The sequence below is a fragment of the Nocardioides sp. BE266 genome (genome assembly GCF_031457855.1).
Classification (GTDB): domain Bacteria; phylum Actinomycetota; class Actinomycetes; order Propionibacteriales; family Nocardioidaceae; genus Nocardioides.
On the sequence record NZ_JAURTI010000011.1, the window covers coordinates 57052 to 113887 of the forward strand.

Sequence of the window (56836 nt, forward strand, 5' to 3'; positions counted from 1 at the left end):
GGGCGCCGAGCACCTCCTCGACCTCCGGGTTGCGGCCCGCGCGCTCGATCGGGATGGTGTCGCCGTTGCTCAGCGCGTTGGCACTCGCGCCCGTGTCGGGGGCGCTCAGCTCGACGAACTTCTCGCCCAGCAGGCTGGTCTGGCGCAGCTCGGCGACCGCGTTGTCCGGGAGCTTCACGTCGCGGCGGACCTGGAGGGTGACCAGCGCCTGGTAGCCCTCGAGGTCGATCGCGGTCACCTTGCCGACGCTGACGTCGTTGACCTTGACCGTCGACTGGGGCACGAGGTCGAGGACGTCGGCGAACTCCACCTTGATCGTCATCGGGTTGTCGCCGACGTCGGGACCGCCGGGCAGCGGCAGTCCGTAGACGCTGAAGTCGCAGGCGGACAGGAACATCGCCACCAGCACGCCCAGCACGAGCACCTTCACGCGCTTCATCGCTCCACCTCCACGAGGCCGCCGAGGGTGGGGTCGAAGACGTCCTGCGCCGGCAGCCGGTCCGGCTTGCCGAGCGCGCCGGGTCGGTTGTTGCCCAGCAGCCTGGTGATCTGGTTGCAGACCTGGCCCGAGCGCTCCACCTGGCCGACGAAGCCGCACAGGAACGCGGCCGGGTCGGCGTTGAGCTGGTTGATCGACTCGCCGAAGTTGGCGCGCGTGTCGAGCGTGCCGGCCTGCGGGTTGTAGGTCAGCGCCAGGTTGTTGAGGGCCGCCGGCGCGACGTGCAGGATCTCGTCGAGGGCGGCGCGCTGGCGCACCAGCACCTTCGAGACCCGGTTGAGGCCGCTGATGTTGCGGGTCAGCGAGTCCTTGTTCTCCTCCACGAAGCCCTTCACCGCCGTCAGCGCGACGGAGAGGTTCTTGGTCGCCGAGACGAGCTCCTGGCGCTCACCGGCCAGCATCGTCGAGACGTCGGCGAGCGACTGGTTGAACTGGCGCACCGTCTGGTCGTTGTCGGCAAGGGTCTGCATGAAGCCCTCGAGCGCCTTCACCGAGCCGAAGAGCTCCTCCTTGTTGCCGGCCAGCGTGGCGCTGAGGCGGGAGAAGTCCTTGATGGTCTGGCGGAACGTCGTGCCCTGGCCGCCGAAGTTGTCGGCCGTGACCGAGAGCAGGTCGGACAGCGCGCCGGTCTTGTTGGCGCCGTTGGGGCCGAGCGCCACGTTGAGCCGGTCGAGGCTGTCGTAGATCTGGTCGAGCTCGAGCGGCTCGGCGGTCTGGTCGACGCTCAGCTCGGCGCCGTCGGTCAGCACGTCGCCCGTGCCGGAGTACGCCGGCGTGAGCTGGACGTAGCGGTCGCCGACCACCGACGGCGCGATGATCACCGCCCTGGCGTCGGACGGCAGCTTCACCGTGTCGTCGTACGTCATCGTGACGGTGACGTCGGTGCCGGTGGGCTCGACGCGGGTCACGGTGCCGACGGGCACGCCGAGCACGCGGACGTCGCTGCCCTCGTAGACCGAGATGGTCCGCGGGAAGTGCGCGACGACGGTCTTGGAGCTGTCGCCGCCGAGGAAGCTGATGGCCGACGCGACGATGAAGGCCAGCACGATGAGGGGCACCACGAGGCGCTTGAAGAGGTCCATGGTCAGCCCACCTGCGGAACCGGGGGGAAGTTGGAGATCCACGTGTCGAACCACGGGCCCGTGCCGAGGGTGTTGGCGAACACCCGGTAGAACGGCGCCATCAGCCGGAGGCTGCTGTCGAGGTTGTCCTCGTTCTTGTTGAGGACCGCGACGACGTTCTCGAGGTGGGCCAGAGCCGGCTTGAGGTCGGCGCGCGACTGGTTGATCAGGGCGGTCAGCTCCTTGGACAGCGTCGTGCTCGACACCAGCAGCTCGTGCACCGCGTCGCGGCGCGCGACGAGGGCGCGGAACAGCACGTCGCTGTCCTTCATCAGCTTGATGATGTCCTCGTCGCGGGCGTCGAGGACCTTGGAGACGCGCTCGAGGTTCTGCAGCAGCGTGTTGAGCTGCTCGTCCTTGGCGGCCACGTTGGCCGAGAGCCGGCTCAGGCCGGTCAGCGCGCCGCGGAACTCGTCGGGAGTGTTGCGGGTCAGGTCGGCCAGCGTGGTGAGCGACTCCGCGAGCTGGTCGGTGTCGATCTGCTCCGACGTCGAGGCCAGGCCCTCGAAGGCCTCGACCACGTCGAAGGGCGAGGAGGTGCGCTCCTCCGGGATCGTGCCGCCCTCGTCGAGCTGGCCGGAGCCGGCCGGCTCGAGCGCCAGGAACATCGAGCCGAGGATCGTCTTGACCTTGATCGCGGCCCGGGTCTCGGTGCCGAAGTCGGCGGCGTCGTCGACCTTGAAGCTGACCTTGACCTGGTCGCCGTCGAGCGCGATGTCGTCGACCTTGCCGACCCGGACGCCGGCGATGCGGACCTCGTCGTTGACCTTGAGGCCGCCGGCCTCGCTGAACATCGCGTGGTAGGTGTCGCCGCCGCCGATGACCGGCAGGTCGTCCGCGCGCAGGGCGGCCACCATCACCATCGCCAGGACGACGAGGCTGACGGCCCCGACGACGATCGGGTTGCGCTCGCGGAAGGGCTTCATCCGAGATCACACCTGTCGGAGCCGGTGTTGTACTTGACCGGCAGCGAGACCCCGCCGGGCAGGTTGACCCGGCCCTGGAACTCGCAGAGGTAGAAGTTGAAGAACGAGCCGTAGATGGCGGTCCGGCCGATCTTGTTGAGCTTGATCGGCAGCACCTGCAGGGCCCGGTCGAGCTCGGCCTTGTTCTTGTCGATGTTGCCCGCGACCGCCCGCAGCTCCTTGATGTCCTTCACGAAGGGCTCGCGGATGCCGTCGATCAGCGAGGCGGTCTCGACCGACAGGGAGGAGACGTCCTCGAGCGAGTTCAAGATGGCGTACCGGTCCTTCTTCAGGCCGCCGACGAGCGTCCGGAAGGAGTCGATCAGCCGGGTCAGCTGCTTGTCGCGGTCGGCGACGTGGTCGAGGACGAGCGACAGGTTGTCGATCAGGTCGCCGATCACCTGGTCGCGGTCCGCCAGCGTCGAGGTGACCGAGGCGGTGTGGGCGAGCAGCCCCTCGAGGGTGCCGCCCTCGCCCTGGAAGACCTGGATCAGCTCGTACGACAGCTTGTTGACGTCCTCCGGCGAGAGGGCCTGGAAGAGCGGCTTGAAGCCGTTGAAGAGGACCGTGAGGTCGAGCGCGGGGTGCGTGCGCGAGACCGGGATCGTCGAACCGGCGGGCAGCCGCTGGGTGTCGCCGACCTCCTGGGTCAGCGAGATGTAGCGCTGCCCGACGAGGTTGCGGTAGCGGATCGAGGCGTTCGTGCCGCCGTTGAGCGAGGTCGCGTCGTCGACGGAGAACGTGATCAGCGCGCGGGTGCGCTCGATGATCTTCACGTCGCTGACGGTGCCGACCCGCACGCCCGCGACCCGGACGTCGTCGCCCTTGTTCACGCCGGTGGCGTCGGTGAACTCGGCCTTGTACTCGCGCGAGGAGCCGAAGCCGATGTTGCCGATGGTGACCACGAGCACCGTGGTGGCGAGCGAGGTCACGACCACGAAGACCAGGAGCTTGACCAGGTCGACGGAGGTCTTCTTGTCGAGGAGGGCGCTCATCGCAGCGACACCTCCGCCCCACGGGCCATCGGGCCGACGAGCAGCACGCCCAGGTCGGGTACGTCGTCGGCGCTGACGCCGAGACCAGGTGCGAGCAGCGCCTTGAGGAGGTGCGACTCGTCGCGGCCGCCGGCGTAGCCGGCTGCAGTGCCGGACCAGCCGGGGCCGACGCGGCTGGTGCCCTTGCCGGTGGGCTCGTCGATGCCGTCGACGAAGTTGGGCTGGTGGGTGACCGGGTTGCTCTGCGACCACGGCGGGGTGGGCAGCCTGCCGCAGTAGTAGCCCCGCTTGTCGCCGTACACCGGCGCGTCCTGCGGGCCGTAGGCGCGCGGCTGGTTCGGGAGGGTCTCGAGCACGATGTGGAGCGTGAACCCGCGGAAGGCCTGGGCCTGGAGCTTGCCGGCGCCGACGATGCCGCCGAGGAGGCAGGGGTAGCCGGGGGCGTAGCGCGCGAAGACCTCGAGCTGCGTCGCGGCGAGGTCGCCGAGGCGCACCAGGTTGTCGCCGTTGTTGCGCGTGAACCGCTCGGCGACCGCGGCGAACTTCGAGACGTCGTTGAAGAGCGCCTTGAGCTTCTCCTCGCGGTCCTCGAGCGTGCCGGTGGTGGTGATCGTGTTGCGCAGGATCGTGGCCACCTCGGGCAGCACGTCGGCGTAGGTGTCGGACACCTTCGCGGTGAGCCGGAGGTCCTGGATCAGGCCGGGGAGCTCGGGGTTGAACTTCGTGAGGTAGTCGTCGAGCGTCTCCAGGCTCTCGCCGAGCTGCTCGCCGCGGCCCTCGAGGGCGGTCGCGATCGCATTGAGGGTCGTGTTGAGGTCGGCCGGCTGGACCGCGCGCAGCAGCGGGTAGAGGTCGCCGAGCACCTTCTCGACCTCGATCGAGAGGTTGGTGCGGTCGATCTCGTCGCCGTCGGCGATCGGCTTCGCCGACGATCCGCCGTCGGGGACGATCAGCGACACGAACTTCTCGCCGAAGAGCGTCTTGGGCAGGATCGAGGCGGTGACATCGCTCGGGATGTCGGTGGTGCGGTCCTTGTAGAGGCCGAGCGTGATGTCGGCGCCGTCGGCCGTCGGCTCGTAGCCGAGCACCTCCCCCACGATGACGCCCTTGATCTTCACGTCGGCGCGGTGCGGGAGCTGCAGCCCGATCCGCGACGCGTGGACGGTGACCTCGTCGTAGTCGCTGAACTTCTTGGTGAACACGCCGTAGGTCACCCACACGCCGGCCAGCATCAGCACGAGGAAGACGACTCCCAGGGTCTTGCGCCTCATCGCCCGCTCACCCCGCCAGCCGCACGGTGGTGGCCGCGCCCCAGATGGCCATGGACAGGAACAGGTCGAGCACGTTGATGGCGACGATGCTGGTGCGCACCGCGCGACCCACCGCGACGCCCACGCCGGCGGGGCCGCCGGACGCGTTGTAGCCGTGGTAGCAGTGGATGAGGATGACGGTCACGGCGAAGACGAGCACCTTGCCGAAGGACCAGAGCACGTCGCCCGGTGGCAGGAAGGCGTTGAAGTAGTGGTCGTAGGTGCCCGAGGACTGGCCGTAGATCTGCGTCACCACGAGCCGGCTCGCGAAGTACGACGACAGCAGCCCGACGACGTACAACGGGATGATCGCGATCAGGCCGCCGATCACGCGGGTGGCGACCAGGAACGGCATCGACGGGATGGCCATCACCTCGAGGGCGTCGACCTCCTCCGAGATGCGCATCGCGCCGAGCTGGGCGGTGAAGCCGCAGCCGACGGTGGCGGCGAGCGCGATGCCGGCGACGAGCGGCGCGATCTCGCGGGTGTTGAAGTAGGCCGAGACGAAGCCGGAGAAGGCGGCCGTGCCGAGCTGGTTGAGCGCGGCGTAGCCGGACAGGCCGACCTGGGCGCCGGTGAAGAACGTCATGCCGATGATCACGCCGACGGTGCCGCCGATGACGGCCAGCGCACCCGAGCCGAGGGTGACCTCGGCGAGGATCCGCATGATCTCGCGGGGGTAGCGGGTGACCGAGCGCGGCACCGCCTTGAGCACGCCGAGGTGGAAGGCGAGCTGCTCGCCGAGGGTGTCGAGCGAGGCCAGCGGCTTGGCGTAGAGGTCCTTGAGAGCCATCGTCATCCGCCCTTCGGGGGCACGACCTGCAGGTAGATCATGCTGAGGACGAAGTTGGCGACGAAGAGCATCAGGAACGTGATGACGACCGACTCGTTGACCGCGTCGCCGACGCCCTTCGGGCCGCCGTTGGCGTTCATGCCCTTGTAGGACGCCACGATCGCGGCGATGAGTCCGAAGACGAGCGCCTTGATCAGGCCGATCCAGAGGTCGGGCAGCTGGGCGAGCGCGGTGAAGCTGGCGAGGTAGGCGCCGGGGGTGCCGTCCTGCAGGATCACGTTGAAGACGTAGCCGCCGGTCACGCCGACGACGCTGACCATGCCGTTGAGGAAGAACGCGACGAGCATGCAGGCCAGCACGCGCGGCACGACGAGGCGCTGGATCGGGTCGATGCCGAGCACCATCATCGCGTCGAGCTCTTCACGGATCTTGCGGGCGCCGAGGTCGGCCGCGATGGCCGAGCCGCCCGCACCGGCGATCAGCAGGGCCGTGCCGATCGGCGCGGCCTGCTGGATCACGGCGAGCACCGAGGCCGAGCCGGTGAACGACTGGGCGCCGAACTGCTTGATCAGCCCGCCGACCTGCAGCGCGATGACCGCACCGAACGGGATCGCGACCAGCGCCGTCGGGATGATCGTCACCGAGGCGATGAACCACGCCTGCTGGATGAACTCACGCAGCTGGAACGGTCGGCGGAACAGCCCGCGGAAGACGTCGAGGGCGAAGGCGAAGAGGTTGCCCGCGACGCCGATCGGCGCGAGGGCGCGCGAGGACAGGGAGGTGGCCATCGGGCGTCAGACCCCCGGAGCCAGGCCGGCGTTGCTGGACTCGAACGACCCGGGCGGCGGCGTGACGCCGTTCTCCCGGCACCACTCCCCTGCCGGGCGCTGGCTGCGACGCGGGATCCCGTTGGACGGGTCGAGCTGCAGCGGGATCGGCGGCAGCGGGGGCAGCTCCTGGCCGGCCTCCGCGGCGAGCTCGTCGGCGTCCTTCTCCTCGGACATGCCGATGGGGCCGACGCGCTGGGCGTTGAGGAACTGGCGCACGACCGGCTCCTCGGAGCTGAGCAGCTGCTCGCGGGGCCCGAACATCGCGAGGTGGCGGTGGTAGAGCAGGCCGATGTTGTCGGGCACGGTGCGCGCGGTGTTGATGTCGTGGGTGACGATCAGGAAGGTCGCGTCGATCTGGGCGTTGAGGTCGACGATGAGCTGGTTGAGGAAGGCCGTGCGCACCGGGTCGAGGCCGGAGTCGGGCTCGTCGAAGAGCACGATCTCGGGGTCGAGCACGAGGGCGCGGGCCAGGCCGGCGCGCTTGCGCATGCCGCCCGAGATCTCGCCGGGGAGCTTGTCCTCGGCGCCGAGCAGGCCGACGAGGTCCATCTTCTCCATCACGATGTCGCGGACCTCGGACTCGGACTTCTTCGTGTGCTCGCGCAGCGGGAAGGCGACGTTGTCATAGAGGTTCATCGAGCCGAACATCGCGCCGTCCTGGAACAGCACGCCGAAGAGCTTGCGGATCTCGTAGAGGTCGCGCTCCGAGCAGCTCGCGATGTCGGTGCCCTCGATGAAGATCGAGCCCTTGTCGGGCTTGAGGAGGCCGATGAGGGTCTTGAGGAAGACCGACTTGCCGGTTCCCGAAGGGCCGAGCATCACGCAGATCTCGCCTGCGGGGACCGTGAGGGTCACGTCGCCCCAGATCAGCTGCTTGCCGAACGACTTGGACAGGTCATTGACCTGGATCTCGACACCCATGCGCGCGGAAACCTCCCTTCCTCCCCGTCGCTACTCCTCAGTACCAACGCAGGACCGCGCGAGAGGTTACGCCCTGACGAGACGCTCGTCACCAGCCCCAGGAGGGGGGCGACGGGCGGGGGCCGGGAGGGGCCGCCGATGGGTCAGCCGCGTCGCCGCCGGATCTCGGCGTTGACGGCCGGCACGACCTCGTGGAGGTCGCCGATCACCGCGTGCGTCGCCTTGGTGACCATCGGGGCGTCGGGGTCGGTGTTGATCGCCAGGATCGCCTTGGCGCTGCTGCACCCTGCCCAGTGCTGGATGGCCCCGCTGATGCCGCACGGGATGTAGAGGTCGGGCGAGATCCGGCTCCCGGTCTGGCCGACCTGCTCGTGGTGCGGGCGCCAGCCGAGCGAGGTCACCACGCGGGAGACGCCCAGCGAGGCGCCGAGCAGCTCGGTGAGCTCGAGGATGTCGCCGAAGCCCTCGGCGGAACCGGCCCCACGACCGGCACCGACGACGACCTTGGCGGACTTGAGGGTGCCCGACAGGTCGGGCTCGGGCTCGTCGGTGGAGACCACGCGGGCGAGGAGGTCGGCCTCGGCCACCTCGGGGGTCTCGACGACGAGCTCGCCCGCGCCGGGCGTCTCGGCCGGCTGGGCCTGGACGGCGTGGCCGGCCACGGTGAACACGGCCGGGCGGGCGGGCAGCTGCATCTCCTCCAGCGCGGCACCGCCGACGACCTGCCGGGTGACCGTGAAGGGCGACAGGCCGCCGAAGGACAGCACGTTCGCCGCCATCGGTACGCCGCTGCGCGCGGCCACGTGGGCCATCACCTCGTTGCCGCGGGGCGTGCCGGCGGCCATCAGGACCACGGAGCCGGCCTTCTCCCGGACGGCCATCAGGCCTGCGGCCCAGGCGGCGCCGGCGAAGGCGTCGTACGGAGTCCCGGTGAGGGCGTGCACGCGGCGCACGCCGTAGGAGCCGAGCACGCCGACGAGCGCGTCGGCGGGCTGGCCGACGACGACGGCGTCGATGGGCACACCCCCACCGCTGGCGGACAGGTCGCGGGCGAAGGTGATCGCCTCGCGGGAGGTCTCCACGGCCTCGCCCTCGGGCGTGACCTCGACGAGAACGATGATCATCGGGACAGCACTCCCAGCTCCTCGAGGAGGTCGACCACGGCGGGCGCCGCCGCGGCGCCGTTGCCGAGGACCCGGACGGACGACGGGGCGGGCGGCGGCAGGACCAGCCGCACCCGGGACGGACCGGCGGGCTCGGCAGTCGGCTGCCGCTCCTCGATCTCCACCTTCTTGGCCTTCATCCGGCCCGGCACCGTCGGGTAGCGCGGCTCGACGCCACCCTCCAGGATCGTGACCACTGCGGGCAGGGGCAGCCGGTAGGTCTCGTGGCCGTCGGGCCCGTCACCGCTCGCGGTGACCTCGCCACCGGACACGCTCACCGTGCTGACGCCGTTGACCACGGGCCAGCCGAGCTCGTAGGCGAGCCGGATGCCGACCTGGAAGTCGCCACTGTCGGCGGCGTCGTTGCCGAGGAGCACGAGCTCGTGCGGGGTGCCCGCGGCCTCGTGGTCGCGGACGACCGCCGCGATCTCACGAGCCACGTCGGCCGGGCCGAAGGACTGCGAGTCGGCGACCACGTGCGTCGCCGCCGTGCAGCCGACCGCAAGCGCGGAGCGCAACTGCTCGACCGCGTCGGCGTCGCCCAGGGTCACGACCGTCGCGGCACCACCCTCGGCCGCCGCCACCTGTACGGCGATCTCGACCGCGCACTCCTCGTGCGCGCTCATCGTGAAGCCGGCGAAGCGGCCGTCCACGCCCTGGGCGTCGTCGGTCAGCACGATCTCGCTCGACGCGTCGACGACGCGCTTCACGCAGACCAGGGGGTTAACCATCAGCGGATCCGCTCGTTGGTGGGGTCGAGGAGGGGCGTGGCGTCGATCGAGCCGACGGTCACCGGGTAGAGCTCCTCCATGTAGGACACGGCCAGCTCGTTGCCGATCACGGCCTGCTCGGGCGGCAGGTAGGCCAGCAGCACGTGCTTGCCGAGCGAGGGCGCCGAGCCCGCGCTGGTGACGTACGGGTGGTGGCCGTGGCCGTCGGTGAGCATCCCGCCCTCGCGGGTGAGGATCGGCTCGCCGCCGAGCATGTAGCGCTTCATCCCGGAGGCCGAGGTGTGGTCGTCGACCGTGAGCGTGCACAGCACCGTCTGCAGGTCTGCCTCACGCTGGGCGAGGTAGGCCTCCTTGCCGACGAAGTCGGCGGCCTTGACCTTCGGGCGCTGCATGCCGGCCTCGACGATGCTGCGCTCGGCGTCGAGCTCGGCGCCGAAGGCGCGGTAGCCCTTCTCGATGCGTCCGGTCGTGCCGTAGACGCCGATGCCCGCCGGGATGACGCCGTGCGGCGCACCCGCCTCGAGCAGCGCCTCCCAGAGGTCCGCGCCCTGCGCCATCGGGACGTAGAGCTCCCAGCCCAGGTCACCGACGTACGAGATCCGGGAGGCCAGGACGGTGAGGTCGCCCGCCGCCGAGGAGACCGTGATCTCGCGGCAGGTCAGGAAGCCGAAGCCCTCGTCGGAGACGTCATCGGAGGTCAGCGAGGCGAGCACCTCGCGGGCCTTCGGGCCCCAGATGCCGATGGTGTCGACGGCGTCGGTGTTGTCGGTGAGCGTGGTGGTCCCGCTCTCCGGCAGGTGCCCCGAGAACCAGGCGCGGTCGGCCATGCCGTGAGCACCGCCGGTGACGACGCGGAAGTGGTCGTCGCCGAGCCGCATCACCGTCAGGTCGGACAGGAAGCCGCCCTTGGCGTCGAGGACCGGGGTGTAGATCACCTTGCCGACGGCGACGTCGCACTGGGCGACACAGGTCTTCTGGACCACGTCGAGCGCCTCGGGACCCTCGATGTCGAAGATGCAGAAGGCGGACAGGTCGATCACGGCCGCGGCCTCGCGCATCCGCAGGTGCTCGGCGTTGATGATGGGGCTCCACCAGCGCGAGTCCCACTCGTGCTCGCGCGGCATCACGGCGTCGCCGTACTGCTCGACGAGGCCGGCGTTGGACTCGTACCAGAACGGGCGCTCCCAGCCGGCGGCCTCGAAGAAGACCGCACCGAGCTTGGTCTGCGAGTCGTGCATCGGGGCCTTGCGCTGGTCGCGGTCGGACTCGTACTGCTCGGCCGGGTGCACGATGCCGTAGGTCTTGATGAACGACTCGGTCGTGCGCAGCCGGGTGTGCTCGCGGCGCTTCTGGTGGGCGTGGAAGCGGGCGATGTTGCTGTGGTGGAGGTCGATCTCGGAGTGACCGTCGGTCATCCACTCGGCGACCGCGCGGCCGACGCCCGGACCCTCCTTGATCCAGACCGCGGCGGCGGTCCAGAGGCCCGCCACCTCGCTCTCGCCCAGGATCGGGTTGCCGTCGCAGGTCAGCGAGAGCAGGCCGTTGATGGCGTAGCGCATCTCCGCGCCCTCGGCGCCGAGCAGCTCGGGCATCAGCTCGTAGGCCTGCTCGAGCTGGGGGTCGAAGTCGTCGGAGGTGAAGGGCATCTCGGTCGGCGAGAGCTTGGCCTGCTCGATCGTCGGGATGTCCTCGGGCTCGTGGAGGATCGCTCGGTGGGCGTAGGAGCCGACCTCCATGTCGGCGCCGTGCTGGCGCTCGTAGCAGAAGGTGTCCATGTCGCGGACGATCGGGAAGGAGATCTCCCCCTCCTTCTCGGCCAGCTGCGGGCAGGGGCCGACGCTGATCATCTGGTGCACGGCGGGGGTCAGCGGGATGCTGATGCCGGCCATGTCGCCGAGCTTCGGGCTCCAGACGCCGGCCGCGATCACGACGGTCTTCGCCTCGATGTCGCCGGCGGTGGTGCGCACGCGGGTGATGCGGCGACGGCCGTTCGGCCCCTCCTCGGTGTCGAGGCCGGTGACCTCGACGGTGGGTACGACGGTGAGCTCGCCCGTGGCGAGCGCGCGCTCGCGCATGATCGTGCCCGCGCGCAGCGAGTCGACGACGCCGACACCGGGGGTCCAGAAGGCGCCGATGAACTGGTCCTCCTCGATGAAGGGGACCTTCTCCTTCACGAAGGCGGGCGAGACGAGCTCGGCCTCGATGCCCCACGCCTTGGCGCTGGACATGCGGCGCCGCAGCTCCTCCATCCGCTCCTCCGTGCGGGCGATCTCGAAGCCGCCGGACTCGGTGAAGACGCCCATCTCCTTGTACTGCGCGACCGAGTCGAGCGTGATGTCGGTGATCTCGCGGGAGTGGTCGACGGTGAAGATGAAGTTGGACGCGTGGCCGGTCGAGCCGCCCGGGTTGGGCAGCGGACCCTTGTCGATCTGGACGACGTTCTTCCACCCCAGGCGCGTGAGGTGGTGGACGAGGCTGTTGCCGACGATGCCGGCTCCGATGACGACGACGTCGGCGGTCGCGGGGACCTCGGCCATGGCTTCCTCCTGAAGGATGAATCGTTGCGTATCATGCAACTTGTTGCGCTATGTGCGACATGTAGAAATGTACGACGGCGCCCCCGGCGGCTGTCAAGCAACCCGGGGCGCCGCCGGACGGATCACGTCCTGCTGATCGGGCGGCCCTCCGCGTCGAGCTCGGGCATCGGCTCGCCGGTGACCTCCTCGGGGTCCGCCCCGAGGGCAGCGAGGGCCACGGTGTGGTGCTCCATCGAGTCGTACTGCTGCGCGTGCATGACCGCCTTGCGGACCCGCGACGGCAGGGTCGACTCGTAGGGCTCGGCGCGCAGCGACATCATCAGCGAGACACACATCGCGCAGATGACCAGCATGAACGGCCCGGCCACGATGATCACCAGTGTCTGCAACGCCCCGAGCCCTCCGGAGAACAGCAGCACGCCCGCGACGGCACCCTGGGCGACACCCCAGAAGATGATCAGCCAGCGCATCGGCTCCTCCTTGCCGTGCTGGCTGAGCATCCCCATCACGATCGAGGCCGAGTCGGCGCCGGTGATGAAGAAGATCGCCACCAGGAAGACCGCGAGGACGACCGTGATGCTCGAGAGCGGGTACTCGCGCAACGTGGTGAAGAGCGCACTCTCGGTGCCCTCGTCGACGAGCACCGCGCCGAGGTCCTTGGCGCCGGAGAGCTGCAGGTCGAAGGCCGCGCCCGCCAGGATCGAGAACCAGACGAACGACACGACGCTCGGCACCAGGATCACGTAGATGACGAACTGCCGGATCGTGCGGCCCTTGGAGATGCGCGCGATGAACATGCCGACGAAGGGCGTCCACGAGATCCACCAGGCCCAGTAGAAGATCGTCCAGGCGCTGAGGAACTCGCTGCCACCGAAGGCTCCTGTGCGGAACGCCATCGTCGGCAGGTGGGTCAGGTAGCCGCCGAGCGACTCGGTGAAGGTGCTCAGGATGAAGACCGTAGGTCCGACGACGAAGAGGAAGAAGACCAGCAGCACGGCCGCGATCGCGTTGGCGTTGGAGAGGAACTGGACGCCCTTCTCGATGCCGGTCACGGCCGAGAGCACGAAGCAGGTGGTCAGCACCGCGATCACGATGACGGTGAGCCACTTGGACTTGCCGCTGCCGAAGACGTCGTCGAGGCCGCCGGTGATCTGCAGCGCGCCGAGGCCGAGCGAGGTGGCCGAGCCGAAGAGCGTCGCGAAGATCGCGATCACGTCGATCCCCTTGCCCCAGCCGCCCTTCTCGCGACCCTTCAGCAGCGGCCCGAAGGCGCCCGAGACCAGGTTGCCCGTGCCCTTGCGGTAGGCGAAGTAGCCGATCGCCAGGCCGATGACGGCGTACATCGACCAGGGGTGGAAGCCCCAGTGGAAGAAGGCGTACTCCATCGCCACGCGGGCGCTGTCCGGGGTCGACGGGTCGCCCCGACCGGGCGGGATGCTGCTCGCGTCGGTCGCGGTGAGGTACGTCAGCGGCTCGGCCACGCCCCAGAACATCAGGCCGATGCCCATGCCGGTCGCGAACATCATGGAGACCCACGAGAACGTGGAGAACTCCGGCTCCGAGTCGTCGGGGCCGAGCTTGATGTTGCCGTAGCGCGTGACGGCGAGGTAGCCCGAGAACAGCAGGAACATCGCACTGACCAGGATGAACAGCCAGCCGAAGGACTTCTCCAGCCAGGCGAGCGTGTCTCCCGTCACGGTGCCCATCCCCGAGGAGTCGACGGTCCCCCACACCAGGAAGGCCACGGCGACCGCGGCGGCGACCCCGAAGGTCACCTTGTCGAGCGGGAAGTGCCCCTCGCCCTCGAGGGGTGGAGGCACGACGTGCTCACGGTTGGTGCCGAGCGGGTCCTTGACTGCCATGACGCCCTACCGATCCTGTTGCGCTTGGCGCAACATAGTGCGTGATTTGCAACACAGGTAACGGGTAGAGTGCTCCGCCCCCGGGCGGGTGTCAAGGAACGTCCGGGGGCGGGCACGGTCACACCGATCACTCAGCGTGTCGCCCGAGGGCTCAGCCGAGCCAGGCGTCCACCTTGTCCTGGTTCTCCTCGACCCACTTGGCCGCGGCGTCCTCGGGGGTCATCCCGTCGGCGGCGATGTAGCCCGCGACGACGTTCTGGTCCTCGTTGGTCCAGGTGAAGTTCTTGACCAGCGAGACGGCCGTGGAGTCCGAGGCCGCCCAGTCCGTGCCGACGATCTTCTTCAGCTCGGTCTCGGGGTAGTCGCAGGCGACCTTCTGCGGGTCGTCCTGGCAGCCGTCGGTGTACGGCGGCAGGGCCACCCGCTGCATCGCCACCTCGGCGTTGAAGTACTGCGGCTCGTACCAGTAGCCGATGACCCACTCCTTGTTCTTCTCCGCCTTGCGGAACGCCTCGATGGAGGCGGCCTCGCTCCCGGAGAAGACGACCTTGAAGTCGAGGTCGAGGTTGGACACGATCGCCTCGTCGAACTGGACGTAGGACGGGTCGGCGCCGAGGAACTGGCCCTGGCCGCCGGACTCCGAGGTCGCGAACTCCGAGGCGTACTTGTTGAGGTTCTTGTAGTCGAGGATGTCGGGGTGCTCCTCGGCGAGCCACGGCGGGACGAACCAGCCGATGATGCCGACGTTGCCCTGCGGCCCGAAGTCCTCGGCGGTGCCGTCGCCCTGGTCGGCGAAGAACTTCTTCTCCAGGTCGGGGTGGCCCCAGTCCTCGATCACCACGTCGACCTCACCGGTGCCGAAGCCCTGCCAGGAGACGTCCTCCTTCAGGTCCTTGTAGTTCACCGTGCACCCGAGCTGCTCCTGGGCGACGGTGCCGACGACGTAGGCGCTGGCCTGGTAGCCGACCCACGGGTTGACGGCCATGTTGAGCTCGCCGCACTCCCCGCCGCTCGCAGCGGCCTGCTCCTCGTTGGCCTTGGTCTCCTCCTCGATGGATCCACCCCCGCAGGCGGTCAGCGCCATGACGGCGACGGTGGCGAGGGCCCCGAGGCGGGCCACTCGGCTCTGGGTGTTGCGCATGGTGCTGCTCCTTCTGGTGATGGGCTGTGATGGTGTGACGGGTGCTGCTACTTGCCGGGCGGCCCGATGGGCAGCCGGATGTTGAAGGCACGGCGGGTGCCGGGACCGTCGTCACGACGTACGTCGGCGGCGGCGCGGGTGATCCGGTCGAGCATCACGCCGAGCAGCACGATGGTCAGGCCGCCCGCGGCGCCCTTGCCCCACTCCTCGCTCCGGGAGATGCCGAGGACGACGTCGTACCCGAGGGCGCCGGCGCCGACCAGGCCGCCGATGACGACCATGGCCAGGACGTAGAGCAGGCCCTGGTTGGTGGCCAGCACGAGCGAGCCCTTGGCCATCGGCAGCTGGACCTTGGTGATCTCCTGCCACTTGGTCTGGCCGGTCGAGCGGCCCGCCTCGATGGTGGTGGGCGAGACGCCCTTGACTCCGTCGGCGACGAGCTTGATGGCGGCAGGGGCGGCGTACACGATGCCCGCGACGATCGCGGTGAAGCGTGAGGGCCCGAAGAGCGCCAGCACCGGGATCAGGTAGACGAAGGGCGGGATCGTCTGGCCCGCATCGAGCAGTGGCCGGATGCCGAGGTCGACGCGGCGGTCGCGTGCCATCCACACGCCGAAGACCAGGGCCAGCACCATGACCAGGACGGTGCCGACGAGCGCCATGTTGAGGGTGATCATCGCGTCGTGCCACAGGTCGAGGTACCAGATCCCCGCCAGGCAGACAGCAGTGGTCGCCAACGCCCGGACCCCGCCGAAGACGAGGGCCAGGCCCAGGATCCCCAGGGCGGCGAGCCACCACGGCGACTCGGCCAGCAGGGACTGCATCGGGTTGAGGAACCAGTCGGTGATGTGGTCCTTGAACCAGCCGGCCACTCCGCCGAACACGTCGACGATGGCGTTCATGGCGCTGTCCGCGCCGTCGGAGACCTTGCCGCCGATCGTGTACTCCGGGAACCGGGCCAGGCTGAGCTCGAGCCGGGAGAGGTAGACCGCCACCAGGGCGGCCACGCCGGAGACGGCGAGCGCGATCCGGCGCACCCGGAGGTTGCCGCCACCTCCACGGGCGACCTTCTCCGACCGCTCGCTCGCTGCGGTCGTCGTCCGGTCGAGCATCACGGCCATCACCACGATCAGCACGCCGGGCACGAAGGCGCCGCCGAAGTCGTTCGCGACGAGCGCGTTGAGCACCGGCTTCCCCAGGCCCGGGCCGTTGATGTACGACGCGATGGTGGCCATCGACAAGGCGGCCAGCGTCGTCTGGTTGAGGCCGACGATGATCGTCTTGCGTGCCATCGGGATCTGCACCTTGAGCAGGCGCTGCCAGTAGGTCTGGCCCGCAGAGTCGGTCGCCTCGATCGTGGTGGCGGACACCTCGCGGATGCCGAAGCCGGCGATCCGCACCAACGGCGGCACGGCATAGATGAGGGTCGCGACGACAGCTCCGCCCACACCGATGCCGAAGAACAGCACCACCGGCACGAGGTAGACGAACGTCGGCATCGTCTGCATGAAGTCGAGCACGATGGTGATCACCCGGTTGGCTTGCGTGTTGGTCCCGGAGAGGACCGCGAGCGGCATGCCCACGATCAGCGTGATGAGGACCGCCATGCCGGTGACGATGAGCAGGTCGAGCGAGTCCTGCCAGTAGCCGAAGACGCCGAAGGAGAGGAAGGACAGCAGCACGAGGAGGGCGATGCGCCAGCTCGCGATCGCGAAGCCGACCCACGTGGCGACGGCGACCACGCCGAGCCAACCGATCTCGGGGACGGGCCGCGGCAGGTTGGGGCGGACCAGCATCCGCTGCGCCCAGTCGAAGAAGTTGCGCAGCAGCTCGGAGATCGAGTTGGTGAACTGCATGACCGGGTTGGTGTCGCGGCTGGCGAGCAGCGTGTTGTTGAAGTCGGTGAAGGACTGGTGCAGGTCAGTGTGCTCGCGACCCGGCAGCGCCAGGGTGTTGGTGCCCTTGGTGAAGGCCCACACGATGATCCAGACGACGATGACGCCCAGCGCGGGCACCCAGCGGCTGATGCCCGACTCCTCGACGACCGGCGGCGCCGCGCCCGGCTCGACCGGCCGCTTCTCCTTCGTCGCGACAGTGCTGTGGATCTCGTCGCGGTTCGCCATCGGCGGCCCGCCGGCGTAGCTCACGACTCCTCCTCGGCCACGACCACGCGCATGATGTCCTCCTCGTCCACCACGCCGAGGAGCGTGTCGCCGTCGACGACCCGGATCGGTGCGTCCGAGGCGATCGCGGCGCGCGCCGCCTGGCGTACGACCGTGGTGACCGGGAGCGTCGGACCGTCCATCGCCTCGCCGGGGCGCGGGTCGCGCATCACCCACTTCAGCGTCAGCACGTGCGCCTTGGGCACCTCGGAGACGAAGTCCTTGACGTAGTCGTCGGCCGGCTTGGCCACCACCTCGTCGGGCGTGCCGATCTGCACGATCGCGCCGTCGCGCAGGATCATGATCCGGTCGCCGAGCTTGAGCGCCTCGGCGAGGTCGTGGGTGATGAAGACCATCGTCTTGCCGAGCTCGCTGTGCAGACGGATGACCTCGTTCTGCATGTCACGGCGGATCAGCGGGTCGAGCGCGGAGAACGGCTCGTCGAAGAGCAGCATCTCGGGGTCGCCGGCGAGCGCCCGCGCCAGGCCGACGCGCTGCTGCATGCCGCCTGAGAGCTGGTCGGGGTAGGACCGCTCGTAGCCCGCGAGGCCGACCAGGTCGACGATCTCGGCGGCCTTCTCGCGCCGCTCCTTCTTCGCGACGCCGCGCACCTCGAGGCCGTACGCCACGTTGTCGATCACCTGGCGGTGCGGCAGCAAGCCGAAGTGCTGGAACACCATCGACACCTGCCTGCGGCGTACGTCGCGCAGCTCGGCCGCCGACGCGGTCGTGATGTCGACGCCACCGAGCGTCACCGATCCGCTGGTCGGCTCGATCAGCCGCGTGAGGAGCCGGACGAGCGTGGACTTGCCCGAGCCGGAGAGGCCCATGACGACGAAGACCTCGCCGGGTGCGACCTCGAAGGACACGTCCTTCACACCCACGACGTTGCCGGTCTTGGCCTTGAGGTCGGCGCGCGAGAGCTCGGCGTCGGGCGTGCCGATGATCTTGTCGGAGCGCGGGCCGAAGATCTTCCAGAGACTGTCGACGGACAGGGCTGCGGTCATGCGGACTCCTCGGGGGTGGAGGTCCCGGCGTTGCGGGGGTCGCCGGGCGGGTAGAGCGGCATGCCGTGACGGTGCCGGTAGAACGGCACGTCGGCGGGAGGAAGCGGGGAGTTACCCAAGATGAGGTCGGCGGCCTTCTCGGCGACCATCATCACGGGGGCGTAGATGTTGCCGTTGGTGACGTACGGGAAGACGCTCGCGTCGACGACGCGCAGGCCCTCGGTGCCGTGGACCTTCATGCTCGTCGGGTCGACGACGGACATCTCGTCGGTGCCCATCTTGGCCGTGCACGAGGGGTGCAGCGCGGTCTCGGAGTCCTTGCGGACCCACTCGAGGATCTCCTCGTCGGTCTCGACCGCCGGTCCCGGTGAGATCTCCCCGCCGTTGAACGGTGCCATCGCCGGCTGGTTGAGGATGTCGCGCGCGACGCGCACCGCCTCGATCCACTCGCGCTTGTCGTTGGCGGTCGAGAGGTAGTTGAAGAGCATCTTCGGCTTCTGCTTCGGATCGGTCGAGGCGATCCGCACCCAGCCGCGGGTGTCGGCGTACATCGGCCCGATGTGCACCTGGTAGCCGTGGGCGTACTTGTCCTGGCCGGGCGCGGGCGAGCCGTCGTAGCGGATCGCGATCGGCAGGAAGTGGAACATCAGGTTGGGCCAGTCGACGTCCTCGTTGGACCGCGCGAAGCCGCCGCCCTCGAAGTGGTTCGACGCCGCCGTGCCGGTGCGCCTGAACAGCCACTCGAGCCCGACGAGCGGGCGGTTGCGCCACTTCAGGCCCTCGACGATCGAGACCGGCTGGAGCGAGGAGTACTGGATGTAGACCTCGAGGTGGTCCTGGAGGTTCTCCCCCACGCCCGGCAGGTCGTGCACCATCTCCACGCCGAGCGGGCGGAGGTGCTCGGGGTTGCCGATCCCCGAGAGCTGGAGCAGCTGCGGCGAGTTGATCGCACCCCCACAGAGGATCACCTCGCCCGCAGCCACCGATTCGTGCCTGCGCCCGGCGCGCAGGTAGTCCACCCCGACGGCGCGCTTCCCCTCGAACCGGATCGACGTTGCGTGCGCGAAGGTCTCGACGGTGAGGTTCTTGCGGCCCATCACGGGGTGGAGGTAGGCGCGCGCGGCCGACATCCGCACGCCGTTGACGATGTTGCGGTCGAAGCGGCCGAAGCCCTCCTGGCGGTAGCCGTTGACGTCGTCGGTCAGGTGATAGCCGGCCTGCGTCGCGGACTCGAAGAAGGCGCTGAAGAGCGGGTTGGTCGCCGGGCTCCGCTCGAGCTTGAGGGGACCCGAGCCGCCACGCCATGCGTCGGCGCCGACCATGCCGTCGGGCAGGATCAGCGACTCCATGCGGCGGAAGTACGGCAGGCAGTGGAGGTAGTCCCACGACTCCATCCCCGGCTCGGCGGCCCAGCGCTCGTAGTCCATCGGGTTGCCGCGCTGGAAGATCATGCCGTTGATCGACGAGGAGCCGCCGAGCACCTTGCCGCGCGCGTGGTAGACCCGGCGACCGCCCATCGCGGGCTCCGGCTCGGACTCGTACTTCCAGTCGTAGAGCGGGTTCCCGATCGGGAACGGCAGCGCGGCTGGTGCGTGGATCAGCGGGTCGAAGCGGTCGGTGCGACCGGCCTCGAGCACCAGCACGCTGGTGGACGGGTCGGCGGAGAGCCGGTTCGCGAGCGCGCAGCCGGCAGACCCCCCACCCACGATGACGACGTCGTACCGGCTCGTTGCCATGGCCTACTCCGGCGTCCCGGGCGAGAACCAGTGCTGGACCACCGGTCGGATGTTGTGCCACACGTGCTTGGTCTCGCGGTACTCCTCGAGCCCGGCCTCACCGAGCTCGCGGCCGATGCCGGACTGCTTGTAGCCGCCCCACTCCGCCTGGGGGACGTAGGGGTGGTAGTCGTTGATCCACACGGTGCCCATCCGCAGCCGGGCCGCGACCCGCTCGGCCCGGCCCGCGTCGCGGGTCCAGACCGCGCCGGCCAGGCCGTAGATGCTGTCGTTGGCGATGGTGACGGCCTCGTCCTCGCTGGTGAAGGTCTCGACCGTCAGCACCGGCCCGAACGACTCGTCCTGGGCCACCGACATGTCGCTGGAGCAGCCGTCGAGGATCGTCGGGAGGTAGTAGAAGCCGTCGGCGAGCGCGGGGTCCTCGGGACGGGAACCGCCGCACCGGAGCACGGCGCCCTCGGCGAGACCGCGGGCGACGTACGCCTCCACCTTGTCGCGGTGCGCGGCACTGGTGAGCGGGCCGGTCTCGGCCGTGTCGTCGAAGGGGCCGCCGAGGCGGATGTCGCCGGCCCGAGCGACGAGCTGGTCGACGAACTCGTCGTGGATCGACTCCTCGACGAGCAGCCGGGCGCCGGCCGAGCACACCTGGCCGGAGTGCAGGAAGACCGCGGTGAGGGCGAGGTCGAGGGCGACCTCGAGGTCGGCGTCGGCGAAGACGATGTTGGGGTTCTTGCCACCCAGCTCGAGGGCGACCTTCTTCACCGTCCCGGATGCTGCGGCCATGAGGGCCTTGCCGGTCTGGAGCCCGCCGGTGAAGGAGATCAGGTCGACCCTCGGGTCGGTGGCCAGCGGCGCACCTGCCGAGGCGCCGGCGCCGAGGACGAGGTTCGCGACACCGGCCGGGAGCCCGGCCTCCTCGAGGACCTTCATCAGGTGGATCGCGGAGTGCGGGGTCAGCTCGCTGGGCTTCAGCACGAACGTGTTGCCCGCGGCGAGGCAGGGCCCGACCTTCCAGGCCACCTGGAGGAGCGGGTAGTTCCACGGCGTCACGAGCCCGCAGACGCCGACCGGCTCGTGCACGATCTTGCTGACCACGTCGGGGTTGCCGGTGTCGACGACGCGGCCGGCCTCCTCGGCGGCGACGCGGCCGTAGTGGCGGAACACCGAGACCACGTCGGCGACGTCGTACTGGCTCTCGACGAACCGCTTGCCGGTGTCGAGCGACTCCATCCGCGCCACCTCGTCGGCGTCGCGCTCGAGGAGATCGGCGACGCGGAGCAGCAGGTCGCCCCGCTCGCGGCTCGGCGTCGTGGGCCACGGTCCGGCATGGAAGGCACGGTGTGCGGCCGCGATCGCGAGGTCGGTGTCGGAGGCGTCCGCCTCGTCGACAACGGCGACCAGGCTGCCGTCCGCCGGGCACCGGATCTCGCGCGTGCCACCGGCGCGCGCGGCCACCCACGCCCCGTCGACGTACAGCACAGGTTCAGGCACAGAAGACCTCTCGGCAGATTCAGTCTGTTGCGTATGTCGCAACCGGGTGCTCCGAGCGCAACCGGCCTGACCCTCCGAAGGATGCTGCCGCCTCCGGTGCCCGTCAAGGTTTTCCCTGTTACGGTCCGGTCAACGATGCGGTCAGCGGTGCCCCCAGCCGAGCCGGTGGGACACCTCGGCGGCGGCCGCGACGGTCAGTGCGACGACGTGGTCGAGGCGGTCGGCGTTGAGCCGGAAGGTCGGGCCGGAGACGCTCATCGAGGCCACCACGTCGCCGTGCGCGTTGCGCACCGGAGCGGCGACAGCCGTGAGCCCGACCTCGAGCTCGTCGATCGCGAGCGCGTGGCCCTGCTCGCGGACCCGGGCCAGCTCCTCACGCAGCTTGGCCCGCCGGGTGATCGTGTGCTCGGTGTAGTTCGACAGGGTGCCGAGCGCCTTGTCGAGCTGGTGGTCGTCCAGACCACTCAGCAGCACCTTGCCGTTGCTGGTGGCGTGCAGCGGGATGTGCTGGCCGACCCAGTTGTGCGGCTGGAGGGCGGAGGACCCGGCGACCTGGTCGAGGTAGAGCGCCGACCCGTCGGACAGCACCGCCACGTTGACGGTCTCGCCGGTGTCCGCGGCGAGCTGGCGACAGATCGGGCGCGCCTCCTGCACCAGGTCGAGCCGGGCCGTGGTGGCGCCCGCCAGGCGCAGGATCCCGACCCCGAGGCGGTAGCGCCCGCGGTCGCCGGTCTGCTCCACCAGGCGATGCGACTCGAGGGTGGCGACCAGGCGGAAGGCGGTGCTCTTGTGCACGCCGAGCTCGGCCGCGATCTCGGTGACCCCGCCCTCGCCGGTGCGCGCCAGGACCTCCAGGATGCTGAGTGCCCGGTCGACGGACTGGACCCCGCCACCGGCCTCGACCGCGTTGCGCATGGCGCGACACTAGCGCACAACGTGTTGCGTATCGCAGACTGCGTTTCGTCAAGCGCAACGCAGCGGTCCCAGTGAAGGAGCACCCGTGGGCGACTTCGTCCTCATCCTCTCGTGTCCCGACCGTCCCGGCATCGTGCATGCCGTGTCGGGGTTCCTGGTCGAGCACGGTGGCAACATCGTGGAGAGCCAGCAGTTCGGGGACAGCCTGACCGACCGGTTCTTCATGCGCATCGGCTTCACCACCGAGGACGGCCATGACGCCGGCTCGCTGCACGCCGACTTCGACGCCGTGGCCCAGCGCTTCGGCATGGAGTACGAGCTGTGGGCCGCGGCCGCGCCCTACCGGACGCTGATCATGGTCTCCAAGCACCTGCACTGCCTCAACGACCTGCTCTTCCGGGCCAGCACCGGTGCGCTCCAGGTGGAGATCCCGGTGGTGGTGTCCAACCACACCGACGCCGAGCCCCTCGTGAAGTCGTACGGCCTGGACTTCCTCCACCTCCCGGTCACGCCCGACACCAAGGCCGACGCCGAGAAGCGGCTGCTCGAGGTGGTCGAGGAGACCGGCACGCACCTGGTCGTGCTCGCGCGCTACATGCAGGTGCTGTCCGACGACCTGTGCCGCCAGCTCTCGGGCCGGGCGATCAACATCCACCACTCGTTCCTGCCGAGCTTCAAGGGCGCCCGCCCCTACCACCAGGCCTTCGACCGCGGCGTGAAGCTCGTCGGCGCGACCGCGCACTACGTGACCGCCGACCTCGACGAGGGGCCGATCATCGAGCAGGACGTGATGCGGGTCGACCACACCTACCAGCAGGACCAGCTCGTCGCGGCCGGACGCGACGTCGAGGCGCAGGTGCTCTCGCGGGCCGTGCGCTGGCACACGCAGTCGCGCGTGCTGCTCAACGGCGAACGGACCGTCGTCTTCCGGTAGGCGACGCAGACAACGGCGCACACATCGGCCACGAGGAGAGGGACCCACCACATGCTGTCCGACATCGAGATCGCCAACGCGGCCGTGCTGCGTCCCATCCGCGAGGTCGCGGAGCAGACGCTCGGCATCCCGGAGGAGAGCCTGGTCCCCTACGGCCACTACAAGGCCAAGGTGGACCTGGGCTACGTCGCCTCGCTGGCGGACCGACCACTCGGACGGCTGGTGCTGGTGACCGCGCTGTCCCCCACCCCGCCCGGCGAGGGCAAGACGACGACCACCGTCGGCCTCACCGACGCGCTCCACGGCCTGGGCCACCGAAGCATGGCGTGCCTGCGCGAGCCCTCGATGGGCCCGGTGTTCGGCATGAAGGGTGGCGCGGCCGGCGGCGGGTACGCCCAGGTCGTGCCGATGACCGACATCAACCTGGCCTTCACCGGTGACTTCAACGCGATCGCGGCCGCCAACAACCTGCTGGCCGCGCTCATCGACAACCACGTCCACCACGGCAACGAGCTCGACATCGACGTGCGCAGCGTGACCTGGAAGCGCGTCGTGGACATGAACGACCGCGCGCTGCGCCAGATCACCGTCGCCCTCGGCGGCCACGCCAACGGCTTCCCGCGCGAGGACGGCTTCGACATCGTCGTCGCCTCCGAGCTGATGGCGATCTTCTGCCTCACCGAGTCGTGGGGCGACCTCAAGAAGCGCATCGGCGACATCGTCATCGGCTACAACCGCGCCATGGAGCCGGTGACCGCCCGCGAGCTCAACGCCGACGGCGCGATGGCCGTCCTCCTGCGCGACGCGCTGGCCCCCAACCTGGTGCAGACCCTCGAGGGCGCACCGGCGTTCGTGCACGGCGGCCCGTTCGCCAACATCGCCCACGGCTGCAGCTCGGTCGTGGCCACCCGCACCGGCCTGCGGCTCGCCGACATCGTCGTCACGGAGGCGGGCTTCGGCGCCGACCTGGGCGCGGAGAAGTTCGTCGACATCAAGTGCCGCAAGTCCGGGCTGCGCCCCGACGTCGCAGTGGTCGTGGCGACCGTGCGCGCCCTGAAGTACCACGGCGGCGTCGCGCTCGCCGACCTCGGCACCGAGGACCTCGCCGCGGTCGAGGCCGGCATGGTCAACCTCCGCCGCCACCTCGACAACATCCGCAACGTGTACGGCATCCCCTGCGTGGTCGCCGTCAACCGCTTCCCCACCGACACCGACCTCGAGGTCGCCAAGGTCGTCGAGCTCGTCGGCGCCGAGGGCGTGCGGGCCTTCCCGGCGACCCACTTCGCCGACGGCGGCATCGGGGCCCAGGACCTCGCCAAGGGTGTCCTCGCCGTCCTCGACGAGCCGTCGTCGTACGACTTCTCGTTCACGTACGACGACGAGCTCCCGCTCACCGAGAAGGTCGAGGCGATCGCCACCCGGCTCTACGACGCCGGGATCGTGACCTGGGACGCCAAGGCCCGCCGGCGGCTGGCGCGCATCGAGAAGGACGGCTACGGCGGGCTGCCGGTCTGTGTCGCCAAGACGCAGTACTCCTTCTCGACCGACCCCGCCAGCCTCGGCGCACCGTCAGGCCACGAGCTGCACGTCCGCGAGGTGAGGCTCTCGGCGGGAGCCGGGTTCGTCGTGGTCGTATGCGGCGACATGATGACGATGCCCGGCCTCCCCCGCGACCCCTCCGCCGGCCGGATCGACCTCCTCGACGACGGCACGATCCTCGGCCTCAGCTGACCGGGCACTTCCTCCCCGTCAGAGCCAACGACCGGGCACTTCGTGCCCGTGAGCGTCGGGCATGCTCCGCTGTCGTGATCCGGCGAGGACCGCGTCCGCCTCCCGGGCGCGGACCACGACACCCTCTGGTCACTGGCAGCGCGTCATGACCCAGGCAACGTGAGGCTCCCCGACCTCGATCGCCTCACCGACCGTGAGGACTGAACCGCCGCTGCCCAGCCGGATGAAATTCCACCCGCACGCGTGGAAGTTCATGCCCCACGGGGCCGTCGTACGCTCAGGCCCCGATGAAGTTCCACCCGCACGCGTGGAAGTTCAGGCCCCACGGGGCCGTCGTACGCTCAGGCCCCGATGAAGTTCCACCCGCACGCGTGGAAGTTCAGGCCCCACAGAGCCGTCGTACGCTCAGGCCCCGATGAACTTCCACCCGCACGCGTGGAAGTTCATCGGGGCTGGCCGGGCGATGGGTCAGTCGCCGAGCTCCGCGCGGCGCCGGGTGACGTACTCCTCGAGCTCCTGGCGGATCGCGTCGTCGAGCGGCGGCGCCTCGAAGTCCTCGAGCTTCTCCTTGTAGATCTCGCCGGCGCGGGTGGCGGTGTCCTTGGCCCCGTTGCGCATCCAGCGCTCGTAGTTGTCGCTGGAGTTGAGGAACGGCCGGTAGAAGCAGGTCCGGAACCGCTCCATGGTGTGCATCGCGCCGAGGAAGTGGCCGCCGTGCCCGACCTCCTGGTGGGCGTCGAAGGCGAGCGACGCCTCGTCGATCTCCATCGGGGTGAACTCGTGCTGGAGCATCTCGACGATCTGGGCGTCGATCACGAACTTCTCGAAGCCGGCGACGAGGCCGCCCTCGAGCCAGCCGGCGGAGTGCATCACCCAGTTGGCGCCGGCGAGGAAGGTCGGCATGAGGGTCATCAGCGCCTCGTAGCCGGCCTGCGCGTCGGGCACCTGCGAGGAGGTCAGGCCGCCACCGGTGCGGAAGGGCAGGTTGAAGTGGCGGGCGATCTGCCCGGTGCAGAGCAGGCCGATGCCCGATTCCGGGGTGCCGAAGGTCGGCGAGCCCGACTGCATGTCGATGTTGGTGAGGAATGAGCCGAAGACGACCGGGGCGCCGGGCCGGATCAGCTGCGAGAGCGCGATCCCGGACAGGGCCTCGGTGATCTGCTGCACGAGGGCGGCCGGGATCGTCACCGGCGACATCGCGCCCATCATGATGAACGGCGTCAGGACGACCGGCTGGTTGGCCGAGGTGTACTCGAACTGCGCCTCGAGCATCCGGTCGTCCCAGCGGAGCGGGCTGTTGCAGTTGATCAGCGAGATCAGCGCCGGGGTCTCCTCGATGGCCTCGCGGGAGCCGAAGAGGATCTCGGTCATCCGGATCGTGTCGGCAGCGTTGACCCCCGAGACGACGTTGCCCATGTAGATCTTGTCGGTCAGCGTCTGCAGCGCGTAGACCATGTCGAGGTGGCGGCTGTCGAGCGGGGTGTCGTTGGGCTCGGTGACCACACCGCCGGCCGAGTCGAGCACGGAGAAGCTCTGCGCCAGCCGCGCGAAGTCGCGGAAGTCGTTCATCGTGCCGTCGCGGCGGACGTCGCCCTCGCGGACGAACGGCGGACCGTAGACCGCGCCGAAGGCCATCGAGTCACCGCCGATGTGCACGTTGTTCTCGGGGTTGCGGGCCTGGAGGTCGAACTCGGCCGGCGCCTTGGCGACCTGCTCGAGCACGAAGTCGGGGTCGAGGAAGACCGCGTTGCCCTCGACCTTCTGGCCGGCCTTGCGGAACAGGTCGAGCGCGCGCTCGTCCATGAACTCCACGCCGATCTCGGACATCAGTCGGCGCCACCCCCTGTCCAGGGTCGCCATGGCGTCCTCGGACAGCACCTCGTAGCGCGGCATCGTGTTGCGGAACACGGGTCCTCCTGTGTCGGTCTCGGCTTCAGCCTGTGGCTGCTTCGGCATCGCTGACGCTTGACCGTGGCGACCCGCGGCTTCTAGCCTCATGATGTGGAACCACGGTTCCACATCATGGAACCCCTTGGGAACCCCTCCGGCGAAGGAGTCACGCGTGGGCGACGCAGCCACCGGCACGCGCGCCCTCGACCGCGCCGCGGACCTGATCGCGACGGTCGTCCACGCCGACGAGCCGATGAGCTTCGCCGACCTCCAGGACGCCAGCGGGCTGGCCAAGTCCACGACGTCGCGGATGCTCACCGCGCTCGAGCGCACCGGGCTGCTCGAGCGCGACGCCTCAGGCTCCTACGTCGCCGGCCGCCTCTTCTGGCTGTACGCCGCCCGCCACGACCCGTGGGAGGAGCTGGTCCGCCTCGCCCGACCGGCGATGGAGGCCATCGGCGAGGCGACCGGGGAGACGGTCCACCTGAGCGTGAGCCGCGGCGAGCGCGTCGTACAGGTGGCGCAGGTCGACTCCCGCTACCTCCTCGGCACCCGCGACTGGACCGAGATCGAGGTGCCGGCCCACTGCTCCGCGCTCGGCAAGGTGTTCTACGCCTGGCACGCCCTCGACGTCCCCGACGGCGACCTCGAGCGGCCCACGCCGCAGACGCTGGCCGACACCGCCGCCCTCCAGCGCGACTGCGTCCGCACCCGCGAGCGCGGCTGGGCGATCACCGCCGACGAGCTCGAGATCGGGCTCACCGGCGTCGCCGTACCCGTGCAGGGCGGCCGGGGCGACGTGGTCGCCGCACTCGGGGTCTCCGGACCCACCCCACGCCTGGAGGACCGGCTCGACGAGCTCGGCCGCAGCCTCCTGGACCACGCCACCGCGCTCTCGGCCCTGCTGCGCGGACCGGCACCCCACAAGCCCCGAAGCATCGCCCGAGCACAGGAGGTGGTCGCATGACACCCGAGGAGATCCTGCAAGCCCTCTACGACGAGACGCTCGTCGGCAACGCACCCCGCGTGCTCGAGCTGACCGAGGAGGGGCTGGCGGGCTCGATGGAGCCGCAGACGCTCCTCTTCGACGCGCTCATCCCCTCGCTCGAGGAGGTCGGCGCGCGGTTCGAGCGCGGTGACTTCTTCGTGCCGGAGATGCTGATCGCGGGCCGCGCGATGGCCGGCGCGATGGAGCGGCTGCGCCCCCTGCTCGCCGAGACCGGCGTGCAGACCATCGGCAAGTTCGTGATGGGCACGGTCAAGGGCGACGTCCACGACATCGGCAAGAACCTCGTCAACATCATGCTCGAGGGCGCCGGCTTCGAGGTCATCGACCTCGGCGTCCAGGTCGCGCCCGAGAAGTTCGTCGCGGCCATCGACGAGCACCAGCCCGACATCGTCGGCTTCTCGGCGTTCCTGACGACCACGATGCCGATGTTCAAGGCCAACATGAACGCGCTCGAGAAGGCCGGCATCCGCGACAGCGTGATCGTGATGGTGGGCGGTGCCCCCGTCACCCAGGAGTACGCCGACGCGGTGGGCGCGGACGGCTACGCCGCCGACGCCTCGCAGACGGTCAAGCGCGCCAAGAGCCTGCTCCAGGAGAAGCGGGCGAGGGTCTCCGCATGACGACCGCCCCTCCCCTGAGCACGGTCCTGCGCTCGGCGAGCAAGGAGGTGGTGATCGGTCACGAGCACCGCTTCTGCCTCATCGGCGAGCGGATCAACCCGACCGGGCGCCGGATCTTCCAGGAGCAGCTGCGCGAGGGCGACTTCTCCGCCATCGAGCGCGACGTCAAGGCGCAGGTCGAGGGTGGCGCCGACGTGCTCGACGTCAACATGGGTGTCCCGCTGACCGACGAGCCCGAGCTGCTCGCCACGGCCGTGAAGATGGTCCAGGGCCTCACCGACCTGCCGATCTGCATCGACTCCTCCGTGGTCGAGGCGCTCGAGGCCGGACTCGCCGCCTACGAGGGCCGCGCGCTGGTCAACTCCGTCACCGCCGAGGACGACCGGCTCGCGTTGATCCTCCCGCTGGTGAAGAAGTACGACGCCGCGATCATCGCGCTGCCCAACGACCACGACGAGATCCCGATGGAGGCCGACAAGCGCGTCGACCTGACCCGCAAGATCGTCCAGGTCGCCACGCAGGAGTACGGCATCGCGCAGGCCGACATCGTGATCGACCCGCTGGCCATGCCGATCGGCGCCGACACGACGACCTCGCTGGTGACCTTCGAGGTGATGCGGCGCATCCGCGACGAGTTCGGGGTCAACATGACCTGCGGCGCGTCCAACGTCAGCTTCGGCATGCCCGACCGCCACACCCTCAACGCCACGTGGCTGCCGATGGCGATGACCTCGGGCCTGACCAGCGCGATCATGGACACCCGCACGCCAGCGATCGTCGAGGCGGTCAAGGCCGCCGACGTCTTCCTCGGGCACGACGACTGGGGCATGGCGTGGATCTCGGCGCACCGCGCCAAGCAGGCGGCGGCCGCTCCGTGACCGCACCCCACGACGTCCTTCTCCCCCGCTCCGCTCCCCCGAACGACGTCGCGGGGACCCCGCAATGACCCAACCGCCCGACGGCCCGGACTTCTCGCTCGCGAACATCGCCCGCGAGGGCCTCATCGAGAGGCCCGGGGCCGAGCCCGCCACGCACGACGGCACCGGACGGGTCGACCTCGCGTTCACGGTGGCCGGCCGCTCCGAGGACGGTTCGGAGCTGCCACCCACCGAGCGCGGCGTACGTGTCCCGCCCGGGGTCACCGTGTTCGACGCGGCGTCGTGGAACGGCATCGCCATCGACTCCACGTGCGGCGGCCACGGCACCTGCCACAAGTGCAAGGTGCGCGTCACCTCCGCCGTCGAGCTCCCGGTCACCCGCCACGACGCGCGCACGTTCACCCAGTCGCAGCTCGACGACGGCTGGCGGCTGGGGTGCCTGGTGCAGGCGACGCGGGACCTCGCCGTCGAGGTGCCACCGCTGACCACCCGCCCGAAGGCGGCCACGGTCGGCATCGGACGGCAGGTCATCCTGCGCCCGGCGGTGCAGAAGCGCTACGTCGAGCTCGACGAGCCCACGCTGTCCGACCAGCGCACCGACCTCGCGCGCCTGACCGACGCGATCGACGACCTCGAGCTGACCGCCGACGTCCACGCCCTCCGGCGCCTCGGCACCGTGCTCCGCCAGTCCGACTTCAAGGTGACCGCCGTCGTCGTCGACGAGGACCTCGTCGACGTCGAGCCCGGCGACACCACCGCGACGAGGTACGCCATCGCCTTCGACCTCGGTACGACGACGGTCGTCGGCACGCTCCTCGACGTCGGCACCGGCACCCCGGTCGCCGTGGCCTCGGCCCTCAACCGCCAGCAGCCGTTCGGCGGCGACGTGATCACCCGGATCAGCGCCACGATGATGGACGACCAGGCGCTCGACCGCCTCCGCGAGGCCGCGGGCGCCACGCTGGCCGAGCTCGCGACGCGGGTCTGCCGCGAGGCCGGCGTCGACCCGACGCATGTCTACGAGGTCGCGGTCGCCGGCAACGCCACCATGACGTCGTTGGTGCTGGGCCTCGACCCCGAGCCGCTCGGGGTGGCGCCCTTCGTGATGCCGGTCGCGCAGCCGCCGACCGTGCTCGCCTCCGACGTCGGGCTCACCCTGCACCCGCAGGCGCGGGCGTTCTTCTTCCCCGCCCTGGGCGCCTACGTCGGTGGCGACATCGTGGCCGGGATGCTCGCGACCGGCATGGACCGCGACAAGCGGGTCCGCCTCTTCATCGACGTCGGCACCAACTGCGAGATCGTGCTGAGCGACGGCGAGCGCATCGTCTCGACCGCCGCGCCCGCCGGCCCGGCGTTCGAGGGCGGCGCCATCCGCTGCGGCATGCGCGCCGCCGACGGTGCGATCGAGGTGATCAAGGTCGACCCGCAGGCGGGTGCCGACGAGCCGGCGGTGACCCTCGGCGTGATCGGCGACGTCGAGCCGAAGGGCCTCTGCGGCTCGGGCCTGGTCGACGCGGTCTCCGAGCTGGTCCGGGTCGGGCTGCTCGACGGCACCGGCCGCCTGGTCCCCGACGAGGCGGCCAAGGAGGTCGCGCCCGCGCTGGCCGACCGGATGGCCCGCATCGGCGAGGAGCGCGTCTTCATCCTGCACCGCCCCACGCCCGACGCCGAGCCCACCGAGTGCGTCTACCTCTCCCAGCGCGACGTGCGCGAGCTCCAGTTCGCCAAGGCCGCGATCTCCACGGGCTGGTCGCTGCTGCTCGAGGAGCTCGGGCTCGAGCACCGCGACGTCCAGCAGGTGCTCCTCGCCGGGTCGTTCGGCAGCTACCTCTCCCCCGCCTCCGCCGTCCGGATCGGGCTGGTGCCCAAGCTCCCCGTGCTGCGCATCGTCGCCGCCGGCAACGTCGCCGGCGAGGGCGCGAAGATGGCGCTCCTGTCGGTGCGCGAGCGGGCCGGCGCGCTGGCCCTGCTGGAGGAGGTGACCTATGTCGAGCTCTCCGACCGCCCCGACTTCAACGACGCCTTCGTCGAGCAGCTCGCCTTCGGCGGGTGACGTCACCGACCGGGTCGCGCTGATCGCCTGCGGCGCCCTCGCCCAGCCGGCCGCCAGCGTCGTCCAGCGCCACGACTGGCCGGTCGATGTGCACCCCCTCCCGCCGCTCCTGCACAACCACCCCGAACGGATCGCCGACGAGGTACGCACGCTCGCCGAGCGCTTGCGGACGTCGTACTCACGCGTGGTGATCGGCTACGCCGACTGCGGCACGTACGGCGCCCTCGACGGCGTCTGCGCCGACCTCGGCCTCGAGCGGCTGCCCGGCCTGCACTGCTACGACCTGTACGCCGGCCCCGAGCGCCTCGAGCGGATCTTCGACGCCCAGCCGGGCACCTACGTGCTCACCGACTTCCTGGCCCGCTCGTTCGCGCGCACGGTGCTCCAGGAGCTCGGCCTCGACCGCTACCCCGAGCTGCGCGACACCTACTTCGGCCACTACACGCGCGTGGTGTGGCTGGCCCAGCAGCCCGACGACGAGCTGCGCGCGATGGCCGAGCAGGCGGCTGCCAGCATCGGCCTGCCGCTCACCGTCGTCGAGACCGGCGACAGCGGCCTCGACCGCGCCCTCGCCAACCTCGTCGCGACGGCGTAGCCCGGACGGCAGCCGCTAGGACTGCAGCCGCTGCAGCATGTCGGTGCGCCAGGCCTCGGTCTCGGCGATCTGGTTGAACGTGAAGACGTGGAGCCCCTCCACGAGAGCGCCCTCCTCGCCGAGCGCCGGCGCGCACTTCTCCAGGAAGCTCTCGCCGGTGAACCCACCGGGAGCCGCGAGCCGGGCGAAGAGGCCCTTGTTCTTGGCCAGGAAGCGGGTCGACTCCCCCACGCCGATCTTGGTCGCCATGCCGAGCAGCTTGGCGCGCTCGACCGGGCCGGGCAGGCCGAGGAGCAGCGGCATGGTCACGCCACGAGCGCGCAGCCGTCGTACCCAGTCGCGAACCACGGCCGGGTCGAAGGTCAGGTTGCTGACGATGTGCGTGGCGTAGCGACGCTTGTCCCACATCGACTGCACCGTGAGGTCGTCGTGGATCGTCGGGTGCGACTCGGGGTAGCCGGTGATGCCGACGTGGGGGAACGGGGAGCCCAGCTCCTTCAGGTCCTCCAACAGGGCGAGCGCGTCGGGGTAGTCCCCCACCGCCTCGGCGTCGCCGCCGGGCACGAAGATGCTCCCGATGCCCTTGCCGAGGAGCCGCTGGGTGATCTCCTCGAGCTCGGTGCGCCCGGACACCATCCGCGCCGCCACGTGGGGTACGACGGTGTAGCCGTGGCCGGCGAGCCGTTCGGCGAGGTCGAACGTGGACTCCAGGCCCTTCGACGGGGAGGCCGTCACGGTGACGGCGACCTCGCGCGGGACGTGCGCGAGGACCTTGTCCTCGGTCGAGGCGGTGGGCAGGACCTCGTAGCGTGCGTTCTCCAGCAACCGGGTGAGGGTCGACGCCTTGGGCTTGTTGCGCATGGAGCAACTCATTTCGTGATGCGCATCAGGATGAGCACGACTCTAATGCCTGCGCACCCCCCACGAACAGACCCCGGGAGCATGACGAAGGGCGGCCACCCGCTCGGGGTGACCGCCCTTCGGCAGTTGCTGCGATGCAGCGAGGAGCTAGCGGATCGTCACTTGACGGTGACGGTGGCGCCGGCGGCCTCGAGGGCCTCCTTGGCCTTGTCCGCGGCCTCCTTGGTGGCGTTCTCGAGGATCGTCTTGGGGGCGGCCTCGACGAGGTCCTTGGCCTCCTTCAGACCGAGGGAGGTCAGGGCGCGCACCTCCTTGATGACATTGATCTTCTTGTCGCCGGCGGCCTCGAGGACGACCTCGAAGTCGTCCTTGTCCTCGGCGGCAGCGGCGTCGCCACCGGCGGCGCCACCGGCGGCCGGGGCGGCGGCCACGGCGACGGGAGCGGCGGCGGTCACGCCGAAGGTGTCCTCGAACTGCTTGACGAACTCGGAGAGCTCGATCAGGGTCATCTCCTTGAACGCGTCAAGGAGCTCGTCGGTGCTGAGCTTCGCCATGGTGGCGGTTCCTTCCGTGTGTGGCACGAGCGCGGTGGTGCGTCGTGCCGGGTTTCAGGTGGTGTACGTCGGCCCGGTGTCAGGCGTCGGTGGACTCGGCGGCCGGCTCGGCAGCCTCGTCGGTCGCCTCGGGCTCGTCGGCCGCGGGGGCCTCCTCGACCGGGGCGTCCTCGGCGGGAGCAGCCGACCCAGTGTCTGATTCCTGGGAAGCACCACCTGCGAGGATCGTGGGGTCCTGCTCGGCCTTGGCCTGCAGCGCACCCGCGAGACGGGCGGCCTGGGCGATCGGCGCGTTGAGCAGGTAGACGGCCTGGGAGAGGCTCGCGAGCATCGCGCCCGCCAGCTTGCCCATCAGCACCTCGCGCGACTCGAGATCGGCCAGCTTGGCCACCTCAGACGCGTCGAGCGGCTTGCCGTCCAGGACTCCACCCTTGATCACAAGGGCGGGGTTGGCCTTGGCAAAGTCACGCAGACCCTTGGCGGCCTCGACCACGTCTCCACTGATGAAGGCGATGGCGGTGGGGCCGGTCAGCAGGTCGTCGAAGCCTTCGATGCCCACCTCGGAGGCGGCGATCTTGGCCAGCGTGTTCTTGACCACGGCGTAGTTGGCGTTCTCGCCGAGGGAGCGCCGCAGATCCTGCAGCTGCTTCACGGTGAGCCCGCGGTACTCGGTCAGCACAGCGCCGGCGGAGTCGTTGAAGGAATCAACGATCTCTGCAACGGCGGCAGTCTTCTCTGGCCGCGCCATGGGTCTCCTTCCGGGGTTGACCACCGGCGTCGGGCCCACAGACGACGAACGCCCTGAGCACAGGCTCAGGGCGTGGATGCGGCGAGTGCCGCTGCTCTGTCACCTGCGCCGGCCGCCCGCTGCTGCGGACCTTCGGTCACGGGCGTGGAGCTCGTGACAACCTGCGGTCTCTGGTTTCGAGAAGGAACAGTACGCGCTCGCCGCGGACCGGCCAAATCGGGAGGGAGCGGTCCATCCCACAGCGGCCAAACCACGCATTCGCCTGCCGTGGAGGCCCAACACTGGTTCCATGGTGGGCGTGGATCACCAGCTCACGACCGTCGGGGCCTCTCTGGCCCGGAGCGACGAACGCATGCTCACCGGGCGCAACGCGGCCGGGCGGGTCTGGAAGACCGGCTTCGCCGGCCTGGACCCGCTCATCGGCGGCGGCATGCGCGCCGGCTCGCTGCTCCTGCTCGCCGGCCCCCAGGGCCTCGGCAAGTCGACCTTCGCGCTGCAGATGGCGCGCAACAACGCGGCCACGGGGCGCCCCGTCCTCTACTTCTCCTACGAGCACGACGCCGAGGACATCACCCAGAAGCTCATCGCCATGGAGGCCGGCGAGCTCGACGAGTCCGACCAGGTGCGGGTCAACAGCATCCGCTCGATCTTCGACGACCTGTGGGTGAGCTCGCTCGAGCACCGCCTCGAGTCGATCCCCTCGGGCATCGACGCGCTCAAGCGGGTCGAGCACTACTCCGAGCACCTCTTCGTGCACCGCTCGACCGGCACCCGGACCGACCTGGCGGCGATCCAGGCCACCATCGAGTCCGTCCGCCAGGCGACCGGCACGATGCCGCTCGTGGTCGTCGACTACCTCCAGAAGGTGAAGTCGCAGCACACCGACGAGCAGCTGCGCTCGACCGAGATCGTCGAGGGCCTCAAGGACCTCGCCATCGACATCAGTGCCCCGGTCCTGGCGATCGCCGCGGCCGAGAAGGACGCCCTGCGCAGCGGCAAGCGGATGCGCGCCAGCGACCTGCGCGGCTCGAGCGCCCTGGCCTACGAGGCCGACGTGGTGATGGTGCTCAACAACAAGTACGACATCGTCGCGCGCCACCACCTGACGTACGACCTCACGAACGCCGAGCGGTTCAAGGACTTCGCGGTGCTCACCATCGAGAAGAACCGCTTCGGTCGTGACGGCGTGACGCTGCAGTTCCGCACGCGCTTCGACCAGGGTCGCTACGACCCCGAGGGCTTCGAGGTCAAGGAGCAGCTGATCGACGAGCGGGTCTTCCGCGAGTGACCCGCCCGCCGATCACGGCGTGAGCAGTACGACGCTCAGGCAGCGCCGCCGAACATGTCCTCGGTGACCTGGTTGGCCGGCGGCGCCTCGATCTCGACGTCGGTGCCGAAGTCGGTGTAGGTGCCCTCACTGGTGGTCGTGGTGGCCTTGCCACCGGCCACCGACGGCACGTCGAGGGTCTGGGAGAACTTGCGCGGCAGGTTGTCGCCGTCGACCCACATCTCGGTCACCAGCTCCTTGGGGAGCATGTCGGCCATCGCGGCGGGGAACTCCATCGCGTCGAGGTACTTCTTCGGGTCCATGGTGATCCGGTAGTGGTTGGTCTCCACCCCGTCGACCTCCTCGGAGCCGAGGAGCTCGAGCTTCTTCGGCGCCTCCATGGACTTGAACATGACCTCCGGGTCGGTGGCCTTGCCGATCATCCCGAAGAGCGAGTTCGGGTCGCTCAGGTCGACCTTCAGCCACTTGTCACCGGTGCCGAGGTCGGGCGACTTCAGGTACATCGCCTGGTCGATCAGGATCAGCTCCATCTGCTGACCGCCGGTGCTGGAGGCCTTCATCTCGATGCCGTCGTCGCCGAAGCGGGCCTGGCCCTCCATCGTCTGCGACTGGCCGCCCGAGCCGGACACGGTCTGGAAGTTGAAGGTCTCCGCCTCCTTCATCGCGTCCATGACCGAGGGGTAGAAGCCGGCGCCGTCGAGCTCGGTCAGCGCCTCGGCCTCCTCGGTCCCGTCGTCGGTCGACGCGGAGCTGTCGTCACTGCTGCTGTCGTCACTGCTGCTGTCGTCGGAGGCGGAGCTCGAGGAGTCGGACCCGGACGAGTCGTCGTTGCAGGCCGTGACACCGACCCCGACGCTCAGGACGAGGGCGACGGAGCCGAGTCGGCGGGCGAGGGACGTGACGCGCATGGAGTCTCCTGATGCGTTCGGGTTCGAAGCGGGCTGCGGGCCCTTCCTACCCGATGCTTCCACAGCGAAACGGTCGTTCCGGGCGAAATGCGGAACGGCCCGGCCACCCCGCGAGGGATGACCGGGCCGGTCGGCTGCTGCGGTGGATCAGGCCTGGACGGCCTCGTCCTCCACGGCGACGTTCTTGACGCGGTTGGGGTCGACCTGGATGCCGGGGCCCATCGTCGTCGAGACGGTGACCTTCTTGATGTAGCGGCCCTTGGAGCTGGCCGGCTTGAGACGCAGCACCTCCTCGAGGGCGGCGGCGTAGTTCTCCGCGAGCTGGACCTCGGAGAAGGACGCCTTGCCGATGATGAAGTGCAGGTTCGCGTGACGGTCCACGCGGAACTCGATCTTGCCGCCCTTGATGTCGGTGACGGCCTTCGCGACGTCGGGCGTCACGGTGCCGGTCTTCGGGTTGGGCATGAGCGAGCGAGGGCCGAGGACGCGACCGAGGCGGCCGACCTTGCCCATCATGTCGGGCGTGGCGACGACGGCGTCGAAGTCGAGCCAGCCGCCGGCGACCTTCTCGATCAGCTCGTCGCCACCGACGAACTCGGCGCCGGCCTCGCGGGCGGCGTCAGCCTTGTCGGCGTTGGCGAACACCAGGACACGGGCGGTCTTGCCGGTGCCGTGCGGGAGGTTGACGGTGCCGCGGACCATCTGGTCGGCCTTGCGCGGGTCGACACCCAGGCGCATGACGACGTCGACGGTCTCGTCGAACTTCTTCTTGGAGCCACCCTTGGCGATCTTGATGGCGGCCAGCGGGGCGTAGAGCTCGTCCTTGTCGAACGTCTCGGCGGCCGCGCGGTAGGTCTTGCTGCGCTGCATTGTCTTCTCGTTTCTGTGGTGCGAAGGATGTGGTTAGCGAGCCAGCGCGGCTCTCCCACGGATTCAGTCGGTCGTGACGCCCATCGAGCGCGCAGTGCCCTCGACGATCTTCATGGCCGCATCGATGTCGTTGGCGTTCAGGTCGGGCAGCTTGGTGGTCGCGATCTCGCGGATCTGGTCCTTGGTCAGCTTGCCGACCTTCTCCTTGTGCGGGACGCCCGAGCCCTTGGACAGGCCGGCGGCCTTCTTGATCAGCTCGGCGGCCGGAGGAGTCTTGGTGATGAAGTCGAAGGAGCGGTCTTCGTAGATGGTGATCTCGACGGGGATCACGTTGCCGCGCATGGACTCGGTCTGGGCGTTGTACGCCTTGCAGAAGTCCATGATGTTGACGCCGTGCGGGCCGAGCGCCGTGCCGACCGGCGGGGCCGGGGTGGCCGAACCGGCCTGCAGCTGCACCTTGACGAGCGCGGCGATCTTCTTCTTGGGAGGCATTGCCTTCTTCTTTCTCTCTTGTGGTCACGACGAGGACGGATGCCCTCTGCCACGGGTTGTTGCTACTTCATTGTCAGGCCGCAGATGCGGCCTGGCGAAATCGTCAGACCTTCTGGATCTGGCTGAACGACAGCTCGACCGGGGTCTCACGGCCGAAGATCTCGACGAGGGCCTTGACGCGCTGGGACTCGGCGTTGATCTCGGTGATCGTCGCGTGGAGCGTGGCGAACGGGCCGTCGACCACCATGACGGAGTCGGAGACCTCGAAGTCGGCGACCTCGACGGGCTTGCGCGGGGTGGTGGCGGAGCCCTTCTCGCCGGACGCGGCGGCCTCGGCCTCGGCGACGGCCACGACGGCCGGCGCGAGCATGTCCTCGACCTCGCTCATGCTCAGCGGCACGGGCTGGTGGCTGTGGCCCACGAAGCCGGTGACCGACGGCGTGTGGCGCACGGCGGACCAGGACTCGTCGGTGAGGTCCATGCGGACCAGGACGTAGCCGGGGAGGACGGTGCGCGTGACCATCTTGCGCTGGCCGTTCTTGATCTCCGCGACCTCCTCGGTGGGGACCACGATCTCGTGGATGTAGTCCTCCATGTTGAGGGAGATGATGCGGTTCTCGAGGTTGTGCTTGACCCGCTTCTCCATGCCGGAGTAGGTGTGCACGACGAACCAGTCGCCCGGCTTCGCCCACAGCTCGCGGCGGAAGGCCTCGAGCGGGTCGTTGTCCTCGGCGGGCTCGTCAGCGGCGTCGGCGTCGGTCTCCTCGACCTCGGCAGCCTCGTCGTCCTCGTCAGCCTCGTCGACGACCTCGGTGTCCGCGGCGTCGTCCTCGGTGACGTCCTGGTCAGCCTCGTCGGCCTCGTCGACGGTCAGGTCGGCGTCCTCGGGGGTCGCCTCGTCGACGGTCTCGACCTGGTCCTCGACCTGGTCCACGTCATTGCTGTCCGACACGTCTCACTCCGTACTGGTTGCTGGGGGGCGGGGATTCACTGCCCCGGTGTCACTGGGTGTTGCTGCCGGTGAAGAGCTCGAAGACCAGCTTTCCGAAAGCCAGGTCGAGCACCGAGACCAGCGCCATCACCACGGTGACGAAGACCAGCACCACGAAGAAGTAGGTGATCAGCTGCTGCTGGGTGGGCCACACCACCTTGCGGAGCTCGGCGACCACCTGGCGCAGGAACGTGACGGGGCTGGTGCGCCCACGGTCGTCTCCGCGCGAGTCGCGCCGATCCTGAACCGCGTTGCCGTCGGCCACGTTGCTTCACCTTCTCGTCCGGGTTGCTGTGCAGTGTTTCCTCGCAGGGCACGAGGGACTTGAACCCCCAACCTTCGGTTTTGGAGACCGATGCTCTGCCAGTTGAGCTAGTGCCCTCCGGTGGCCTGCGCCCGTCGCTGCGGGCATGCCGAAGCATCTGGCGAAACCACCAATCGGGAAGCATACGGGGCCGATCCAGCCGAGTCGAACCGAGGGATCCCACGGGGTCCCACCTACGATGCCCGCATGGGGACTCCGGTCGTTGGCGGCGACCACCGGCGCGACGTGTCGCAGCTTCCGAAGGCCCATCTCCACCTGCACTTCACCGGCTCGATGCGCCACGCCACGCTCCTCGAGCTCGCCGAGCGCGACCACATCGTGCTGCCCGACTCGCTGGTCGAGGACTGGCCGCCGCAGCTCAGCGCGGCCGACGAGAAGGGCTGGTTCCGCTTCCAGCGCCTCTACGACGTGGCGCGCTCGGTGCTGCGCACGCCCGACGACGTACGACGCCTGGTGCTGGAAGCCGCCGAGGACGACGTACGGGACGGCGGGCGCTGGCTGGAGATCCAGGTCGACCCGAGTGGCTACGCCGCGCGCTTCGGCGGGATCACGGCGTTCACCGACCTGGTGCTGGACTGCGTGCGCGACGCCTCGGAGCGCACCGGCCTCGGCATCGCGGTGGTCATCGCGGCCAACCGCACCCGCCACCCGCTCGACGCCCGCACCCTGGCCCGCCTCGCGGCGCAGTACGCCGACCGCGGGGTGATCGGCTTCGGGCTGTCCAACGACGAGCGGCGAGGTCGCACCGAGGACTTCGAGGGTGCGTTCCGGATCGCCGAGCGCGCCGGACTCCTGCTGGCTCCGCACGGCGGGGAGCTGCTCGGTCCCGACCACATCCGCACCTGCCTCGACCGGCTCGGCGCCCAGCGCCTCGGGCACGGCGTACGGAGTGCCGAGGACCCCGAGCTGCTCGACCGCATCGTGCAGGCCGGCGTCGCGCTCGAGGTGTGCCCGGTGTCCAACGTGGCGCTCGGGGTCTACTCCGACCTCACGTCGGTGCCGCTGCCCGACCTGCTGGCCGCGGGAGCGACGGTCGCGCTCGGCGCCGACGATCCGCTGCTCTTCGGTTCCCGCCTCGCCGGCCAGTACGCCACCATGCGGGCCGCGCACGACCTCGACGACGCCACCCTCGCGCGGCTGGCGACGATGTCGTTCGAGGCCTCCCAGGCCCCGCCGGACGTGCTCGAGGCCGCGCGCCGCGACATCGCCACCTGGCTCGCCCCCTCCGATATCTGAGGACGTGGTGAACGGATTCCGACCGGAGATCCGTCCACCACGTCCTCAGATATCGCGGGTCGGGCTGTCAGAGGGTGCAGCCGACGGTGACCGGCTCGTTCACCAGCCGGACGCCGTACGCCGCCTCGACGCCGTCGCGGACCTCGCGCGCGAGCGTCAGCAGCTCGTCGGTCGTGGCGCCGCCGCGGTTGGTGAGCGCCAGCGTGTGCTTGGTGGAGAGGCTGACCCGCTCCCCCGCGACCGCGCTGGTGTAGCCCTTGCCGAAGCCGGCGTGGTCGATCAGCCAGGCCGCGCTCGACTTCAGCGTGCCGTCGGGCTGCTCCCAGCGCGGGGCGTCGTCGGGCAGCGCGGCCGCCTGCTCCGGGGTGAGGAGCGGGTTGGTGAAGAACGACCCGGCGGACCACGTGTCGTGGTCGTCGTCGTCGAGCACCATGCCCTTGCCGCGGCGCAGCCCGAGCACCGCCTCGCGGACCTCGGCGAGCGGGGCTCGGCCGCCCTCGGCCACTCCGAGCGTGCGCGCCAGCTCGGCGTACGCGATCGGGGCGCCCAGCACCCCCTGGCGCAGCTGGAAGGTCACGTCGAGCACGACGTGGCGGGTGGGGTCGGCCTTGAAGCGGCTGGTGCGGTAGCCGAACTGGCAGTCGGCGGCCGCGAAGGTGCGCACGCCGTGCAGGACCCGGTCCCACACGCGCACCCGGGCGATCGTCTGGGAGACGTCCTGGCCGTAGGCGCCGACGTTCTGGATCGGGGTGGCACCGACCGAGCCGGGGATGCCGGAGAGCGCCTCGACGCCGATCCAGCCGCGGTCGACGGCCTCGGCGACGACGTCGTCCCAGGCCTCGCCGGCGGCGATGGTGACGGTCGCGCCCGAGCAGGAGGGATCGCCGGAGTCGTCGACGTCGGCCACGACGCCGCGGGTGGCCACCTCGACGACCGTGCCCGCGAACCCCTCGTCGGCGACGACGAGGTTGGAGCCGCCGCCGAGGACCAGCACCGGCTCGCCAGCACGGTCGGCCTCGCCGACCGCGGCGACGAGCTCGTCCTCCGTGGTCGCCCGGACCCACCGCTGCGCGGGACCGCCGAGCCGGAGCGAGGTGTGCGAGCTGAGCAGCTCAGCCACGCACGACCGCCTTGGGCATCCCGAGGACCTTCTGGCCCTCGCAGGTCACCTCGAGCACGAGCGTGACGAGCCCGTCGGCGACGGACTTCACGGTGCCGCCGACGACGACCTCCGCACCGCCCTCGGCAGGTACGACGACCGGGCTGGTGAACTTCGCACCGAGGTCGACGACCTCGGCCCCGTCGGTCCACTCCGCGACGGCCCGCCCGACGAGGGCGAGGGTGTACATGCCGTGCGCGATCACGCCGGGCAGGCCCACGCTGCGCGCGACGTCCTCGTCCTGGTGGATCGGGTTCTGGTCGCCGCTGGCGTCGGCATAGGCCACGAGGTCGGCGCGGGTGACCGTGAAGGTCTTGGGCTCGAGGACGTCTCCGCCCTGCAACGTGGTGGTCATGCCGCACCTCCGGAGGAGTGCACGAGGGTCGCCTTGCCGGTGCAGACGACCGCGCCGGACGCGTCGGTGATCTCGCTGGTGGTGGCGATGATGTCGGCCGCGCCGATCTGGCGCACGCCGGTGACGGTGAGCGTGGCGCTCAGCTCGTCGCCGGGCGCGAGCGGACGGACGTAGGCGAAGCGCTGCTCGCCGTGCACGATCCGGTGCAGGTCGATCTGCTCGGCGTCGAGGAACGCCTGCATGGCGTCGAAGGCGAGCACGATCGGGAAGGTCGGCGGGACGTCACCGCCGGGATGGCCGACGGCGGCGGCGAAGGCGCCGACCCGCTCGGGCGTGACGGTCAGGGGTGCCGGCGCGGGGAACTGGCGCCCCACCAGGGAGGGGTCGACGGGCATACGCACGACCCTAGAACACGACGACCCGTCCGAGGATCTCGGACGGGTCGGGGTGGAGCGGAGAAGCGTCAGCGGGTCTCGCGGTGAGCCGTGTGGTTGCGGCAGCGCGGGCAGAACTTCTTCAGCTCGATGCGGTCGGGGTCGTTGCGACGGTTCTTCTTGGTGATGTAGTTCCGCTCCTTGCACTCGGTGCACGCGAGCGTGATCTTGGGGCGAACGTCAGAGCTCTTGCTGGCCATCGGAGATCCTTGGGTTGCGGGTGGTGCGGTGTGGACTGGTGGTAGCGGGGGCGGGACTCGAACCCGCGACACCACGATTATGAGCCGTGTGCTCTAACCACCTGAGCTACCCCGCCGCGGAGGACGGACGCCCCGGAGGGAGACCGACCCAGAGCCCCTTTACGGAATCGAACCGTAGACCTTCTCCTTACCATGGAGACGCTCTGCCGACTGAGCTAAAGGGGCAACGACGGAGAACGATACACACGCTCCGGCACGGATGAGAAATCGGCTCGGACCGGCCGTCCGGACGGCCCCGGAAGCACCCGTCAGAGGTCCTGGATCCGGGGCCAGCCGACGGCCTCCTCGAGCTCGTAGGCCAGGCCCAGCAGGCGGCCCTCACGCCCGGCTCCGGCGCCCAGCATCATGCCGTGCGGCAGGCCTGCGGCGGTGGTGGCGAGGGGCAGCGAGATGGCGGGCTCGCCGGTCGCGTTCTGGAGCGGGGTGAAGGCCACCCAGTCCATCAGCCGGCCCATGATCTCGTCGTAGTCCTGGTCGGGGCGCAGGTGGCCGACCCGAGGCGTCTCGGTGGCCAGCGTCGGCGTCAGCGTGACGTCGTACTGCGCGCGGTGGCGGGCGGCCATCTTCGCCGACCTCCGCAGCACCGCGATCGAGAACGGCTGCTTGTGGAGGTTGCGGGCGGCGTGGCGCGCGAGTCCGAGGGTGAGGTTGTCGAGCTTCGCCGGGTCCCACGACGGGCCGAAGTCCTTCTTGCCCCGCCGCACGATGACCAGCGCGAGCATCGACCAGAACCGCACGAAGTGGTCGGGGAAGCCCGGCGGGACCGGGTTGTCGATCTCCTCGACCTGGTGGCCCAGCGACTCGAGGACCGCGGCGGTCTTCAGGGTCAGCTCGCGGACCTCCGGGCTGGAGTCGCGACCGATTCCCTGGGTGACGACCGCGACCTTCAGGCGGGCGCGGCTGGGACGGGTGATGTCGCCGATCGGTGCGAGCACCGGGTTGCGCCACACCTTCTCGGCCTCGCGGTAGAACGCCGCGGTGTCGCGGACGCTGCGGGTCAGCACGCCGTCGGAGACGATCCGCACCGGCATCTCGCGCATCATCTTGTCCTGCGCGAGGCGTCCCCGCGTGGGCTTGAGCCCGACGAGGCCGTTCACCGCGGCCGGGATCCGGATGGAGCCGCCACCGTCGTTGGCGTGCGCGATCGGCACCGCTCCGGCGGCGACCAACGCGGCGGAGCCGGCCGACGAGGCTCCGGCGTAGTGGTCGGGGTCCCACGGCGAGCGCACCGCACCGAGGCGGACGTGGTCGGCCGCCCCGGAGAAGCCGAACTCGGAGAGCTGGGTCTTGCCGAGCGGGACCAGGCCGGTCGCGAGGTACATCCGGGCGAAGTCCCCGTCGGCCTTCGCAGGCGCGGCCGTGAACGCGTCGGCGCCGTGCTGGGTGGGCATCCCGGCGACGTCGACGTTGTCCTTGACGAACGTCGGGACCCCGGCGAACCAGCCGCCGCGCGGGTGGCGGGCCTCCGCGCGAGCGCGTTCGTAGGCGGCGTACGCCACCGCGCCGAGCACGGCGTCGACCTGCTGGGTGCGGGCGATGGCGGCCTCGACGACCTCGGGGACGGAGAAGGTCCCCGCGCGGAGGCCCTCGACGATCCCGGTCGCGTCGAGGTCGGTCAGGGCGTCGTCGGCGGAGAAGGCGTGCACGCGCGTCATGGACGGGCAGCCTACGGACTGGCGGGCCGCGGCGGCAGGGGTGAAATCGGTGGTCCTCGGGCACCGGGCTGGGGCAGCGTGGCGCCATGAGCAGCAGCGACTACTGGGACGCCGAGACCGCGGCGTCGTACGACGAGAGCTCGGCGTTCATGTTCGAGCCCGAGGTGCTCGACCCTGCGATCGACCTCCTGGCCGAGCTCGCCGGCGACGGCGCCGCCCTCGAGCTCGCCATCGGCACGGGCCGGGTCGCGATCCCGCTGGCCGACCGGGGCGTCCCGGTCTCGGGCATCGAGCTGTCGCAGCCGATGGTCGACGAGCTGCGCCGCAAGCGGGCCGACATCCCGGTGACGGTGGGCGACATGGCCACCACGCGGGTCGACGGCGAGTTCAGCCTGGTCTACGTCGTGTGGAACAGCATCGGCAACGTCCGCACGCAGGCCGAGCAGGTGGCGACGTTCCGCAACGCCGCCGCCCACCTCGCCCCCGGCGGCCGCTTCGTGGTCGAGCTCTGGGTGCCGGGCATCCGCCGCTTCCCGCCGGGCCAGGCCGCGGTGCCGTTCCACGTCGGGCGCCGGCACGTCGGGTTCGACACCTACGACATGACCACACAGCAGGGCACGTCCCACCACTACCGGCGCCACGACGACGGCACGGTGACCTACGGCGAGAGCAACTTCCGCTACATCTGGCCGGCCGAGTGCGACCTGATGGCGCAGCTCGCAGGGATGGAGCTCGAGCGACGCGTCGCGGACTGGCACGGGGCGCCGTTCACCAACGACAGCGAGAGCCACGTCTCGCTCTGGCGCAAGCCCGCCTGATCCCGGACGTCATGCGGAGGGGGCGAGGTCACCCCGTCCGGATGACGTCAGCCGGCGACGCCGCGGCGGTGGCAGCCCTCGAGGTGGTCGTCGACGAGGCCGACGGCCTCCATGAGGGCGTACATCGTGGTGGGTCCGACGTGGGCGAACCCGGCCTTCTTGAGCGCCTTGGACATCGCGACCGACTCGGGTGAGGTGGTGGGCACGTCGCCCGTGGTGACCGGGGCCGGCCCGGGCTCGGGCCGGAAGGACCAGAGGAACTCCTCGAGCCCGCCCTGGTCGCGGAGCGCGACGGTGGCGCGGGCGTTGGCGATCGCGGCCTCGACCTTGCGCAGGTTGCGCACGATGCCGGCGTCGGCCATCAGCCGCTCCACGTCGGCCGGGCCGTAGGCGGCGACGACGTCGGCGTCGAAGTCCGCGAAGGCGGCGCGGAAGGCGGGCCGCTTGTTGAGGATCGTGAGCCAGGACAGCCCCGACTGGAAGGCCTCGAGGGTCAGCCGCTCGAGGTGCGCGGACTCTCCGGAGACGCGCAGGCCCCACTCGGTGTCGTGGTAGGCGAGGTTGACCGGGTCGCCGGCGCCCCACGGGCAGCGGGCGACGCCGTCGTCGCCGACGATCGCGGGAGTCCCCACCCGGTCAGTGCCTGAGCTTCAGCCGGACGTTGGGCATCTCGGGCGCCGGGATGGAGTCCATGTCGATGTCGACGACGCCGAAGCGGCCGTCGGCCTGCCGGCCGTCGACGATCTGCTGCTGCCACTCCTCGCGGAACCCGACGATCTCCTCGTGGGTGCGGCCGATGAAGTTCCACCACATGACGATCGGCTCGCCGAACGGCGGTCCGCCGAGCACCAGCAGCCGCGCCTCCTCGTGGGCGGTCACGGTGAGGGTGGTGTTCCCCGGCGGGACGTAGGCGAGGTCGCTGGGCTTCAGCTCGGTGCCCTCCACCTCGATGACGCCGACGTCGAGCATCAGGCCGTGCTCGAAGGTCTCGTCGACCTCGATCTCGAGGGTCTTGCCGGTCGCCAGCATCAGCTCGGCGCCGACGAGCGGGGTGTGGGTGGGCACCGGTGACGAGGCGCCGAGCAGGTCGCCGAGGAAGACGCGGGCCTCCCAGCCGGGGCCGCGGACCGGCTTCGGGGCGAAGTGCTCGAAGCCGGGCTCGGTGTCGCGGCTCCCCTCCGGCAGGGCGATCCAGAGCTGGGCGCCGTGCAGGACCGCCGTGTCGGGCGTGGAGACCTCGGAGTGGCTGATGCCGTGGCCCGCGGTCATCAGGTTCAGCTCCCCCGGCCGCACGATCGCCTGGTTGCCGGCCGAGTCGCGGTGCTCGATCTCGCCCTCGAAGAGCCAGCTCGCCGTCTGCAGGCCGGTGTGCGGGTGCGGCGCGACGACCATGCCGCCCGTGGAGTCGACCTCGTCGGGCCCGTAGTGGTCGACGAAGCACCAGGCGCCGATCAGGGACCGGTGCCGTTGCGGGAGCGTGCGTCGCACGCGCATGGCCCGCGGACCGCCCAGCGGGACCTCGCGCGAGGTGAGCACGTCGATGTGCGCCGTCATCGGTCGCCACGGTACCCGGCTCGCGCAATCCGCGGGGGCGAGTCGCGAAGACCCGCGACTTTGGTCGGAGGATCCCGGCCGGGTCAGCTCAGGTGGTGCGGTTCGTCGACGCGGTGGGAGCCGGTGGACTGGCCCGCCGAGCCGTGTGACCCGCCGTCCGTCGCACCGCCCCGACCCTCGCGGTCGAGCCGCACCACGACCGACTTGTAGACCGGCGTGTTGCTCTTCTCGGCCGTCGAGCCGAGCGGGACGAGGGCGTTGGCCTCGGGGTAGTAGGCCGCCACGCAGCCGCGGGGCTGGTCGTAGGGGACGACGCGGAAGGACGGCGCGGTGCGCTCGACGCCGTCGCGCCACTCGCTGACCAGGTCGACCACGTCGCCCTCCGCGAAGCCGAGCTCGCGCAGGTCGTCGGGGTTGACGAAGACGACGCGACGACCGCCCGAGACTCCGCGGTAGCGGTCGTCGAGGCCGTAGATCGTGGTGTTGAACTGGTCGTGCGACCGCATCGTCTGCAGCAGGAAGCGACCCTTCGGGACCTCCAGCACCTCGAGCGGCGTCGTGGTGAGGACGGCACGACCGCTGGGTGTGTCGAACACGCGGTTGTCGCGGGGCGGGTGCGGCAGCACGAACCCACCGGGCTCGTCCACCTTCTCGTCGTACGACGCGCAGCCGGGGACCACGCGCGCGATCCGGCGGCGGATCTCGGTGTAGTCGTCGCGGAACGCGGCCCACGGGACGGGAGAGTCGTCCAGCGTGGCCAGGGCGAGGGAGCAGATGATGTCGACCTCGGACCGCACGTGCTCCGACGGCGGGTCGAGCGGACCCTGCGAGGCGTGCACGGCCGACATCGAGTCCTCGACGGTCACCCGCTGCGGGCGGCCCCCGGTCAGGTCCTTCTCGCTGCGACCCAGCGGAGGGAGGATCAGCGCCTCGCCGCCATGCACGACGTGGGAGCGGTTGAGCTTGGTGGACACGTGCACGGTGAGCGCGGCGTTGCGCATCGCCGCCTCCGTGGCCTCGGTGTCGGGGGCGGCTCCCACGAAGTTGCCGCCCATCGCGAAGAACACCCGGGTCTTGCCGTCGCGCAGCGCCTCGATGGAGGCGACGGTGTCCAGGCCGTGCTCGCGCGGCGGCTCGAAGCCGAACTCGTCGCGCACCTTGTCGAGGAAGTGGTCGGGCACCCGCTCCCAGATGCCCATGGTGCGGTCGCCCTGCACGTTGGAGTGGCCGCGCACCGGGCACACGCCGGCTCCCGGCTTGCCGATGTTGCCCTGGAGGAGGGCGACGTTGACGATCTCCTTGATGGTGCCGACCGCGTTGTGGTGCTGGGTGATGCCCATCGCCCAGCAGGTGATCGTGGCGGGCGACTCGGCGATCATCCGGGCCGCTTCGGTGATCTGGGCGCGGGTGAGGCCCGTCGAGGCCTCGACCTTGATCCAGTCGAGGTCGGCCACGTGGTCGACGTACGCGTCGAAGCCGGTCGTGTACTGGTCGAGGAAGTCGTGGTCGAGCGCGTCCCACTCGACGAGCAGCGACCCGACCGCCTGGAAGAACGCGAGGTCGCCGTTGAGCCGGATCGGCAGGTGCAGGTCGGCCAGCGCCGTCCCGACCGTGAGGCCCTTGGCGTTCTGCGGGTTCTTGAACCGGACCAGCCCCGCCTCCTGGAGCGGGTTGATCGCGATGATCTTCGCGCCGCGGGACTTCGCCTCCTCCAGCGCCGAGAGCATGCGCGGGTGGTTGGTGCCGGGGTTCTGCCCGACGACCAGGAGCAGCTTGGCCTGGTGGATGTCCTCGAGGGTGACCGAGCCCTTGCCGATGCCGATGGTCTCCACGAGTGCCGACCCGGAGGACTCGTGGCACATGTTGGAGCAGTCGGGCAGGTTGTTGGTGCCGAGGCTGCGGGCGAAGAGCTGGTAGACGAAGGCGGCCTCGTTGGAGGTCTTGCCGGAGGTGTAGAAGGTCGCCTGGTCGGGGTGGTCGAGGCCGCGCAGGTGACCGGCGATCGTGGCGAACGCGTCGTCCCACGATATCGGGGTGTAGTGGGTGGCGCCCGGTCGCAGCACCATCGGCTCGGTGAGGCGGCCCTGCTTGCCGAGCCAGAACTCGGTACGTCCGGCGAGGTCCTGCACCGAGTGGACCGCGAAGAACTCGCGGTCCAGGAGCTGGCGGGTCGCCTCCTCGGCCACGGCTTTCGCACCGTTCTCGCAGAACTCCGCGACGTGGCGGTGGCCGGCGTCAGGGTCGGGCCAGGCGCAGCCCTGGCAGTCGAAGCCGTCGACCTGGTTGAGCCGCGTCAGGGTCGAGGCTGCGCGTCGTACGCCCATCTGGCCCACGGCGCGCCTCATCGCGACGGCGACGGCCGTGGCGCCGGCGGCCGCGTGGGCCGTCGACTCGACCTCGATGTCGGCCTCGTCGATGTCGTGCTCCGGCACACCGCGGAGCCGGTCGGTCACCTTCTTCGTCAGCCGGGTCACGCTCCCATCCTGCCGCACGGTGTGACACACGCAACCACCCGGAATAGCGGGGCTGGTCAGGCTGGTTGGTGCCTCTCGTGCCTTCTCTCTTCGAGCCCCTGACCCTCGGTGCCGTGCGCACCGACAACCGCGTCCTGATGGCGCCGCTGACCCGGATGCGCGCGACCGTCCCCGGCGACGTGCCCAACGAGCTGATGCGCGACTACTACGTGCAGCGGGCGAGCGCCGGGCTGCTGATCTCCGAGGGCACGCAGGTGAGCCCCGAGGGCAAGGGCTACATGGACACCCCGGGCATCTACAGCGACGAGCAGGTCGCCGGGTGGCGCACGATCACCGACGCGGTCCACGAGGCCGGCGGCCTGATCGCCGCGCAGCTGTGGCACGTCGGCCGGGTCTCGCACGAGTCCTTCCACGACGGCGCGCTGCCGGTGTCGGCGAGCGCCCTCCCCTACCGCAACCGCACCACCGTGCGCGGCGAGGACGGCCGTCCCACGCGCGTGAACTGCCCGACGCCGCGCGCGCTCGAGCTCGCGGAGGTCCCGCGCCTGCTCGAGGACTTCCGTCGCGCGACCGTCAACGCCCGCGAGGCCGGCTTCGACCTCGTCGAGATCCACGGCGCCCACGGCTACCTGCTCCACCAGTTCCTCGCCGCCGACAGCAACCAGCGCACGGACGAGTACGGCGGCTCGCTGGCCAACCGCGCCCGCCTGATGCTCGAGGTCACCGACGCCGTCATCGATGCCTGGTCCTCGGACCGGGTCGCGATCCGCATCTCCCCCATCGGCTCCTTCAACGGCACGACCGACCCGGAGGGCGCCGAGGCCGGGCTCCACGTCGCCGGCGAGCTGGCCCGACGCGACCTCGCGTTCCTCCACCTGTCCGAGCCCGACTGGGCCGGCGGCCCGGTGCTCGACGAGGACTACCGCCGCGCGCTGCGGGCGGCGCACCCCGGCCCGATCGTCGGCGCCGGCAACTACGACCTCGACAAGGCCGAGCGCCTGCAGCGGGCCGGGCTGATCGACGCGGCCGCCTTCGGCCGGTCGTTCATCGCCAACCCCGACCTGCCGCGCCGCCTCGAGGAGGGCCTGCCGCTCAACGCGCCGCAGCCCGAGACGTTCTACGGCGGCGCCGAGGCCGGCTACACCGACTACCCGGCGTACGGCGCGGCCTGAGCCTGCCGGCCCGGCCGGGCACCCGGTAATTGCCTCGTGCCCGGTCGGTGTCGCCACCTAGGCTCGACCCCGCCATGCAGGACTTCCCTCCCCGGTTCGCGACGTTCTTCTCCGGTTCGGACGACGCACCCACACCGGATCCCGACACCCGGTCGCCTGCGGCGTTCCTGCGGTGGATGCTCCGCCAGCAGTGGCGGGTCGTCGCGCTGTCGTCGCTCTCGTGCCTGCTGTGGCTGCTGCCGCTGACCTTCGGCCCCTACATCTTCGGCCGGGCCGTCGACGAGGGCATCCTCGGTGACTCGACGAGCGCCCTGCTGAAGTGGGCCGGCGCGATGCTCGCGGTGGTCTGCGTGGGCGGTGTCTTCGGCGTCGTGTTCCACACGCTGGTCGTCCGCACGTGGCTGATCGGCCTCTACGGCACGACCCAGATGGTCACCCGGAAGGTCGCGCAGATGGGGCACGTGCTGCCGCGCCGCTCGCCGACCGGCGAGGTGCTCAGCGTCTCCTCGAGCGACTCCGACGAGTTCGGCGCGCTGACCGAGATCCTCGCCCGCTCCGCCGCGCAGCTGGTGTCCTACCTGACGGTGGCGGCCATCGTGCTGTCGATGTCGTGGCAGCTCGGTGTGCTGGTGCTGGTGGCCGCCCCGGTCCTGCTCGGCGCCGCGCTGCCCCTGCTGCGGCCGCTGCACCGGCGCCAGGAGGTCGAGCGCAGCCGCAACTCCGAGCTGACCTCGATGGCCACCGACATCGTCGCCGGGCTGCGGATCCTGCGCGGCATCGGCGGCGAGGAGACCTTCGGCCGCAACTACGCCGAGCAGTCGCAGTCGGCCCGCAAGGCCGGCGTCTCCTCCGGGATCTGGCAGGCGGCGGTCGAGGCCGTCGGCGTGCTCTTCTCCGGCGTCTTCCTCGTCAGCCTGGTCTGGCTCGGCACCCGGCAGGTCGCCTCGGGCGACATCACCGTCGGCCAGCTGGTGAGCTTCCTGGGCTACGGCCTCTTCATGGTCGGACCGATCCGCACCTTCTTCGAGCTCGCCCAGAAGACGACCCGCGCGCTGGTGAGCGCGCGCAAGGCGATCGCGATCTTCGAGCAGCGGCCGCCGTGGCGCGACCCGGCCGAGCCGCAGCCGCTCGACGGCACCGCCGGGATCGTCGACGACCTCAGCGGCTTCGAGGCGCACCCGGGCCTGCTGACCGTCGTGGTCAGCGCGGTGCCCGAGCAGAGCGCGGCGCTCGCCGACCGGCTCGGCCGCTACCTGCCGCCCGACACCGACCCCGTGGGCGAGGACGACGGCGCCGGTCTCAAGGGCCGCACGGCGCGCCGTGCCCGCGCCGACCGGGAGCGTCGCCGGGCCCGCATCGCCGCCCGCGACGAGGAGGCCGCCACCCGTGCGTGGGGCGTCCGGCTGGGAGGTGTCGACCTGTCCGCCGCCAGCCTGGTCGACGTACGACGTCAGGTGCTGGTGAGCGACACCGGCAGCGGCCTGTTCGCCGGCACCCTCCAGGACGCCATCGACCCGCACGGCCGGCTGACCCGCGAGCAGGCCGAGGAGGCGCTGCGCGTCGCCAACGCCGAGGACGTGTACGACGCGCTGCCGGAGGGCTGGCAGGGCCAGCTCGACGAGCGCGGCCGCGGGCTCTCCGGCGGGCAGCGACAGCGCGTCGTGCTGGCACGCGCGCTCGCGGTCGAGGCGCCGATCCTGGTGCTCGTCGAGCCGACCTCCGCCGTCGACGCCCACACCGAGGCGCGGATCGCCGAGCGCGTCAGCGACCTGCGCCGCGGTCGTACGACCGTGGTCTGCACCGTCTCGCCGCTCTGGCTCCACCACGCCGACCGGGTCGTGCTGCTCGAGGACGGTGTGGTGGTCGCCGACGGCGAGCACGCCGACCTGCTGCGCGACAACGACACCTACCGCGGCGTCGTGGCCCGCTCGCTCGACGACGAGGTCGAGGGGGCGTCGCGATGACCGACCTGCTCGCCACCTCGGCCGAGACCTGGCGCGACCGCACGCTCGACCCGCCGGTGATCCCGCCCGAGCTGGTGCCGCCCACCGACGCGACGCCGCTCGAGCGCAACGCGGCGCTCTGGGCGCGCCACGACCTGCGCCGCCAGCGCGCCGAGGCGGTCTACGACGCCTCGCGCAACCCAGAGCGCGGCTGGCCGGTGTCGGGCAACCGCGCGGTCCTCGCCTTCTTCCGCGACCTGCTCACCAGCCGCCGCGGCATGTTCACCGCGCTGGTCGTGCTCAACGCGCTCGCCGCCGCCACCGGTCTGGTGGTGCCGCGCCTGCTCGGCGAGCTGGTCAACACCACCGTCGAGGGCACCGGCCGGTCGCTCGACCAGCTCGCGCTCGTGATCGTCGGCGTCGTGCTGCTCCAGGCGGCGTTCACGTTCGTCGCCCAGCGCACGTCGACGCTGTTCGGCCAGGACCTGCTCTCGACCGCGCGCGAGTACATCGTCCGCACCATCCTCCGGCTGCCGCTCGGCGCGGTGGAGGGCGCGAGCACCGGCGACCTCGTCACCCGGGTGACCCGCGACGTCGGCACGATGAGCCGCTCGGTCCAGTACGGCCTGCCGATGGCGATCATCTCGCTGCTGACCGTGGCGCTGTCGATCGGCGCGATGCTGCTCAACTCCGTCGTCCTCGCGGTGCCGGCGCTGCTCACCTTCGCCACCTCGTCGTGGGCGGTGCGCAGCTATCTCCGGCGCGCGCCCAAGGGCTACATCACCGAGGGAGCGACGTACTCCCGCATCAACACGACCCTCACCGAGACCGTCGAGGGCGCCCGCACCGTCGAGGCGCTCGGCCTCTCCAGGGCTCGCGTGCGGGCCGGCGACGACGACATCGAGGTGTCGGCGCAGGCCGAGCGCTACGGCATGACGCTGCGCAACATCCTCTTCACCGCGCTCAACTTCGCCTTCCAGACACCGCGGGTGGTCACCCTCCTCGTCGGCGCCTACGCCTACACCCAGGGCTGGGTCGACCTCGGCCAGATCACCGCCGCGGTGCTGTACGTCGAGGCGCTGGGCGACCCGCTCGACCGCCTGATCGGCGAGGTCGACCGACTCCAGGTCGGCGCCGCGTCCACGAGCCGCCTGCTCGGCATCGCCGAGGTGCAGCCCGATCGCGTCGCCGGAGACCGGCTGCCGGAGGGCGTCGACCTGGTGGGCGAGGACCTGCGCTTCGCCTACCGCGAGGGCCACGACGTGCTGCACGGCGTCGACCTGCGCCTCGGGGTCGGCGAACGCCTGGCGATCGTCGGCCCCAGCGGGTCAGGCAAGTCGACGCTCGGCCGCTTGCTCTCGGGCATCAACCGCCCGCGCACCGGCTCCGCGACGATCGGCGGCGTCGACCTCGTCGACCTGCCGCTCGAGGTGCTGCGCACCGAGGTCGCCCTCGTGACCCAGGAGCACCACGTCTTCATCGGGTCGGTGCGCGACAACATCGTCCTCGCGCGCGAGGACTCCGACGACGACGCCGTACGCGCTGCGCTGCGGGCAGTGGGCTCGCTGATGTGGGTGGAGCGGCTGCCCCAGGGGCTCGACACCGTGATCGGGTCCGGGCGCTTCGCCCTGACGCCCGCGCAGGCGCAGCAGGTCGCGCTGGCGCGGCTGATCATCGCCGACCCGCACACGCTGGTGCTCGACGAGGCGACCTCGCTGATCGACCCCCGCACCGCACGTACGCTCGAGGGCTCGATGAACAACCTCCTCGAGGGCCGCACGGTCGTGGCCATCGCCCACCGACTCCACACCGCCCACGACGCCGACCGGATCGCGGTGGTCATCGACGGCCGCATCGTCGAGCTCGGCAGCCACCATGAGCTGCTCGAGCGCGAGGGGGAGTACGCCGCCCTCTGGCGCGCGTGGACCTCCTGAGGCCCGGTCCGCAGCAGCGGTGGTCCACCCACATTCCTGCGCCGTCGAATGTGGGTCAGCCACCGCCCCCGGCGTGTCGGCGTACGACCCGCGGGCCGGCGGTGGTCCACCTCCACTTCCGCGCGTGGAAATGTAGGTGGACCACCGCTCGGGTGGCCGCCAGCTGCGGGGTTCTAGGAGTTGCTGAAGACCGCGGGACCGCCGTCGTCGCCGCCGGCGTCGGGGCCGCGGCCTGCCCAGGTCCACGCGTAGGCCGGGTCCTCGACGGCGAGGCCGCCCTCGCCGAGCTCGAGCGGGGCGAAGGTGTCGACCATGACCGCCGACTCATCGAAGTAGTCCACGCCGAGGCTGGCCTCGATGGCGCTGGGCTGCGGGCCGTGGGCGTGGCCGCCGGGGTGCAGGCTGATCGAGCCGAGGTTGATGCCCGATCCCTTGCGCGCCTCGTAGTCGCCGCCGACGTAGAACATGACCTCGTCGGAGTCGACGTTGGAGTGGTAGTAGGGCACCGGGATGGCGAGGTCGTGGTAGTCGACCTTGCGGGGCAGGAAGTTGCAGATCACGAAGTTCCAGCCCTCGAAGACCTGGTGCACCGGCGGCGGCTGGTGGACCTTGCCGGTGATCGGCATGTAGTCCTCGATGTTGAACGTGTAGGGGTAGAGGCACCCGTCCCAGCCGACGACGTCGAAGGGGTGTGTGGCGTAGGTCAGGCGGGTGCCCACGATGCCGGCGCTGGTGCGGTGCTTGACCAGCACCTCGACGTCGGTGAGGTCTCGACTCCGCTCGACCAGCGCGTCGAGGTCGGCGGGACCGACGAGGTCGCGCTCGCAGTAGGGCGCGTGCTCGAGGAACTGCCCGAAGCGCGAGAGGTAGCGCTTGGGCGGGTGGATGTGGGAGTTGGCCTCGACGGCGTAGAGCCGCGACGGCTCGGCGGGCACCCAGCGGTGGTCGGTCGCGCGCGGCACGATGACGTAGTCGCCGGCGCGGTAGGCGACGGTGCCGAAGACCGTCTCGACGGTGCCGCTGCCGGTCTCGACGTAGACGCACTCGTCGCCGATGGCGTTGCGGTAGAGCGGCGACGGGTCGGTGCCGGTGACGACGTACGCGATGCGGACGTCGTTGTTGCCGAGCACCATCCGGCGGCCCTCGACCGGGCAGGCGCCGGTCTCGAGGTCGTGCAGCTTCAGGTGGCGGGGCTTGAGCGGGTGGTTGGGCGTGCGCGACTGGTCGGGCAGGTCCCAGACCTGGCTGTCGGTGATCGCGCTCGGCACGCCGCGGTGGTAGAGCAGGGACGAGTCGGACGAGAAGCCCTCCTCGCCCATCAGCTCCTCGCGGAACAGGTGGCCGTCGTCGTCGCGCAGCTGGGTGTGGCGCTGCCGGGGCAGCCGGCCGAGTGCACGGTAGTGGGCCATCGGTCCGCTCCAATCGTCCGATCATCGGACGCTTGCGTCCGCTATCTGGTGGCTAGAGTAGCGACGTGGCTCCCTCACCTCCACCCCCTCTTCCGGACGCCTGGCGCGGGCTGATCGACGACGCCGCGATCTTCCCGCCCGGTGACGCACCGATCCACGACGCGACCGCGGCCTACGGCGCGCGCGGCAGCGAGTGGTACGCCGACCTCGTCGGCAGCTTCGTGCTCCGCGACACCGACCTGCCGCTGGTGCGCGGCTTCGGCGCACCGCTGTCGGTCGTCGTGACCGGTGGCGCTGGCCAGGTCGAGGGGCCGGTGGGCCTCGCCGCAAAGCTCGGGATGCAGGTGGCCGCGCTCGAGATCGCCGTGCGCGACGTGGACGACCCGGTCGGCAACGTCCGCCGGATCGACGCGGCGGCGCGGGCGGCCGACGTCGACGTCCCGGTGTTCATCGAGCTCCCCGGCCCGGCCACCGCGGCCTGGCTGGCCGCGGCCGACGAGGTCGCCGCCTGCGACCACCGGCTCAAGCTGCGGCTCGGCAACGTCGACCACGACCTGATCCCCGACGCCGGCAACGTCGTCGCCTGGATCGACGCGGCGCTCGACCGGGAGGTCCGCTTCAAGGCCACGGCCGGCCTGCACCGCGCCGTACGCCACGAGCCGGAGGGCGGCGGCGCCCACGGCTTCCTCAACGTCCTCGCCGCCACCGCGGCGCTGTGGGACGGCGGCTCGGCGGCCGACGCGACCGACCTCCTCGACGAGCGCGACGGCGCGGCCCTCACCGGCGTCGATGTGGCCACGGCCCGTCGCTGGTTCACCTCCTTCGGCTCGTGCTCGGTGACCGAGCCGCTCGACGACCTGCTCGCCCTCTCACTCCTGGAGAAGCCATGACCGTCACCACCTGGGTCGAGGGAGCCGCAGGCTCCGGCTTCGACGTCGACCACCTCCCGTACGGCGTCTTCGCGCGCTCTGGCGAGCACCCGAGGGTCGCGGTCCGCATCGGCGACTACGTGCTCGACCTGAGCATCGTCGCGGCGGCCGACATGGTCGACACCCACGCGCTCTACGACCAGCCGACGCTCAACCCGTTCATGGCCGCCGGTCCGGCGGTCTGGGAGTCGACCCGGGCCTGGATCACCGGCCTGCTGACCGACGAGACCGAGCGCGACCTCGTCGAGCCGGCACTCTCCCCGGTCGACTCGGTGCGGATGCTGATGCCGTTCGCGGTGGGCGACTACGTCGACTTCTACGCCTCCGAGCACCACGCCTCCAACGTCGGGCGGATGTTCCGCCCCGACCAGGAGCCGCTGCTGCCGAACTGGAAGAACCTGCCCGTCGGCTACCACGGCCGCTCGGGCACCGTCGTGGTGTCGGGCACGGACGTCGTACGCCCCAGCGGGCAGCGCAAGGCGCCGACCGACGACGCCCCCACCTACGGCCCGTCGCAGCGGCTCGACATCGAGGCCGAGCTGGGCTTCGTCGTCGGGGTGCCGTCGCCGATGGGCGAC

Annotated in this window: 51 protein-coding genes and 3 tRNA genes (2 of these 54 running past the window's edge); 15 read left to right on the forward strand and 39 right to left on the reverse strand. The window is 70.5% G+C overall.

All coding sequences use genetic code 11. From position 1 onward, the window contains the following. The 18 genes from J2X46_RS22745 to J2X46_RS22830 form a co-directional block, all read right to left on the reverse strand. Nucleotides 1–439 carry the 5' end (the start) of an MCE family protein gene (locus tag J2X46_RS22745; RefSeq protein ID WP_310254649.1) on the reverse strand. It extends 974 nt beyond the left edge of the window, so the window shows 439 of its 1413 coding nt (coding positions 1–439); it begins with the start codon at nt 437–439; the stop codon falls past the left edge of the window. Then, the gene (locus J2X46_RS22750) at nt 436–1581 is read right to left on the reverse strand and encodes an MCE family protein (RefSeq protein ID WP_310254651.1); all 1146 of its coding nucleotides are present in this window, start codon (nt 1579–1581) and stop codon (nt 436–438) included. The genes J2X46_RS22745 and J2X46_RS22750 overlap by 4 nt, the downstream gene beginning before the upstream one ends. A gap of 2 nt (nt 1582–1583) precedes the next feature. After that, nucleotides 1584–2546 carry an MCE family protein gene (locus J2X46_RS22755; RefSeq protein ID WP_310254653.1) on the reverse strand — a complete coding sequence of 321 codons (963 nt, stop codon included), beginning with the start codon at nt 2544–2546 and terminating at the stop codon, nt 1584–1586. Next, nucleotides 2543–3580 (reverse strand): MlaD family protein, encoded by a 1038-nt coding sequence (locus tag J2X46_RS22760; RefSeq protein ID WP_310254655.1) that lies wholly within the window; start codon nt 3578–3580, stop codon nt 2543–2545. The genes J2X46_RS22755 and J2X46_RS22760 overlap by 4 nt, the downstream gene beginning before the upstream one ends. After that, nucleotides 3577–4851: an MCE family protein gene (locus tag J2X46_RS22765; protein ID WP_310254656.1), complete on the reverse strand. Its 1275-nt coding sequence runs from the start codon at nt 4849–4851 to the stop codon at nt 3577–3579. Before J2X46_RS22765 ends, J2X46_RS22760 begins: the two co-directional genes overlap by 4 nt. A 7-nt stretch (nt 4852–4858) precedes the next feature. After that, a complete protein-coding gene (locus J2X46_RS22770) occupies nt 4859–5683 on the reverse strand; it encodes an ABC transporter permease (RefSeq protein WP_310254657.1) in 825 nt (274 codons plus the stop codon). A gap of 2 nt (nt 5684–5685) precedes the next feature. After that, nucleotides 5686–6471 (reverse strand): ABC transporter permease, encoded by a 786-nt coding sequence (locus tag J2X46_RS22775; RefSeq protein WP_310254658.1) that lies wholly within the window; start codon nt 6469–6471, stop codon nt 5686–5688. A 6-nt stretch (nt 6472–6477) separates the two neighbouring features. Further along, nucleotides 6478–7434, reverse strand: coding sequence for an ABC transporter ATP-binding protein (locus J2X46_RS22780; protein WP_310254659.1), 957 nt, complete (start codon nt 7432–7434; stop codon nt 6478–6480). Nucleotides 7435–7577: 143 nt separating this feature from the next. Beyond that, nucleotides 7578–8558: an electron transfer flavoprotein subunit alpha/FixB family protein gene (locus tag J2X46_RS22785; RefSeq protein ID WP_310254661.1), complete on the reverse strand. Its 981-nt coding sequence runs from the start codon at nt 8556–8558 to the stop codon at nt 7578–7580. Next, nucleotides 8555–9328, reverse strand: a complete 774-nt coding sequence (locus tag J2X46_RS22790) for a hypothetical protein (RefSeq protein ID WP_310254663.1) — start codon at nt 9326–9328, stop codon at nt 8555–8557. Before J2X46_RS22790 ends, J2X46_RS22785 begins: the two co-directional genes overlap by 4 nt. After that, nucleotides 9328–11865 carry an FAD-dependent oxidoreductase gene (locus tag J2X46_RS22795; protein WP_310254664.1) on the reverse strand — a complete coding sequence of 846 codons (2538 nt, stop codon included), beginning with the start codon at nt 11863–11865 and terminating at the stop codon, nt 9328–9330. Before J2X46_RS22795 ends, J2X46_RS22790 begins: the two co-directional genes overlap by 1 nt. 122 nt (nt 11866–11987) lie before the next feature. Further along, nucleotides 11988–13727 (reverse strand): BCCT family transporter, encoded by a 1740-nt coding sequence (locus J2X46_RS22800; RefSeq protein WP_310254665.1) that lies wholly within the window; start codon nt 13725–13727, stop codon nt 11988–11990. Nucleotides 13728–13878: 151 nt separating this feature from the next. Next, nucleotides 13879–14868, reverse strand: coding sequence for an ABC transporter substrate-binding protein (locus J2X46_RS22805; RefSeq protein WP_310254667.1), 990 nt, complete (start codon nt 14866–14868; stop codon nt 13879–13881). 47 nt (nt 14869–14915) lie between these two features. Further along, nucleotides 14916–17015: an ABC transporter permease subunit gene (locus J2X46_RS22810; RefSeq protein WP_310254668.1), complete on the reverse strand. Its 2100-nt coding sequence runs from the start codon at nt 17013–17015 to the stop codon at nt 14916–14918. Then, entirely contained in the window at nt 17012–18037 is a 1026-nt protein-coding gene (locus J2X46_RS22815) for a glycine betaine/L-proline ABC transporter ATP-binding protein (RefSeq protein WP_310254671.1), read from the reverse strand. Before J2X46_RS22815 ends, J2X46_RS22810 begins: the two co-directional genes overlap by 4 nt. Next, the gene (betA, locus tag J2X46_RS22820) at nt 18034–19773 is read right to left on the reverse strand and encodes a choline dehydrogenase (protein ID WP_310254673.1); all 1740 of its coding nucleotides are present in this window, start codon (nt 19771–19773) and stop codon (nt 18034–18036) included. Before betA ends, J2X46_RS22815 begins: the two co-directional genes overlap by 4 nt. Nucleotides 19774–19776: 3 nt before the next feature. Further along, nucleotides 19777–21264, reverse strand: coding sequence for an aldehyde dehydrogenase family protein (locus tag J2X46_RS22825; RefSeq protein WP_310254675.1), 1488 nt, complete (start codon nt 21262–21264; stop codon nt 19777–19779). 141 nt (nt 21265–21405) lie between these two features. Further along, the gene (locus J2X46_RS22830; RefSeq protein ID WP_310254678.1) at nt 21406–22179 is read right to left on the reverse strand and encodes an IclR family transcriptional regulator; all 774 of its coding nucleotides are present in this window, start codon (nt 22177–22179) and stop codon (nt 21406–21408) included. A gap of 85 nt (nt 22180–22264) precedes the next feature. Between J2X46_RS22830 and purU the strand changes: the two genes are divergently transcribed. Together purU and J2X46_RS22840 are read left to right on the forward strand one after the other, a co-directional pair. Next, complete coding sequence (gene purU, locus J2X46_RS22835; protein WP_310254679.1) at nt 22265–23113, forward strand: formyltetrahydrofolate deformylase; 849 nt, start codon at nt 22265–22267, stop codon at nt 23111–23113. Nucleotides 23114–23164: 51 nt separating this feature from the next. Further along, nucleotides 23165–24844: a formate--tetrahydrofolate ligase gene (locus J2X46_RS22840; RefSeq protein WP_310254680.1), complete on the forward strand. Its 1680-nt coding sequence runs from the start codon at nt 23165–23167 to the stop codon at nt 24842–24844. A gap of 468 nt (nt 24845–25312) precedes the next feature. On the opposite strand, the gene J2X46_RS22845 is transcribed toward J2X46_RS22840, so the two are convergent. Continuing rightward, nucleotides 25313–26842: a trimethylamine methyltransferase family protein gene (locus J2X46_RS22845; RefSeq protein ID WP_310254681.1), complete on the reverse strand. Its 1530-nt coding sequence runs from the start codon at nt 26840–26842 to the stop codon at nt 25313–25315. 64 nt (nt 26843–26906) lie between these two features. Between J2X46_RS22845 and J2X46_RS22850 the strand changes: the two genes are divergently transcribed. The 5 genes from J2X46_RS22850 to J2X46_RS22870 all read left to right on the forward strand — a co-directional run bounded on the left by J2X46_RS22850 (nt 26907) and on the right by J2X46_RS22870 (nt 31889). After that, a complete protein-coding gene (locus J2X46_RS22850) occupies nt 26907–27701 on the forward strand; it encodes an IclR family transcriptional regulator (protein ID WP_310254682.1) in 795 nt (264 codons plus the stop codon). Beyond that, the gene (locus J2X46_RS22855; RefSeq protein WP_310254684.1) at nt 27698–28363 is read left to right on the forward strand and encodes a corrinoid protein; all 666 of its coding nucleotides are present in this window, start codon (nt 27698–27700) and stop codon (nt 28361–28363) included. Before J2X46_RS22850 ends, J2X46_RS22855 begins: the two co-directional genes overlap by 4 nt. After that, nucleotides 28360–29241 (forward strand): dihydropteroate synthase, encoded by an 882-nt coding sequence (locus tag J2X46_RS22860; protein WP_310254686.1) that lies wholly within the window; start codon nt 28360–28362, stop codon nt 29239–29241. Before J2X46_RS22855 ends, J2X46_RS22860 begins: the two co-directional genes overlap by 4 nt. A 64-nt stretch (nt 29242–29305) precedes the next feature. Beyond that, nucleotides 29306–31294 carry an ASKHA domain-containing protein gene (locus tag J2X46_RS22865; RefSeq protein ID WP_310254687.1) on the forward strand — a complete coding sequence of 663 codons (1989 nt, stop codon included), beginning with the start codon at nt 29306–29308 and terminating at the stop codon, nt 31292–31294. Beyond that, the gene (locus J2X46_RS22870; RefSeq protein WP_310254688.1) at nt 31227–31889 is read left to right on the forward strand and encodes a DUF1638 domain-containing protein; all 663 of its coding nucleotides are present in this window, start codon (nt 31227–31229) and stop codon (nt 31887–31889) included. The genes J2X46_RS22865 and J2X46_RS22870 overlap by 68 nt, the downstream gene beginning before the upstream one ends. A gap of 15 nt (nt 31890–31904) precedes the next feature. Here J2X46_RS22870 and J2X46_RS22875 read toward each other — a convergent pair whose 3' ends face one another. The 3 genes from J2X46_RS22875 to rplJ form a co-directional block, all read right to left on the reverse strand. After that, complete coding sequence (locus tag J2X46_RS22875) at nt 31905–32750, reverse strand: methylenetetrahydrofolate reductase (protein WP_310254690.1); 846 nt, start codon at nt 32748–32750, stop codon at nt 31905–31907. Between the two features lie 158 nt (nt 32751–32908). Beyond that, complete coding sequence (rplL, locus tag J2X46_RS22880; protein ID WP_268109737.1) at nt 32909–33304, reverse strand: 50S ribosomal protein L7/L12; 396 nt, start codon at nt 33302–33304, stop codon at nt 32909–32911. A gap of 79 nt (nt 33305–33383) precedes the next feature. After that, complete coding sequence (gene rplJ, locus J2X46_RS22885) at nt 33384–34052, reverse strand: 50S ribosomal protein L10 (RefSeq protein WP_310254693.1); 669 nt, start codon at nt 34050–34052, stop codon at nt 33384–33386. 298 nt (nt 34053–34350) lie between these two features. Between rplJ and J2X46_RS22890 the strand changes: the two genes are divergently transcribed. Continuing rightward, the gene (locus tag J2X46_RS22890; protein WP_310254695.1) at nt 34351–35340 is read left to right on the forward strand and encodes a DnaB-like helicase C-terminal domain-containing protein; all 990 of its coding nucleotides are present in this window, start codon (nt 34351–34353) and stop codon (nt 35338–35340) included. 35 nt (nt 35341–35375) lie between these two features. On the opposite strand, the gene J2X46_RS22895 is transcribed toward J2X46_RS22890, so the two are convergent. From J2X46_RS22895 to J2X46_RS22920, 6 genes are all read right to left on the reverse strand, one after another. After that, nucleotides 35376–36248: a hypothetical protein gene (locus J2X46_RS22895; RefSeq protein WP_310254697.1), complete on the reverse strand. Its 873-nt coding sequence runs from the start codon at nt 36246–36248 to the stop codon at nt 35376–35378. A 147-nt stretch (nt 36249–36395) separates the two neighbouring features. Next, nucleotides 36396–37118 carry a 50S ribosomal protein L1 gene (rplA, locus tag J2X46_RS22900; protein ID WP_310254698.1) on the reverse strand — a complete coding sequence of 241 codons (723 nt, stop codon included), beginning with the start codon at nt 37116–37118 and terminating at the stop codon, nt 36396–36398. Nucleotides 37119–37181: 63 nt separating this feature from the next. Further along, a complete protein-coding gene (rplK, locus tag J2X46_RS22905) occupies nt 37182–37610 on the reverse strand; it encodes a 50S ribosomal protein L11 (protein WP_310254700.1) in 429 nt (142 codons plus the stop codon). A 103-nt stretch (nt 37611–37713) separates the two neighbouring features. Further along, nucleotides 37714–38562, reverse strand: a complete 849-nt coding sequence (nusG, locus tag J2X46_RS22910) for a transcription termination/antitermination protein NusG (protein WP_310254702.1) — start codon at nt 38560–38562, stop codon at nt 37714–37716. Nucleotides 38563–38611: 49 nt separating this feature from the next. Next, nucleotides 38612–38866 carry a preprotein translocase subunit SecE gene (gene secE, locus J2X46_RS22915; RefSeq protein ID WP_310254704.1) on the reverse strand — a complete coding sequence of 85 codons (255 nt, stop codon included), beginning with the start codon at nt 38864–38866 and terminating at the stop codon, nt 38612–38614. Nucleotides 38867–38910: 44 nt separating this feature from the next. Next, nucleotides 38911–38983, reverse strand: a tRNA-Trp gene (locus J2X46_RS22920). A gap of 129 nt (nt 38984–39112) precedes the next feature. Here J2X46_RS22920 and J2X46_RS22925 point away from each other — a divergent pair. Beyond that, entirely contained in the window at nt 39113–40162 is a 1050-nt protein-coding gene (locus J2X46_RS22925) for an adenosine deaminase (RefSeq protein ID WP_310254706.1), read from the forward strand. A 67-nt stretch (nt 40163–40229) separates the two neighbouring features. On the opposite strand, the gene J2X46_RS22930 is transcribed toward J2X46_RS22925, so the two are convergent. From J2X46_RS22930 to J2X46_RS22960, 7 genes are all read right to left on the reverse strand, one after another. Next, the gene (locus J2X46_RS22930; RefSeq protein WP_310254708.1) at nt 40230–41282 is read right to left on the reverse strand and encodes a UDP-N-acetylmuramate dehydrogenase; all 1053 of its coding nucleotides are present in this window, start codon (nt 41280–41282) and stop codon (nt 40230–40232) included. Beyond that, the gene (locus J2X46_RS22935; protein WP_310254710.1) at nt 41275–41676 is read right to left on the reverse strand and encodes a MaoC/PaaZ C-terminal domain-containing protein; all 402 of its coding nucleotides are present in this window, start codon (nt 41674–41676) and stop codon (nt 41275–41277) included. The genes J2X46_RS22930 and J2X46_RS22935 overlap by 8 nt, the downstream gene beginning before the upstream one ends. Continuing rightward, complete coding sequence (locus tag J2X46_RS22940; RefSeq protein ID WP_310254712.1) at nt 41673–42071, reverse strand: MaoC family dehydratase N-terminal domain-containing protein; 399 nt, start codon at nt 42069–42071, stop codon at nt 41673–41675. The genes J2X46_RS22935 and J2X46_RS22940 overlap by 4 nt, the downstream gene beginning before the upstream one ends. 68 nt (nt 42072–42139) lie before the next feature. Next, complete coding sequence (rpmG, locus tag J2X46_RS22945; protein ID WP_090969093.1) at nt 42140–42310, reverse strand: 50S ribosomal protein L33; 171 nt, start codon at nt 42308–42310, stop codon at nt 42140–42142. A gap of 39 nt (nt 42311–42349) precedes the next feature. Next, nucleotides 42350–42426: transfer RNA gene (locus tag J2X46_RS22950), tRNA-Met, on the reverse strand. Nucleotides 42427–42462: 36 nt separating this feature from the next. Continuing rightward, nucleotides 42463–42535 (reverse strand) — tRNA-Thr (locus tag J2X46_RS22955). Nucleotides 42536–42618: 83 nt separating this feature from the next. After that, nucleotides 42619–44025: an amidase gene (locus J2X46_RS22960; protein ID WP_310254715.1), complete on the reverse strand. Its 1407-nt coding sequence runs from the start codon at nt 44023–44025 to the stop codon at nt 42619–42621. A gap of 86 nt (nt 44026–44111) precedes the next feature. Here J2X46_RS22960 and J2X46_RS22965 point away from each other — a divergent pair, with 86 nt between their 5' ends. Continuing rightward, a complete protein-coding gene (locus J2X46_RS22965; RefSeq protein WP_310254717.1) occupies nt 44112–44843 on the forward strand; it encodes a class I SAM-dependent methyltransferase in 732 nt (243 codons plus the stop codon). Nucleotides 44844–44890: 47 nt separating this feature from the next. On the opposite strand, the gene J2X46_RS22970 is transcribed toward J2X46_RS22965, so the two are convergent. From J2X46_RS22970 to J2X46_RS22980, 3 genes are all read right to left on the reverse strand, one after another. After that, nucleotides 44891–45475 (reverse strand): DNA-3-methyladenine glycosylase I, encoded by a 585-nt coding sequence (locus J2X46_RS22970; RefSeq protein ID WP_310254719.1) that lies wholly within the window; start codon nt 45473–45475, stop codon nt 44891–44893. A gap of 4 nt (nt 45476–45479) precedes the next feature. Further along, nucleotides 45480–46397 carry a pirin family protein gene (locus J2X46_RS22975; protein WP_310254721.1) on the reverse strand — a complete coding sequence of 306 codons (918 nt, stop codon included), beginning with the start codon at nt 46395–46397 and terminating at the stop codon, nt 45480–45482. Nucleotides 46398–46480: 83 nt separating this feature from the next. After that, entirely contained in the window at nt 46481–48871 is a 2391-nt protein-coding gene (locus tag J2X46_RS22980; RefSeq protein WP_310254723.1) for an FdhF/YdeP family oxidoreductase, read from the reverse strand. 77 nt (nt 48872–48948) lie between these two features. Here J2X46_RS22980 and nemA point away from each other — a divergent pair, with 77 nt between their 5' ends. From nemA to J2X46_RS22995, 3 genes are all read left to right on the forward strand, one after another. Then, complete coding sequence (gene nemA, locus J2X46_RS22985) at nt 48949–50043, forward strand: N-ethylmaleimide reductase (protein WP_310254725.1); 1095 nt, start codon at nt 48949–48951, stop codon at nt 50041–50043. 74 nt (nt 50044–50117) lie between these two features. Beyond that, nucleotides 50118–52007, forward strand: a complete 1890-nt coding sequence (locus tag J2X46_RS22990; protein WP_310254727.1) for an ABC transporter ATP-binding protein — start codon at nt 50118–50120, stop codon at nt 52005–52007. Then, on the forward strand, nt 52004–53920 hold the full coding sequence (locus J2X46_RS22995; RefSeq protein ID WP_310254729.1) for an ABC transporter ATP-binding protein: 1917 nt from the start codon (nt 52004–52006) through the stop codon (nt 53918–53920). Before J2X46_RS22990 ends, J2X46_RS22995 begins: the two co-directional genes overlap by 4 nt. A gap of 173 nt (nt 53921–54093) precedes the next feature. On the opposite strand, the gene J2X46_RS23000 is transcribed toward J2X46_RS22995, so the two are convergent. Next, nucleotides 54094–55329, reverse strand: a complete 1236-nt coding sequence (locus J2X46_RS23000) for a homogentisate 1,2-dioxygenase domain-containing protein (RefSeq protein WP_310254731.1) — start codon at nt 55327–55329, stop codon at nt 54094–54096. Nucleotides 55330–55394: 65 nt separating this feature from the next. Here J2X46_RS23000 and J2X46_RS23005 point away from each other — a divergent pair, with 65 nt between their 5' ends. Both J2X46_RS23005 and fahA read left to right on the forward strand, forming a co-directional pair. Further along, on the forward strand, nt 55395–56219 hold the full coding sequence (locus tag J2X46_RS23005; RefSeq protein WP_310254733.1) for a hypothetical protein: 825 nt from the start codon (nt 55395–55397) through the stop codon (nt 56217–56219). After that, nucleotides 56216–56836, forward strand: partial view of a fumarylacetoacetase gene (gene fahA, locus J2X46_RS23010; protein ID WP_310254735.1) — the 5' portion only. 591 nt of this gene lie beyond the right edge of the window; 621 of the gene's 1212 nt are visible here — the first part of the coding sequence; the start codon lies at nt 56216–56218; its stop codon lies beyond the right edge, outside the window. The genes J2X46_RS23005 and fahA overlap by 4 nt, the downstream gene beginning before the upstream one ends.

What these genes read in the sequence shown, in the direction of transcription:
- J2X46_RS22840 (WP_310254680.1), top strand. Translation starts at nt 23,165, where the DNA reads ATGCTGTCCGACATCGAGATCGCCAACGCGGCCGTGCTGCGTCCCATC.
- J2X46_RS22800 (WP_310254665.1), bottom strand. Translation starts at nt 13,727, where the DNA reads ATGGCAGTCAAGGACCCGCTCGGCACCAACCGTGAGCACGTCGTGCCT.
- J2X46_RS22865 (WP_310254687.1), top strand. Translation starts at nt 29,306, where the DNA reads ATGACCCAACCGCCCGACGGCCCGGACTTCTCGCTCGCGAACATCGCC.
- rpmG (WP_090969093.1), bottom strand. Translation starts at nt 42,310, where the DNA reads ATGGCCAGCAAGAGCTCTGACGTTCGCCCCAAGATCACGCTCGCGTGC.
- J2X46_RS22925 (WP_310254706.1), top strand. Translation starts at nt 39,113, where the DNA reads ATGGGGACTCCGGTCGTTGGCGGCGACCACCGGCGCGACGTGTCGCAG.
- J2X46_RS22935 (WP_310254710.1), bottom strand. Translation starts at nt 41,676, where the DNA reads ATGACCACCACGTTGCAGGGCGGAGACGTCCTCGAGCCCAAGACCTTC.
- J2X46_RS22830 (WP_310254678.1), bottom strand. Translation starts at nt 22,179, where the DNA reads ATGCGCAACGCGGTCGAGGCCGGTGGCGGGGTCCAGTCCGTCGACCGG.
- rplA (WP_310254698.1), bottom strand. Translation starts at nt 37,118, where the DNA reads ATGCAGCGCAGCAAGACCTACCGCGCGGCCGCCGAGACGTTCGACAAG.
- J2X46_RS22960 (WP_310254715.1), bottom strand. Translation starts at nt 44,025, where the DNA reads ATGACGCGCGTGCACGCCTTCTCCGCCGACGACGCCCTGACCGACCTC.
- J2X46_RS22815 (WP_310254671.1), bottom strand. Translation starts at nt 18,037, where the DNA reads ATGACCGCAGCCCTGTCCGTCGACAGTCTCTGGAAGATCTTCGGCCCG.
- J2X46_RS22755 (WP_310254653.1), bottom strand. Translation starts at nt 2,546, where the DNA reads ATGAAGCCCTTCCGCGAGCGCAACCCGATCGTCGTCGGGGCCGTCAGC.
- J2X46_RS22995 (WP_310254729.1), top strand. Translation starts at nt 52,004, where the DNA reads ATGACCGACCTGCTCGCCACCTCGGCCGAGACCTGGCGCGACCGCACG.
- J2X46_RS22805 (WP_310254667.1), bottom strand. Translation starts at nt 14,868, where the DNA reads ATGCGCAACACCCAGAGCCGAGTGGCCCGCCTCGGGGCCCTCGCCACC.
- J2X46_RS22845 (WP_310254681.1), bottom strand. Translation starts at nt 26,842, where the DNA reads ATGAGGCTAGAAGCCGCGGGTCGCCACGGTCAAGCGTCAGCGATGCCG.
- rplL (WP_268109737.1), bottom strand. Translation starts at nt 33,304, where the DNA reads ATGGCGAAGCTCAGCACCGACGAGCTCCTTGACGCGTTCAAGGAGATG.
- J2X46_RS22760 (WP_310254655.1), bottom strand. Translation starts at nt 3,580, where the DNA reads ATGAGCGCCCTCCTCGACAAGAAGACCTCCGTCGACCTGGTCAAGCTC.
- J2X46_RS22785 (WP_310254661.1), bottom strand. Translation starts at nt 8,558, where the DNA reads ATGATCATCGTTCTCGTCGAGGTCACGCCCGAGGGCGAGGCCGTGGAG.
- J2X46_RS22940 (WP_310254712.1), bottom strand. Translation starts at nt 42,071, where the DNA reads ATGCCCGTCGACCCCTCCCTGGTGGGGCGCCAGTTCCCCGCGCCGGCA.
- J2X46_RS22860 (WP_310254686.1), top strand. Translation starts at nt 28,360, where the DNA reads ATGACGACCGCCCCTCCCCTGAGCACGGTCCTGCGCTCGGCGAGCAAG.
- J2X46_RS22790 (WP_310254663.1), bottom strand. Translation starts at nt 9,328, where the DNA reads ATGGTTAACCCCCTGGTCTGCGTGAAGCGCGTCGTCGACGCGTCGAGC.
- J2X46_RS22990 (WP_310254727.1), top strand. Translation starts at nt 50,118, where the DNA reads ATGCAGGACTTCCCTCCCCGGTTCGCGACGTTCTTCTCCGGTTCGGAC.
- J2X46_RS22750 (WP_310254651.1), bottom strand. Translation starts at nt 1,581, where the DNA reads ATGGACCTCTTCAAGCGCCTCGTGGTGCCCCTCATCGTGCTGGCCTTC.
- rplJ (WP_310254693.1), bottom strand. Translation starts at nt 34,052, where the DNA reads ATGGCGCGGCCAGAGAAGACTGCCGCCGTTGCAGAGATCGTTGATTCC.
- J2X46_RS22775 (WP_310254658.1), bottom strand. Translation starts at nt 6,471, where the DNA reads ATGGCCACCTCCCTGTCCTCGCGCGCCCTCGCGCCGATCGGCGTCGCG.
- J2X46_RS22795 (WP_310254664.1), bottom strand. Translation starts at nt 11,865, where the DNA reads ATGGCCGAGGTCCCCGCGACCGCCGACGTCGTCGTCATCGGAGCCGGC.
- rplK (WP_310254700.1), bottom strand. Translation starts at nt 37,610, where the DNA reads ATGCCTCCCAAGAAGAAGATCGCCGCGCTCGTCAAGGTGCAGCTGCAG.
- J2X46_RS22875 (WP_310254690.1), bottom strand. Translation starts at nt 32,750, where the DNA reads ATGCGCAACAAGCCCAAGGCGTCGACCCTCACCCGGTTGCTGGAGAAC.
- J2X46_RS22770 (WP_310254657.1), bottom strand. Translation starts at nt 5,683, where the DNA reads ATGGCTCTCAAGGACCTCTACGCCAAGCCGCTGGCCTCGCTCGACACC.
- J2X46_RS22780 (WP_310254659.1), bottom strand. Translation starts at nt 7,434, where the DNA reads ATGGGTGTCGAGATCCAGGTCAATGACCTGTCCAAGTCGTTCGGCAAG.
- J2X46_RS23000 (WP_310254731.1), bottom strand. Translation starts at nt 55,329, where the DNA reads ATGGCCCACTACCGTGCACTCGGCCGGCTGCCCCGGCAGCGCCACACC.
- betA (WP_310254673.1), bottom strand. Translation starts at nt 19,773, where the DNA reads ATGGCAACGAGCCGGTACGACGTCGTCATCGTGGGTGGGGGGTCTGCC.
- J2X46_RS22765 (WP_310254656.1), bottom strand. Translation starts at nt 4,851, where the DNA reads ATGAGGCGCAAGACCCTGGGAGTCGTCTTCCTCGTGCTGATGCTGGCC.
- J2X46_RS22870 (WP_310254688.1), top strand. Translation starts at nt 31,227, where the DNA reads ATGTCGAGCTCTCCGACCGCCCCGACTTCAACGACGCCTTCGTCGAGC.
- J2X46_RS22855 (WP_310254684.1), top strand. Translation starts at nt 27,698, where the DNA reads ATGACACCCGAGGAGATCCTGCAAGCCCTCTACGACGAGACGCTCGTC.
- J2X46_RS22965 (WP_310254717.1), top strand. Translation starts at nt 44,112, where the DNA reads ATGAGCAGCAGCGACTACTGGGACGCCGAGACCGCGGCGTCGTACGAC.
- J2X46_RS22975 (WP_310254721.1), bottom strand. Translation starts at nt 46,397, where the DNA reads ATGACGGCGCACATCGACGTGCTCACCTCGCGCGAGGTCCCGCTGGGC.
- J2X46_RS22895 (WP_310254697.1), bottom strand. Translation starts at nt 36,248, where the DNA reads ATGCGCGTCACGTCCCTCGCCCGCCGACTCGGCTCCGTCGCCCTCGTC.